Below are 57671 nucleotides of genomic sequence, written 5' to 3'. Positions count from 1 at the left end.
ATATAATACCATCTACTCCATAATCTTTTACACGGGCTATATCATCCGGTTCGTTAACTGTCCAGGTATATACTCTTAGCCCTGCATTGTGGGCACGCTTCATATTATCTTTAGTTAATAGCGAAAAATGCGGGTGTATTGCTTTTGCAGAAAACTCCTCTGCCCACTCCCATGCCTGCGCTACACTTGCTTGTGTAAGTATACCTAAATGTACATCAGGGTTTAGCTCACTCATTATTTTAAGTTCTTCATACTGAAAACTGGAAACTATAAAATCAGTATAGCTATAGCCTTCTTCATCTACATACTTTTTTAATAATGCTGCCAATGGTTTTGCGGTATGCCTACCTTTCATTTCTATATTTACATAGCATTGACTGTCTATTGGTTTTAAAACTTCTTCCAGCGTAGCTATTTTATGCTCTCCTTCAACATCCAGCTCTTTAAGTTCTGACAGCGATAATTTATGCACCTCTCCTGTTCCGTTTGTAGTACGGTCTACAGTAAAGTCATGAAATACTACCAATTCCCCTGTAGCGCATACATGCACATCGAGTTCTATTGCATCAACTCCCATCTCAAGTGCTTTTGCAAATGATGCCAGTGTATTTTCAGCAACATGACCTTTTGCTCCTCTATGCCCTATTTTTAAAATGTCCGCCATATAAAAGTTTTGGTAAAGATACTTTTAAAAAAGTAAAAAAGCCCAAGCTATACGCTTAGGCTTTTATTAGGATATATAAACGTATACTCTTTACTTTTTAACTACTTTAAGCGTTTGTACTGAAGCACCTGTATAAACTCTTGCAAAGTATACCCCTGAAGCAAAACTACTTGTTTCAACAGTAGTAGCTGACGCATTTACAGCAGTATTGTATACTGTTTTACCTGTAATATCAACTATTTCTAATTGGCTTATGTTTTGGTTTACTGCTTCGAAATTCCAAACAGTAGCTGAAGGGTTTGGATAAACAGACAGCTTATTTACAGTAAAACCTTCTCTGCCAGCAGTTACATCGTCAAAGTTATAAGCCCCTGTTTCTCTGTTAAAACTTACATTGTAAGTTCCTGCTGGAATAGGAATGTTTGTTGCTCCTCCCTCTGTAGAACCTACACCTGAAGGGAACTCAGTACTACCCCACCCGGGGTTCCAGTCATGGTTAAGTCTGAATTTACCATCTCCTCCTGCAGAGGTAAGTGTGTAGGTATAATTTATACCATCGGTAGTAGCCATATCAACATCTGTATTCCAGTCTACAATACCATCACCTATCATACTTATAGTAACAAAATCAAAACTATAGGCTTTAGTATCTAAATTGAAAGTAATGTTATAACTGTTTGCTAAAACAGGTATCTGCTGACCTTCTACTGCTGTACCTGAAGGGAAATCCGAACTTCCCCAAGAAGTACCATCAACCGAAAAAGCAACATTACCTGCATCAAGCGCAACATTATTCGCACTATAAGTAATCCCGTCAGTAGTAAACATTTCTAAAGGTACTGCATCTATCTCAATATTAACTTCGCTAAAGCCTGTAGCTACAAAACTATACTGCAATGTGCTTAAATTAAAAGTTACATCATAAGTACCATTAACAGCAGGGATATTTGCCCCGCCCGGTGATGCAGTACCTGAAGGAAAGCCGTTTCCTCCCCAGTTGTCTGTCCATGCATCATCCTTTCTGAATTTTACGCCGGGATCAATTCCTGAACCTTCTTCCGGCACAACAATCTCTACATCATTAAGTGTATAAACTACTCCGTCGGTAGTCATCATGTCTGTGTCTGAATCCCACCCTGTAGCGGTAGAACCTCCTAACATTCCAATGTTGTCAAACTGCGCAAACGTTATAGTTGTGCAGGCAAACATGGCCATTAAAAAAAGTACTCTTTTCATCATAAAAAATAAAATTTTAGTTAATAAATAAGTGACTATAAGTAAAAAATAACCCCGTGCAAATGCACGGGGTTATATGTTTATTCTGTTACTATAATATATTGCCAAGGCGCAAACTCATGCTGCTGCCCTTCTTCAAAAGTTATTTTCTCTCCTGTCATATAATTGATATAAGTACCGGTTACAGGCAGCGTAAATGTTTTAGCTGATTTAGAAAGGTTAGCTATATACCATGCCTTTTTACCGTCTTTTTTCCTTTCAAAAGCCAATATGTTAGTATCGTCTGATGTTTTTATACGATTGTAAGCCGCAGGGTTTTTACCGCCATTAAGGGCTGCATTTTCATTTTTAAGCTTACCCAGTTTTTCATATACTGCATACATTTTTTTCTTTTCTTTCGGAATGCTGTCCTTCTCGAAAAATTTAAGTCGACGGTCAACATCATACTCTTGTCCTGTATAAATCAAAGGCATACCCGGAACCATATACGTAAGGGCTGCAAAAGTTTCCGCACTTTCTCCTAATCTCTGTATTGCGCTGTCATTCCAGGAGTTTTCATCATGGTTACTGGTAAAATTCATCATAATATCACTCCTGTCATACATACTGTCTTTTTTTACCATATAAGCATCAATATCTGCAACTGTTTTTTCTCCTTTGGCGACATCATTCATTATGTGGTGTAAATCCCAACCGTAGCCCATATCAAATATTCCTTTAAAAAGGTAAGGTTTGTTCGATTCCATCAGCATGAATACAGGCTTCACCTCTTCAAATTCCGGTACGGCGTACTCCCAAAACTCTGTAGGGACATTATCCGCCACATCACAACGGAAACCATCTAAATTATGCTCCTTTATCCAGAAAAGCATTTCGTTTTTCATAGGCTCATACAGCTCTTTGCTTTCATAGCTTAAATGCGCTACATCTGTCCATCCCCAGCTTTCGCCTGTTACAGGGTTAATCGGGTCGGTTACTTCCCCTTTATCATTTTTATAATAATATTCAGGGTGCTCGGTAATCCATTTATGATCCCAGCCTGTGTGGTTAGCCACCCAGTCCAGTATTACATACATGCCGTTATCATGGGCTGTTTTTACCAGATTATCCAAATCCTCCATACTACCCATATCCGGGTTTACGGCGGTATAATCAGTAATAGCATAGTAGCTGCCTAAATATTTCTCTTTCTCTTTCGGGTCTTTAATATCCTCTATAGAAAGGTCGCCTGTCGCTTTTCTGTTTTTCATGGAGATAGGGTAAATCGGCATCAGCCAGATTACTTTTACTCCCAACTGTTTTAACTGCGGAATGTCTTTCGCAAAAGCGTTAAAAGTACCCTCTGGCGAATAGTGGCGGATGTTAGCTTCATATATCACGCTGTTTTCCATCGTTGGGGCAAGCTCGTCTTTTGTTTCTGTTTGAGCCGTTTCAACAGAATCCTGCTCTTTTTTATCGTCTTTACAGCTAATGAATGCTGCAAGCATTACACCTAAAAGGATTGTTTTTTTCATTATCGTTTTTGTTTCTGTTTATTGTAATTCAAATTCAATTTTAGCGGTTTCTCTGGCTTTAATAACTACTGATTTTTTATAGTCCACGCCATTAGTAATAACTGAAAACATTACTTCTCTGTCCTTTTTAGAGTAACCATATCCTACCTCCGAATCTATTGTAATGATTACTTTATTCTTTTTTACTTTGCTTTTAAAATGGAATATTTGATACATACCTTTTTCATAAGCGTTAGCAGTTTTACCATCGTCTTCATACAATATGCCCCAGCTTTCCTTAACATCAGGGTCATAATAATATTCTACTTCCAGCTTGGCAGCAGCATATCTTTCCGTAGATTGAATATCATCAGCTACATACGGCACAAAAGAACCTCCCCTGAAAAAGAAAGGAATAAAATCTTCTTTCGTGTCAACCATTACAGTAGAACCTCCTTCGTACATTTTATTATCATAAAACCAATTACTGCCTTTCGGGAAATATACTTTTCGCTGTTTTATACCTTTTTGCAGTATCGGCGCTACCAGTATATCATCGCCCCATAAATATTCATCTGCTACAGTGAATAATTGTTTGTTATTTGGTTCTTCAAAAAATAACGGACGCATTAACGGATAGCCCCTGTAATTATTCTTGAAAGCCATAGTATAGTTATACGGCAGCATACGGTAACGTAACTCAATAGCTTTTTTAGCTAATGCTTTTGCTTTCGGACTCCTGTATATTGGTTCGGAAGCAAGGGTATCCTGTGCATGTGGTCTGAATACAGGCTGAAACACGCCATATTGCAACCAGCGGGCATATAATTCGTCATCATCATTATAGCCTGCAAAACCACCTAAATCGCTATGCATATAGCTAACACCCTGCATCCCCATTTGCATGGCAATTTCAGGTTGCGACTGTAATCCTTCCCAACTCCTGTCTACATCGCCGCTCCAGGGAATCATGCCATAACGCTGCGTACCCGAATAGCCTGCACGCATTAGTATAAAGGGTCTTTGTTTAGGAAAATCTTTTTTATAGCCTTCTGCTACCAATTTAGCCCATTCATTACCGTAAATATTATGTACCTCATCGGCAGATAATCCTCCTGCATGCTGTACGTATGAAGGGTGTACTTCCGGTTCGCCCAAATCGCCCCACCATCCGGCTACACCCATGTTGATATAATTTTTATAAATGTTCCAAAACCATTTACGCGCATCGGGTTTCCATAAATCAACAATACCTGTAGTACCAAAGTAAAATTCATAGGTATAAGGCTTGCCATTTTCATTAGTAGCTAATACGTTATTATCTACCGCTTCCTGCCAACGGTTACTGGTAGTAAGTATAAAAGGCTCGGTTATTAATACCGTTTTTACATCCTGCTCTTTCAGGTCGGCTATCATTTTTTCAGGCGTAGGGAAACTGTCCTTATAAAACTCAAGGTTACCCATTGTGCCCTTTATTTCTTTACCGAACCAATATAAATCCAGCACTATGGCATCCAGTGGTATTTTTTCCTCTCGGAATTTCTGTACCACTTCCCTAACCTGCTTTTCGCTGTGATAACCGAAACGGCTGGCAAAGTTACCCAACGTCCACCGGGGAGGCATAGGTTGCCTCCCTGTGAGTTGTGTGTAGCTTTCCATAAGTTTGTACCAGTTATCGGCAGCTACTACCTGATAGGTTTTGCGTCCACTAATGGTTTCATACTCCAGCGTATTGTCTTTTTTACTGTCAAGGTCGAGCCAGCCGATTGGAGCATTATCAAAATGTACCGCATATATTTTTGATGATAATACTAACGGCATGGTAAAGTTTAATAACTCCGACCTATCGCCGTAACCATAATGTGCCCTGTTGTATAGTTGCAATCGGTTCCCTCTTCGGTTCATGCCTAAAGCACGTGCGCCACCACCATATAAGGCTTCCTCTGTACTGAGATTAAATTGCAATACTTCGGTACTGTCTTTCTTTACATAGCCTTCTTTTTCGGAAAGCAGGAGTTTATCTCCGTAATAATAGCTTATCCTGAAAGGTGATTTTTCAATAACCACTTCAACGCCTTTTGTAGCGAAGGTTATTTTATCTTTCTTGTCTTTAAATTTCAATTTTACCTTTTCGGGTTGCATAACCACCGCATGCGATTGCGGATTATACTCCTCCCCTTTCGGAATAAATGAGGTTTCAATGATATTGTCAGAATATGGTTTTATAATGTAAAACCCGTCAGTCATTACCAATTCAAGACGGTCTTCAAAATACTGTGTACTTTGTATTTGCCTGTCAGCATTTTGTGCCGAAACAACCGCAGTAAGAAATAGAAACGCTATGTATGCTATATGCTTCATAAATTATTGTAGTTCCAGTAGTAAAACCGATTTCGGTTGCATGGTAATATCTTTAGTCACATCCATCATTTTGCCTTCTAATACAGATTTACCTTTTTTATGTGTGGTAAGGCTCTCGGCAAAACGGTCTGTTTTTACGGTTTGTGCTTCGTCGCTGTTATTTATCAATACCATAACGGATTCTTTATCATTATGGCGGAAGTATACATATACATTATTCCAAGGCAGATAGTGTGTGGTTTTACCTGTATGGATTACCTCTTTGCTTTTTCGCCAATTGAATAGCTTAGAAGAGAAATCGAACCACTTTTGCTGCTCGGCAGTACGACCGCTTTGTGTAAAGGCATTGTTTTTATCGCCGTTCCAACCACCCGGGAAATCCCTGCGGATGTCGCCGTCGCCTTTACCCTTATCGCCTGCCATGCCTATTTCGGTACCATAGTAAATTTGTGGTATGCCACGAACGGTAGCCAGCAGTGTCATTGCCATTTTATATTTGTTGAAATCATTTTTATAGATTTCATTAAACCTGCCTGTATCGTGGTTTTCGGCAAATACCAGAATGTTATTGATGTCAGAGTATAGAAAGTCGTTTGTAAAGTTGTCGTATACTTTTTGCATACCACTATCCCAACCCGGTTTGTCTTCATTAAACACATTACCAAAAGCATCGTGTAACGTGAAATCCATAACGCTTGGCAGGTAGGAGTTATAGCTTTGTATGGCTGCTATTTTACTATCCTTTTGCCAGTATGCCATTTGTGCTTGGTCGTGCATCCAAACCTCGCCTACTATATTGAAGTGCGGATATTCATCCATAATGGCTTTTGTCCATTTGGCAATGCCTTCTTTATCGTTATACGAATAGGTATCTACACGAAAACCATCCAAATCAGCATACTCTATCCACCAAATCGCATTTTGGGTCAGGTAATTTAGCACTAACGGATTGCTCTGGTTTAAATCGGGCATATCGCTCACAAACCAGCCATTCATACAATATTTGGTATCAATTTCAGATGCATTCGGGTCAAATTGCGTCGTCATACGGTAATTGCTTTGCGCATAGCCCGGAAACTGGTGTACCCAGTTGTAAGTCGGTAAATCTTTATACATCCAGTGCCCGCTGCCCCAATGGTTGGTTACATAATCCATAATGAGTTTCATATCTCTCTCTTTCAGCTCCTGAGAAAGTTGCAGGTAATCCTCATTTGTCCCATAACGCGGGTCTATTTTATACACATCGGTTTGTGCATAGCCGTGGTAGGAACCCTTTTCGTGGTTATCCTCGCAAAGCGGTGTACTCCATATTGCGGTTGCGCCTAATTGATTGATATAATCCAGATTATTAATTATGCCCTGAATGTCGCCGCCATGCCTGCCGAAAGGTTCGTTTCGGTCAGCTTTGTCTTCCATTCCTTTTACATTATCGTTATCAGGGTTACCGTTAGCAAAACGGTCCGGCATTATTAGATAAATAAGGTCTGACGAATCAAAACCTTCTCTTAACGCAGCGCCTTCCCTACGCTGTTTTAAAGAATATTTGTGTGTAAAAACTGTCTTGTTTTTGTTTTTAAATGAGAAAACAAAATCAGAGGCAGGAATATCTTTAGTGTCTATGGTAACAAAAACATAGTTCGGGTTCTCTGTTTTTACCACATTAGTTATTACAATATCGTCTGATACCACAGGGGTATATTGTGCTATGCCCTTCCCGTAGAACATTATTTGTAATTCGCTGTGGTTCATTCCGCTCCACCAGAAAGGCGGTTCTACCCTGTCAATTTGTGCGGAAACTGCCACACTGAAAAAAAGGAGTATATAAAATAATTTCTTCATTATTTGCTGCTTACTGTAAAGCCTGTTTTAGTAGTTGCTAAAAAAGCCTGTGGGATATATTTCCCACAGGCTAAAAAATTACACTGTTACCAATGCGTTTGGTTGTACTTTAACTTCCTTACCGTTTACAAATACGGTTAGCTCTTTATCTCCTTCAAGGTTAAACTTGGTTTCCCCCTGCTGTATGGATACTTTTAATATCTGGTTCCTGAAATTAATTTTAAATGAATAGCCCTGCCATTGCTCCGGTATTCTCGGCTCAAAATGAAGGGTATCGTTTTTAACGCGCATACCGCCAAAACCTTCTACAATACTCATCCATGTCCCTGCCATACTGGTAATATGCAGCCCCTCTTCCACCTCTTTATTATAATCATCAAGGTCAAGGCGCGATGTTCTCAGGTAAAATGTATAGGCCTGTTCCATCCTGCCCAGCCCGGCTGCCTGTATGGAGTGTACACAGGGCGAAAGTGATGATTCATGTACAGTAAGCGGTTCGTAAAAATCAAAATGCTTCGCCAGTTGCTCTTTGCTAAAGTGGTCTTCAAAAAAATAGAAGCCCTGCAATACATCTGCCTGTTTAATGTAGCACGAGCGTAGTATTCTGTCCCAACTCCATTTTTGGTTGATGGGGCGTTGGCTACGGTCTAATTCACTAACCGGGATAAGCTCTTTATCTAAAAAGTTATCCTGTTGTAAATACACGCCATGCTCTTCCGAATATGGGAAGTACATGTTATCAGCCACCTTCTTCCATTGCTTAATTTCGTCGTCATTCAGGTTGGCTTTAGCCATTATTCGGCTGTAGTCTTCATTATAGTCGCTTTTAACCTTTGCTATTTGCTCTATGGCATAATCAATACACCATTTGGCTATATAGTTGGTATAAAAGTTGTTATTTACGTTATTCTCATATTCGTTTGGTCCTGTAACACCCAGTATCACATATCTTTTTTTATGGGATGAGAATGTTGCCCTTTGCTGCCAGAAACGTGCTATACCGATAAGTACTTCCAGTCCTTTTTCGGGGATGTAACTGTAATCGCCTGTAAAACGGTAGTAGTTATAGATGGCAAAAGCTATTGCCCCATTCCGGTGGATTTCCTCAAAAGTAATTTCCCACTCGTTATGGCATTCTTCGCCATTCATGGTAACCATAGGGTATAATGCCGCACCGTTAGTAAAGCCAAGTTTGGCTGCGTTTTCAATAGCTTTTTCCAAATGGTTGTATCGGTAGGTAAGCAGGTTACGTGCTACCTGCTGGTCTTTAGTCGCCATATAGAAAGGAATACAGTATGCCTCGGTGTCCCAATAGGTACTGCCACCATATTTTTCGCCTGTAAATCCTTTAGGGCCTATGTTCAGTCGTGGGTCTTTACCTAAATAGGTTTGGTTTAACTGGAAAATATTAAAACGGATACCCTGTTGTGCTTTTACATCGCCATCAATGGTAATATCTGCCATTTCCCATATTTTAGCCCAGACTTCTTTTTGCTCTTCAAGCAATGTACTATAACGCTTAATTTGTGCTGAAGCGATTACATTTTTAGCAGCATCAATTAATTCGCTTTCTTTATGGTTTAAGGAAACGGTATAACCGCCAAATTTTACCAGTGCTGCTGTTTCTCCCTGTGCTGCTTCGGCAGTATAACAAAATTGTATTTTATCGTTACCTATTTCAATATTTTGCGGAGTAACATCCTGTTTCTTTTCGTTTACGAAAAGGCTATTGTGCATGTAGGTGGCTACTGTAAAATGCGTTTTAAAGGTACGTGCAGTTACAAAAGCGCTATCGCCTTCATGTTGTACATCAAGAGGTTCCCAAAATTTTTCTTCCCAGTTGGCATCTTCATTGGTTACACCGGCATCTATATAAGGGCTGTAGGTTATAGTAGCACTACCATTTACAAGTTTTACTTCATATTTTATTACACCCAGTTCATCCTCAGTAAGCGACAGGAACCGGGTTACATTAACTGCTACTGCTGTCCCGTTTTGCAATACCGCCTCGAAAGAACGGTTGTACCAACCTTCTTTCATATTCAATTCTCTCCTGAAATTTTTTACTTCTTTACAAGCATTCAGGTCTAATGCTTCCCCGTTTATCGTTACATTAATTCCTATCCAGCTAGGTGCATTAAGTACTTTTGCAAAGTATTCCGGGTAACCGTTTTTCCACCATCCTACTTTTGTTTTATCAGGGTAATAAATCCCGGCAATATAACTTCCTTGAAAAGTCGCTCCTGAATAGCTTTCTTCAAAATTGGCACGTTGCCCCATAGCTCCGTTACCAATACTGAATAAGCTTTCGGAAGACTTTACTCTTTCTGCATCAAATCCTTCTTCTATTATTGACCAGTTGTCCGGTTTTATATAATCTTGGTTCATTTTTACTTATTTAGTAAGTTCTCTAAAAATGTAATTTCTATTTCTGTAAAATCGTTAAAGTTATATTGGGCTTCGTGCAGTATGGCTTTATTACCTATACCTACACTTATCATTTCCGCAATATTTGCTGCCTGTACCCCTGCTACCGAGTCTTCAAAAACTACAGCTCCTTCCGCAGGCATATTTAGCTTTTTAGCTGCCTGTACAAATACTTCAGGGTCAGGTTTAGCGTTCGTTACATCATTACCGTCTACAATAGCATCAAAGTAGCTGGTAATGTTTACCTTATCCAGTATTATTCGGGCATTTTTACTGGCAGAACCCAGTGCGATAGGCTGCCCGCTTTCTTTTAAGTACTGTAATACCTGTACTACTCCCGGTAATATTTCGCTTTCATCCATATTACCTATGTACTCCAGGTAGTCTTCATTTTTTTGTATCAGCCACGTTTCTTTTTCTTCGGGCGTTGCTGTAACATTGCCTATACCCAGTATAATTTCTAATGAGCGTACTCGGCTTACACCTTTAAGCTGTTCGTTATGTTTATGTGTAAAATCAATCCCGATATTTTTTGCCAGTTTTTGCCAAGCTAAAAAGTGATATTTTGCAGTGTCTACAATAACACCATCAAGATCGAATATGAATGCTTTCTTTTTCATCTGTTTTATTATAGAATTTCTGATTTGGATTTGGTATCATCCACATCCTTAACCTTAGCTACTAATAATGCCGCTATTATAAAGCTGACACCGCTTGTTATAAGGGCATAAATAGCATTACCGTTGTACAGGTATTTTACTATAGGCCCGCCAATAAGTGCATTTACAATTTGTGGTATTACGATAAAGAAGTTGAATATCCCCATATATACCCCCATTTTTCTGGGAGCAATAGAGCCTGCAAGAATTGCATAGGGCATAGCCAATATACTTGCCCAAGCAATACCCACGCCTATCATAGGTACTGTAGCCCAATACTGATCGGGTACTATGTATATCGCCATAAGGCTTATACCACCTATAAGCAGTGATACAGTATGCGTTAATTTTCTGCCTATTTTTTTAGCGATAAATGGAAGGCAAAAAGCAAATAGTGCCGAAACTCCGTTATACACTCCGAACAATACTCCTACCCAATCCCCTGCATCCTGATATGCCTGACTCTTGGTGTCCTCTAATGGCAGCCCATAAATGTGGTGTGCTATAGCGGGAGTAGTAAATACCCACATACCAAAAAGACCAAACCAAGAGAAAAACTGTACCCAACTTAGCTGTCGCATGGTTTCAGGCATTTTTCTGAAATCGGTAAAAATATCGGTTAGCTTTGCCTCTTTTACAGGTTCAGGTGCTACACCTTCCGCTTTATCAAAGCTATCCAACTCTTCAGGAGAATATTCTTTTGTAGTAAAAACAGTAATTAAAATAGTAATAACTAGTATTGCCGCACCTGCTATGAAAGACCATATAAGGTTTTGCGGTACACTGCCTTCAGTAGCAGTATTGGGAATACCAAACCAGTTAGTAAGTGCATACGGTAACCATGAACCTATTACAGCGCCAAAACCGATTAATGCCGTTTGTACGCTGAAACCCATTGTACGTTGGTCAGTACGCAGATTATCAGCCACTAATGCACGGAAAGGTTCCATTGCAATGTTAAAAGAGGCATCCATAATCATGAGCATACCTGCACCTACCCACAAAGCAGGCATAAGAGCAATAAATATATATGCCTGTGGCATAAGTATTAATCCTACTGATGCTAATAGCGCCCCGACAAGAAAGAAAGGTTTTCTTCTGCCGAATCTGCCCCATGTGTTATCACTGTAATGTCCTATTATGGGTTGTACTATTAACCCCATTAACGGAGCAATAATCCAAAACCATGAAAGTTCATGTACATCGGCACCAAAAATCTGGAGTATACGGCTTGCGTTGGCGTTTTGCAAAGCAAAACCCATTTGTATTCCTAAGAAACCGAAACTCATATTCCAGATTTCCCAGAAACTTAATTTACGCTTTTCCATTATCGTAATTTAAAATTTATAAATACGATAAGCGTTTATGGCTTATCAAAAACTTATTGTGTGAAGTGAAGTTATAAGCTTTGATAATCAGTAGCAAATATATACATATTTTAGTCTGAAAATTTATTTTGTATAAAAAAAATCTGCCACGCAGGACAGATTTAAATTTTTAAATATTTGATTTTTAGTATCTTAAAATAAACTACAACGTTGCCGTAGATTCTCTTTCAACAAGGTGAGTTTCTATTAATTCTGTCTTATAAAGCTCATCTTCTTCCTCCATTTCCAGCCTTTCTATTAACATTTTTGCTGCTCTTCCGCCCATTTTTATCCCATTTTGGCTTATGGTTGATATAGTAGGTGTTGAGAATTTAGATATAATGCCATCAGTAAACCCTATTACCGATAAGTCTTCGGGAACTTTAACCCCCATTTTGTTTGCCAGTTTAATAGTGGTAACTGCAAAAAGTTCATTCACAGCAAAAATAGCATCAGGTTTTTGTTCTTCAAGCAGTTTTTCAATTTTACTGGCACAATTATCTATATCCTCTATTTTTACAATCATGTCTTCATTTACTTTCATGTCATGATCTTTAAGAGCATTTATATAGCCATCTGTACGTAGTTTACCTACACTAACATAGTCTACCGTAGTAACAAGACCTATTTTTTTACAACCCTTATTAATAAAAAACTCAACGGCTTCGTAGGCTGCCAACTGGTCGTCTATAATTACTTTATCACATAAAACTTCATTAGTAACCCTGTCGAACATTACAACAGGCATTCCCTGATTTATTACCTCTTCTATATGGTGAAAGTCTTTTTTTTGCTGGGTTTCTTTAGATAGTGACATAATAAAACCATCCGTACTACCGCTGGCAAGCATATCCATGTTTATTACCTCTTTATCAAAAGACTCATCAGAAAGGCAAACAATTACATTATAGCCATTTTCGTTAGCAACATGCTCTATCCCACTAATAACTGTTGCGAAAAAGTGATGAACAATTTCAGGGATAATTATACCTATGGTTTTGGTTCGTTTATTCTTTAAACTTAAGGCTATATTATTAGGACGGTAGTTGTAAAGTTTAGCAAAAGCCTGTACTTTTTGACGGGTATCTTCACTAATTTCCGGACTGTTTCTAAGCGATTTTGATACGGTAGAAATAGAGACATCAAGTTCTCTTGCAATCTGTTTTAGGGTAACTTTTCTTTTCATCTAAAAAAGCATCAAACTATTAAATTTAGAATAAATATAGCTTTAATTTCCAGATATAGCAATTTTCTTACTGTTATTGAGCAAAATAAGAAAAGTTTTCAACACGCAAACGTTTTCGGTAGCTATCATTCACGAAAACGTTTTTTTGCTAAGAGATTTTACATAATTTTAACATACGAAGTGAACTTATAAGCAAAACAAAACGCAAAATTAACCTAAACAACTTGTATGAAAACAATGTATAAAAAGTTCTTGCTTTTATTGCTGATGTTACCATTTAGTATTCTGGCTCAGAACACTTTAACAGGTACTGTTAGTGATACTTCCGGACTGCCTATTCCCGGAGCAAATGTTATGATTGAGGGCACGACTAACGGTACTACTACTGACATTGATGGTAAGTATACCCTGCTAAGCGTAAACACAGGAGATCGTGTTGTGTTTAGCTTTATTGGGTTTGCCAATCAGGTAGTAGAATATAACGGACAAAGCACTGTAAATATTGTTTTGCAGGAAGACGCAACACAGCTTGAAGAAGTAGTTGTAATTGGTTACGGTACTACTACCAAAAAAGATGCAACAGGATCTTTAACCGCTGTTACTTCTGATGAGTTTAACAAGGGTGCTATTACCACAGCAGACCAGTTACTAACAGGTAGAGCACCGGGTATACGTATTACCAGTGCAGGTGGACAGCCTGACGCTGCACCAAACATTATAATACGTGGAGGAAGTTCTTTAAACGCTAATAACAGTCCACTTATTATTATTGACGGTGTTCCTCTTAGTATTGTGAATCCTGCAGGTGTAAACAACCCTTTATCTCTGGTAAACCCTAACGATATTGAGTCGTTTACAATATTAAAAGATGCTTCGGCAACAGCAATATATGGTTCAAGAGCTTCTAATGGTGTAATTATTATTACTACCAAGAAAGGAGCATCAGGAAAACCTCAATTCAATTACAATGCAAGCGTTGGTTTTGGTAAAGCCAAAGACTTAGTTGATGTTATGGATGGTCCTACCTTTGCAAGATTTATAAGAGAGTATCATCCTACTCAAACGGATAAGCTTGGAATAGACGATCCGACAACTGATGCAGTAGACAACCCTGCAACTGAAGAAATTGAAGGACGTATACTATACAACACTAAATGGCAAGATGAAATTTTAAGAAGTTCTTTATTTACAGACCATAACTTTAGTGCTCGTGCTAACCTGTTTGGTAAAGTGCCTGCACGTGCTTCTATAGGATATACTAACAACGAAGGTCTTGTAAAAACAAATGATTATGAGCGTTATACTGCTTCGGTTAAAATTACTCCTACGTTTTTTGATGACCATTTAAAAGTAGATGTAAATGCCAAAGGTTTTTGGGTAGATAAAAATGCTATAGATGAAGGTGGTGTTCTTGCAGGAGCTTTAAATATGGATCCTACTAAACCTGTATATACTACAGCAGACACTAATAACTTTGGTGGTTACTACCAAAACACTACAGATGCTGACCCTCTTGATTTAGATGGGCAGTACAACCCTGTTAACCTTTTAAATGAAAGAAGAAGACCTGAAAAGGTAAACAAATTAATAGGTAATATTCAGTTTGATTACAAAATGCATTTCTTACCGGAATTAAGAGCTGTTGTTAATTTTGGTATAGATGCTTCTCGTGCTGATATTTTAGAAAAATATGGTCAATATGCTTTTGCGACATACCAAAAAGATGTTACCGCAAGCGAAGAACAGGGAACCGGTGTATGGGTATTTAACCCGGGGGTTCACTACAGAGAAACGCAACACATTACCAATAAACTAATGGATGCGTACTTAGCGTATACAAAAAATTTTGATGGCCCTGTTACAAGAATAGATGCTCAAGCAGGTCATTCGTACCAAAGCTTTGTAAACGATGGGTATAAAACAGAATACAGATATAATACCCTTACCGGCTTAAGGGAAGTACAACCAAATGAGCAAAACCCAAATAATAGGTACTATAATAAAAGTGTATTAGAATCTTTCTTTGGTCGTGCTAATGTAGATTTATTCGACAAATACCTTTTCACATTTACATTAAGAGCAGATGGTTCATCTTACTTTAAAAAGGATGATAGATGGGGGTATTTTCCTGCTGCTGCTTTTGCATGGAGAATGACAGATGAGAACTTCTTAAAAGATAGTAAAGTAGTAAATAACCTAAAACTTCGTGTAAGTTACGGCCAAACAGGTCAACAGGACATAGCTTCTATAGAGCGTGTTGGTTATTACCCTAGTTCAGCTATATTTAGCCCGGGAAGCTCAACCAGCCAATACTTACCAGGCGTAAATATATATAGTGATAATCCTTTTAATGACCAATTAACATGGGAAGTAACTACTACTTATAATGCCGGTATAGATTTCTCATTATTTAAAAGAGGATTATTAAGCGGTAGTGTAGATGTGTATAAAAAAGTTACTGATGACTTACTGGTAAGCACAACTGTACCACCGGGACAATACCTTAGTAATAACATCATCCAAAACATAGGTTCTATGGAAAATAAAGGTATTGAAATTGACTTAAACTTAAATCCTATTAATACTGAAGATTGGAGTTGGGAGCTTTTAGGCAACCTAGCTTATAACTTTGGGCAAGTTACTGACCTTAAAAATATCAGTATAACAGATGCGGGAGGAGGTCTCCCTGTTGGTACAGGTAATAATTTGGCACGCCATAATGTTGGTTCACAACCTTATTCCGCATGGGTATTCGAACAACTTTATGATGCTGATGGCAATGTTATACCGGGAGCTTTCAGAGACCGTAACGAAGATGGTGTTATAACAAACGATGACAGATATTTTGAAGCATTACGCCCTAACTGGACATTTGGTTTGGGTACTAATGTAACCTACAAAAACTTCGATTTATCTGCTAATTTCCACGGACAATTTGATGGTAAAGTATATAATGCCATTAAACTTGCAGGAGGCTGGACAGACAGGGCATTGCCCAATAATACAAACAGTCTTAACAACGTACTTGACTTTTATAGTGGGGCAGCTGACCCTAGGTTCCAGACTGTTAACGGAAATGTTCCTTTCTCTGATTACTATCTTGAAAATGCTGCCTTTTTAAGGTGTGATAACATTACATTAGGCTATAGATTTAATGACATAATGGAGTCTGCATCTTTACGTGTATATGCTACAGTAAACAATGCTTTCATCATAACTGACTATTCAGGTCAGGATCCGGAAAACTTCGGAGCAATTGACAACAACTTTTATCCACGTCCCAGGATTTACAGTTTCGGTGTAAACCTTGACTTTTAAATAAAAAAACATTGTATATGAAAAATTTCAATAAAAAATTAATTTTAGGAATCAGCACTTTTATATTGCTGTTATTCGCTTCGTGTACAGACGATTTGAATACAGAACCAAAGGTTGAATTATCGCTGGAAAACCTTCTGGCGCAAGACCCTAATGCTGTACAAGGTCTGCTATCTAAAATGTACGGCGCATTTGCCCTTTCCGGACCAACCGGACCTGGAAGTTCAGATATTAGCGGACCTGATCCCGGTGAAACAGCCTTTTTAAGAGGTATTATTAATCTACAAGACTTTACTGCCGATGGTATGAAAAACCGTTGGGGAGATGATGGTCTTGACCAGCTTACAACAACATCTAGTTGGGACGAAAATAACAAGTTCTTTAAATATTTGTATGACAGGGTATATTATGTAGTACCGCAAACTACCAATATTATACTTATATTAGAAACTGTTGACGTTGAAAACAAAGAGCAGATAGTAAGTGAGCTACGCTTTATCAGAGCTTTAGCATATTACTATATGATTGATTGTTTTGGCAAAGGTGTTATAGTAAATGAAAGTAATTATGGTAACACTACACCACTGGAAGAATCTACAAGAACGGAAATGTTTGAATATGTAGAAAGTGAACTACTTGCTATTGAGCCTACTATGCCTATGACTAATGACTATGGCAGAGCAAACAAATCGGTAGTACGCATGCTACTGGCAAAACTATACTTAAATGCAGAAGTTTACACTGGTCAGGCACGCTATACCGAGGCTTTAAATTACACTAGCTTAGTAATTGACGAAGGTGGTTATACACTGGACGAAAACTTTGTAAGTATGTTCTCTGCAGACAACTATAACTCTAACGAAATTATTTTCCCGCTTATTGCTGATGCTGTAGTAAGCCAGAGTTATGGTAATACTACTTACATAGTTAACGGTTCATTAAGTACAGAGACAATGCCAATAGCTCAATTTGGTGGTATAGACGCATGGACAGGGCACAGAGCTACTAAAGCATGGTATGGTTTATATGGAGATTTAGAAACTTCTACTGATGACAGAGCAAAACTTTTCTGGACAGAAGGACATAATTATGAAATGGAAGACTATAAAGAGTGGGAAGATGGCTACCCTTCGGTTAAGTTTAGAAACACAAACTTTACCGGAGCGCCTATAGCAACATCGTTCTCTTCTACTGATTTCCCTTTATACAGACTAGCTGATGCTTACTTGATGTATGCAGAATGTGTACTTCGTGGCGGTGGAGGTTCAGCGTCTACAGCTTTAGACTATGTTAACGCTGTAAGAACCCGATCTAATGCTTCAACTATTTCAGCAGGAGAATTAACACTTGACTTTATACTTGACGAAAGAGCTCGTGAACTTAATCTTGAAGGACACAGAAGGTCAGATCTTATTCGTTTTGGAAAATTTGCAGGCGGAAGCTACTTATGGCCTTGGAAAGGTAACAATGTAAACGGAGTTTCTATATCTAACGATTACAAAGTATTCCCAATCCCGGCAAGCGCACTACAGGCAAATCCAAACTTAAATCAAAACTCAGGTTACTAATCTTAATACTCAACAAATGAAGAAAATATTTAATCTATCAATTTTATCATTATTGCTTTTATCAATAATGTCATGTAGTACCGATGACAATCAAATTGTTATTGAAAAGTCTACAGATCCTGTACTTATGTCTCCGGATGACGGAGGTGTAGTAACACTAACACCAAGCACAGCAGACAACGCTGCTGTTACATTCGTTTGGGATCACGCAGCATATAGTGAAAATACAGAAATCAACTACTCAGTAGAAATTGCATTAGCAGAAACTGATTTTGCCGAACCGGTAGAACTGGCAAACACTACAAATCGATTTGCTTCTGTAACAGGAGGAAATTTAAAAACTAAATTAATGTCTGAAACCGGCTTAAACGTAGCCGAAGATGCTGAGCAGGTTGTTATAGAAGCAAGAGTTATTGCCAGCCTTGGTGACAATAGTGATTTGCCAATGACATCTAACAGCATAACACTTACTATAGTATTTGCAAGCGGAGGAGAAGGACCAACCGAACCTGCACTTTACATGGTAGGCGCACCACAAGCATATTATGAGCTTGATGCTTGGAGCCCTGCAAATGCTATACCTATGCGCTATATAGGCGATGGTACTACACAAGTATTTGAAGCGTATGTAAAAGTTGGTGCCGCAGACGGATTTAAATTTGTAAATGCACAAGCTGACTGGGGTGATATTGATGGTAATTATGGTACTATTAGCGGAGCACAAGATGGAAACCTTGAAAATTCACCGGGTAGTGGCGACATTAAAATAGCCGAAACTGATGGAGATGGTTTCTATTACGTATGGGTTGACATTGATAATCTTACTTATGAGGCTGTAAAAATGGATTGGGGTATAATTGGTGCCGCAACACCAAGCGGATGGGACGCAGAAACCCCGATGACTTATAACTTTGCAGAAAACAAGTACAGTATTACTGTAACGCTTATTACAGAAGAGATGAAGTTTAGATCTAAAAATACCGGTGATGCAATTTATAATGACCAATGGGCTTTCCAAGTAGGAGCTGATGACACTGTAGTTTACAATACTGGTGCTGGAAATATTGCTGTAACTGCCGGAGAAACTACAATTGACCTTGAAATTGGTTTTGACGGTACTGCTACAGTATCAGGACTTTAATTAATAAAAAAAGGGCTGATTTTCATCAGCCCTTTCTTTACATATATAAATATTAAATTATGAAAAAGATTACTTTTTTACTTCTGTTCATAATAAGTTATACAGGTTTTGCACAGCTTACAACCTCACCAACCCCTGCTGTGGCAACGGGTCCTGTAACTTTATATTTTGATGCGGCAGGAACTCCGCTGGAAAGTTACACAGGTACTATATATGCACATATGGGGGTAACTGTAGACGATGAGCAGTGGCAATATGTAATAGGCGATTGGGGACAGAATGATGTACAACCGGCACTTACTCCTGTTTCCGGAACAGTATATCAACTGGAAATAACCCCTGATTTATACAGTTACTTCGGTGTACCAACATCAAGCACTATATCACAAATATGTGTGGTATTCAGAGCTGAAACAGGGTCTCCGCAATCTTCAGACTTATTTGCAGCTATTGGTTCTTTCCAAGTGAACCTTTCTGCACCTGAAAATGAAAGTACTACTATACTAACATCAGGAGGTTCATTAAGCATAGCGGCTAATAACACAGGTGGTAGTGCAAACTATGCATTACTTTCTAACGGAGGGGTTATAGACACTCAAAACAATATTAGCAGTTATACTTATGTACATGCTAATATTACAGAAAATCAAAATTACGAGCTAACAGTTACTCAGGGAAGTAATGTTATAACCCGCACCTTTTCAGTAATTGTTAACCCAAATACTGTAACCGAAGCTATGCCAGTCGGTGTAAGAGACGGTATTACTTATAGTGATGTAGATAATACAACTGCAACATTAGTATTAAATGCTCCCGGTAAAGATTTTGTATATGTAGCAGGTAGCTTTAATAACTGGCAACCGGGTACAGCGCATGCAATGAAAAAAGATGGGGATACAGGTAAGTTTTGGTTAGAACTTACAGGGCTTACTCCGGAAGAAAAATATACTTACCAATATTGGGTAATTGATGAAACACCAGTAGCAGGTTCTCCTGTAATGGTTAAAACAGCAGACCCTTTTTCTACTCTTGTACTTTCTCCTTATGATGACCCTTGGATAGACGCATCAACGTACCCTGATATGCCTGTTTATCCTGAAGGACAATCATTTGAAGTATCGGTATTAGAAACTGCACAAGTTCCTTACAACTGGCAGGTAACTGATTTTGAAAAACCTGCTAAGGAAGACCTTATTATATACGAACTGCTTATAAGAGACTTCAACAGTGAAAAAACATGGAACTCTCTTACAGACCAAATTGACTACTTTAAAAACCTAAATATAAACGCCATAGAAATTATGCCTGTAATGGAGTTTGAAGGCAATATTTCGTGGGGTTATAATACAGCATTCCACATGGCTTTAGATAAAGCTTATGGTACAGCTGATTCTATGAAAAACTTTATAGATGTATGCCACGAAAATGGTATTGCAGTTATACTAGATATAGCACTAAACCACGTTTATGGTCGATCGCCATTAGCACGTATGTGGATGGATGACCCTGATGGAGATGGTTTTGGAAATCCCAGCACAGAAAATCCTTACTGTAATGTAACAGCAACACACTCATACAGCGTTGGTAGTGACTTAAACCACCAATCCGAACTAACACAGTATTATGTTGAAAGAAGTGTTGAATACTGGATGACCGAGTTTAATATAGATGGTTACCGTTGGGATTTAACTAAAGGGTTCACCCAAAACTGTGGTCCCGGTGACGATGGTTGTACAAATGCTTATCAAGCAGACAGGGTTGCTATACTAAAACAGTATGCTGATATACAATGGGCAATAGACCCTGACTTTTATGTAATTTTTGAACACTTAGGTGGTATCCAGGAAGAAAAAGAATGGGCAGATTACCGTGTTGACGAGGGTAAAGGTATTATGCTATGGGGTAAGTTTACAGACCCTTACAACCAAAACAGTATGGGTTATGCTGAAAACAGTAATTTTAACAGCATGGACTTTGAAAACAAAACTTTCCAAGAACCAAGGCTTGTCGGATTTGCAGAAAGCCATGATGAAGAACGATTAATGTTTAAAAACCTTGCTTATGGTAATAGTGACGGTGGCTATGATGTAACTGACGAAGCTACTGCACTTAACAGAATGGGGGCAGTAGGGGCTGTATTATTTACAATACCGGGTCCTAAAATGTTCTGGCAATTTGGCGAACTGGGGTATGACTACAGTATTAACCACTGTGAAAACGGAACAATTGAAAACGGATGCCGTACAAACCCTAAGCCAATACCATCGGAAATAGGTTATACTACTGATGCCAACCGTACAGCACTGTACAACACATGGGCTAAACTTATAGAAATAAGACTAAACAATCCTGTATTCCACACCAAAACATTTACAATAGCCTCGGGTAGCTTAACTCCGAGAATTGATATTTGGAATGAAAGTCTTGGTACAGGAGAATTAAGCAGTGTTATTGTACTGGCAAACTTTGATGTTACAGCACAAACTGTAGAAACCCTCTTCCCTAGTACTGATGAATGGTATAATCTTATGGACAATACAACCATAAGCGGTACAACTACAACAGTAACCTTACAACCGGGAGAATTCAGGATATTTGGTAACCAGCCTGCAGCGTTAAGCACACCACAAGCTAACAGCCAAAAATTAGCGCTTTATCCTAACCCTGCTAACAATGAGTTTATGGTAAACACAGCAACTCAAAAAGTTGAAGTGTACAACATAACAGGGCAACTGGTTAAAACCTATAATGCTGCACCTGCAAATACTCCTTTTAATGTAAATGATATAAGTAAAGGTATGTACCTTGTAAAAATAACTGACAGCAACAATGCTGTTAATACAACAAAGTTAGTAAGAGAGTAAAAATTTGTTGGGTTAGTTTTTTTATGTTAAGTGCAAAAGGTCTTCTGTCATAGGAGACCTTTTGTTTTTTACCCCTATACCTATATAATGTTATATATATCTTAAACTACTCCCCGAAAAACAACACAGCATATATCTTTGAAAAAATTGAAATATAAAAAAAAGAGAGCATGAAAAAAATAGCTTTAATAATACTGGCATCATTATTAACTATTAGTTGTAATACCGTAAAGTCTATAACAGGAAGCGACAAAAAAGAAGGTGTACAATATAGAGACGATTTTATGGCTGCAAGCGATGCTGAAAAAAAAGACCTTTTACAAAAACTAAGCGCAGAAGGTAGTAACTATTCTGTTATAATACTTACTCAAAACTATAAAGGGCAACAAATAATAATAACCGATACCAATAAAAAAAGACTATATAGTGAATACGCTGTTACCAACTTAGGTACAGGCATTGCAGCAACGCTGCGTATGGATAACAGGCTTAACACTACAATACGCGATAACTACACCAAAGAAGAAACTATTGTTGAGGCTGACGATGCCCAAAAACATAAGTTTATATATGTAAAGAAAAATCCGGGCAGTAAAACACCTTATACAATTACTTACAGTAACACTTTACGACCTCTAGAGTAAGTTTTCGTATGTTTGATTAAACATTCAACACACTATGCATACTAAACAATTTTTACTAATTGTATTTATTCTATTCAGCTCAATTATTCATGCTGAATGGAAACCTGCTATAATTAAAGATAAAGACGGTTACACCAACATTCGTAAAGAGGCTAAACTAACATCAGAAATAGTCACTACAGTAAAAAATGGAGAAATATTTTATTGTAATTATTCCTCGAATGAGGAATGGATTGCTGTAATGTTTGAAACAATAACAGATAAGTCTTTTAAACAGCGAAAAGGCTACATACATAAAAGTAGAATTTCACTTCTTGAGAATTTAAACACAATAAAACAAAAACAAATTATATCGAAAGCGTTTTACCAACAAAGAGATTATGCATTAGCTTTTCATAAAAATATTTCTTCACAAAAATTAAGGAGAAAAGTAGAAATAAATCATGAAGCGCTATACCTACCCACACTAGATCTCTTACCTATATATTATTGTAAAACTAATGATGTTGAAATTATAAAACTTTTCTTCTCCGTATTATGGGCAGATAGGGCTTCTGCTAGCGAAGTACCCTCTTGGGCACTAGGCAAGTGTTTTGTTTGTTCACCAAAAGTAATAAGCAGAGAAATAAAAAATATTAAGAATATAGAAAAAAGAACATCTATACTTTATGATTTAGAGTTCGGTCTTAATAATTTAGGTTATATCAATAAAAACGGAAAGTGCAATTACCCACAATATTTAAAATTAGTTAAAGAACTGAGCGAGTAAAAATTAGCTCCTTAAAGTCTATTTTAAATAAATTCACCTAAACTTCAACATATTAAAATAAACTTTTAAATAATAATTTTTATTTACCTATTTGAATATCTGACAAATAATTGTAATTTTGCACTCCCTTTATTGGGGACGGAATGTTTAATTAAAATTATTTATTGTGAACACATTAAGCTACAAGACAATTTCAGCTAACAAGGCTACCGTTCAGAAAGAATGGATTGTTGTTGACGCTGAGGGTCATAATTTAGGTCGCTTTGCTACAAAAGTTGCAAAACTTTTAAGAGGCAAATACAAGCCAAATTATACTCCGCACGTAGACTGTGGTGATAACGTAATTGTTATTAACGCAGAAAAGATCAACCTAACTGGTAACAAACTGGAGGAGAAAACATACATCCGCCACACAGGTTACCCAGGTGGTCAGAGAATTTTAACTGCTAAAATGGCTCAGGACAAAAATCCTGCAATTTTAGTAGAGAAAGCTGTAAAAGGAATGCTTCCTAAAAACAAATTAGGTGCTGAGCTATTCCGCAATTTAAATGTATATGTAGGTCCTGAGCACAAGCACGAGGCACAGAGTCCTAAAACCGTTAACTTAAACGACTTGATGTAATGGCAACTATCCACAAAATTGGAAGAAGAAAAACCGCTGTTGCCCGTGTATACCTAACAGAAGGTTCAGGGAAAATCACGGTTAACAAAAAAGAATTAGAAACTTATTTCCCTACCGGTACATTACAGTACAAGGTAAAACAGCCTCTTATGCTTACAGAGAACCTGGAAAACTTTGATGTAAAAGTAAATGTATATGGTGGTGGTATCACAGGGCAAGCAGAAGCTGTAAGAATGGCTATTGCAAGAGCTATGTGTGAAGTAGACGTTGAAAACAGAGGAACTCTTAAGCCGGAAGGTTTACTAACAAGAGACCCAAGAATGGTAGAGCGTAAGAAATTCGGTCAGAAGAAAGCTCGTAAGAAATTCCAGTTCTCTAAACGTTAATATTTTATTACATGCTTTTGGCAAGGATACCAATAATCCAAGCCTGAGCAATTTATTTTTATTAAAATTTAAAAAATTAGTTATTGTTGCTTCGCCGAGGCGGAGGTTAGTTTAGCATCTAAATGGGCAGGGCCGAAAAAATCGCCACCTGAACATTGCTTACTCAACAGAACGTAAACTATTACAAAAATGGCAAATAACATAGATGTAAAAGACTTACTGGAAGCAGGTGTACACTTTGGACACATGACCAGAAAATGGGACCCGAACATGGCTCCTTATATTTATATGGAGCGTAATGGAATACACATTATCAACCTATATAAAACTGCAGCTAAAATAGAAGAGGCTAACGAAGCGCTTAAAAAAATTGCTGCATCAGGCAGAAAAGTATTATTTGTTGCTACTAAAAAGCAGGCAAAAGACATAGTTGCCGAAAAAGCTGCTGCTGCTAACATGCCATACATTACAGAAAGATGGCCAGGTGGTATGCTAACAAATTTCGTTACTATTCGTAAAGCTATTAAGAAAATGGCTTCGATAGACAGAATGAAGAAAGACGGTACATTTAACACGCTATCTAAAAAAGAGCGCTTACAGGTTGACCGTCTACGTGCAAAACTAGATAAAAACCTAGGTTCTATAGCTGACATGACAAGGCTACCGGCTGCGTTATTCATTGTAGATATTAAAGCTGAACACATCGCAGTAAAAGAAGCTCACAAATTAAACATTCCGGTTTTTGCAATGGTAGATACTAACTCTGACCCACGTCAGGTTGATTATGTAATACCAGCAAATGATGATGCTTCTAAATCAATTGACAAGATTTTATCTTTAGTAACAGATTCTATTAAAGATGGTCTTGCTGAAAGAAAATCTGAAAAAGACCAACAACAGCAAGAACAAAAGGCAGAAAAAGCTACTGAAAAAGCAGAAGCTAACACAACTGCTACCGAAGAATAAAATATAACATTACAATAAAGTCGTTGTGTTGGTATATGTTTACTTTTGTAGCCATTACTAACATAACGACTTTCATTTTTAACAAATAAATTCTTTTCAAAATGGCAAATATTACTGCTGCAGACGTAAATAAATTAAGACAGACTACAGGTGCAGGTATGATGGACTGTAAAAAAGCACTTGTTGAGGCCGATGGTGATTTTGATAAAGCTATCGAAGTACTTCGTAAACAAGGGCAAAAAGTTGCTGCTAAAAGAGCTGACAGAGAATCTACAGAAGGTGCTGTTATAGCTGTAGTTAATGATGACAACACTCACGGTGTAGTTATTTCTCTTAACTGTGAAACTGACTTTGTTGCTAAAAACGAGTCTTTCACTACTCTGGCTACTGATCTTGCTAAGCTTGCGCTTAACTACAGTACTAAAGAAGAATTCCTTGCTGCTGACTTTAACGGTATTACAGTAGAAGAAAAACTAACTGAGCAAACAGGTGTTATAGGAGAGAAAATAGAAATAGGTTCTTTCGAAACTCTTAATGGTGCTTACGTAGGTTCTTACATACACGCAGGTAACAAAATAGCTACAATAGTAAGCCTTTCTGCAAATGTAGACGGTGCTGAAGAAGCTTCTCGTAATGTTGCTATGCAGGCTGCTGCAATGGCTCCACTAGCACTTAATGAAGAAGGTGTAGATGCAGAAACTGTTGAGAAAGAAATTGAGATAGCTAAAGACCAACTTCGTCAGGAAGGTAAGCCGGAAGCTATGCTTGATAACATTGCTAAAGGTAAATTAGGTCGTTTCTTTAAAGATAACACTCTTGTTAACCAAGCATATATTAAAGACAACAAACAAAGCGTTAGCGAATACGTAAAATCTGTAAACGGTGATTTAACTGTTACAGGATTTAAAAGAGTTGCTCTTGGTTAATTAAAAGCCAAACGTTTTAAAAATAAAGAAATCCCGTTCATATTGAGCGGGATTTTTTATTTTAGCTTATAATGAACTATATACAAACCTATAACCTCTTTCCTCAAAATGAAAATTAAATTTCTACTACTAGTATCATCATTATTTATAATCAGTTGTTCTACTAAAAGTAATTTCCCTCAAGACTGGGCTATAGAAGAATTAAACGGTAAACCTAAAAAAATTACAGAGTTTTCCAGTTATGCAGCACATCAAATGCAGGCAAAAAAGGTGTCGTATTACAACGAATCGGGAAACTTAGTAAAAACAGAAGAATATAATGAATATGACCAGACTGACGACAGTTTTAATTTAACTCAAATCACGTATTACAACTACCCTGAAAATGATTCTATAAGAACCTTTGTTACGTATAAGAAAAACAGCAAAGACACTCTTAACACAGGAACATATCGTGTTGTTGATAGCCATACAATTATTGCAAAAAATAAATTTCATAATAGTACTACGCTTTCGGAATTAGAGCAAAAGCTAGATGCTGAAAATAGAGTAATAAAAACAACTACTAAGGTTATAAATACAAAACATGATTTAGTCACAATGCAGTCATCAACTGATTTTATATATTCTGAAAAAGGGTTAAAAAAACTTATCATAAAAAACAAAGAAATGAAACCGGGAGGCAATGAAATTACTCTTGCTAATAAAAAAACCGATGATAAAGGTAATCCTGTTTATTGTGAGTATTTAGATGGAAACAAAAATGTAGTTTACTCATTAAAAAGAGAATATGAATACTATTAAAAAAATTAATTTCAATATTAAGCATAATTTCTTAGGCTTTTTAGCGGTATTATTTTTATCCGTAACATTAATTGGATGCTCTGAAAGCAATAACACCATCAATAGTAAAGAACTATCAAAAGAAGAACGTATAAAAACATTGAGCGAGAATATAAACCTGCACTCAGAAATTTTAGATGCTGAATATAATCTTTTTAAAACAGGAGGGTTTAATAACAGGAACAGCTCAGAATCCTTAGGTCCTACTGATTACTACTATCAATATGTAGTAAAAGTAAAACCAGATGATGTAGTCTTATGGACTAAAAGCCATAATCAAACAGATTGTGATGAAAATAATGAAGACTGGACAGAGAAATTAATCAGACACAGAAAAGAAAATTGGACAACAAACTCCAAACCCGTTTGTTTCAGTTCAAACTCCAGAATAGTTATTGCATACATTCCTGAGGGAATTATATATTATCAGATTGTACTAAATTAAAAATCCCGCTCAAACAGAACGGGATTTTTATTTTCAACAAACGAAACAAAAATTATAAACTATATAGGTATAGCAAACGCTATTCAACCTCTTTAGGATTCCCTGTTTTCACGATAATTACCTTATTGTTTAAAACAAATATAGAACACAAACCCAAAATAAAAAGGGGTACACCTAACTATTACGTGTATTTTATTTTAGCATACTTAAAATTTGATATTACTAAAAAACAATATGCTTTTTTTAAAAATTGTTCAACTTACTAAAAGTAAAAAATAGTTTACTTTTGATTTTTTACATCAAAAAATACATTACAAATGTTTAAAACCCGCAAAGGCATCATATATGTAATCCTTGCCGGTATATTTATAACCAATGCTATTGTTGCCGAATTAATAGGCAGCAAACTAATCAATATAGGTCCTTATGTTGTCAGCATAGGTATTTTGCCCTGGCCAGTAGTTTTTGTTACTACCGACCTTATTAATGAATATTTTGGGCGCAGTGGCGTTAAAAAACTATCATATATAACTACAGGTTTAATAGCATACTGTTTTGTAATCCTGTATTTATCAATGGGGATACCTGCCTCTACTGATTTACCTAATGTAACGGACTCACAATTTAATGCTGTATTCGGGCAGAGCTTATGGATTATTGTAGGGAGTATTACTGCTTTTTTAGTTTCTCAGCTTATAGATATTACTATATTTCACTTCTTTAAAAAGAAAACAGGTAAAAAAATGATATGGTTGCGTACTACAGGCTCTACTGTCATATCGCAGTTTTTTGATAGTTTTATTGTACTAGGTATTGCTTTTTGGCTTACCGGAAAAATGGATACACCTACCTATATAGCTTCGGGGCTTACAGGTTATACTATTAAGCTGGTTGTAGCCATATTATTAACGCCTTTAATATATTTGGGGCATTACTTAATTGACAAGTATTTAGAAAAAGACGAAAACAATGGCTAATACTACTGAGAATAATATAACCCGCTGCGGCTGGTGCATAGGTGACCCGATATATGAAAAATACCATGACGAGGAATGGGGTAAACCCGTTTATGATGATGACACATTGTTTGAGTTTTTATTACTGGAAACTTTTCAGGCCGGGTTAAGCTGGATAACTATACTGAGAAAAAGAGAAAACTTCCGTAAAGCTTTTGATAATTTTGATTACAAGAAAATAGCCAACTATAATCTGGATAAAATAGATGAGCTATTGCAAGATGCGGGTATTATTCGAAACAAGCTAAAAGTAAACGCTGCAGTAAGCAATGCACAGGCGTATATAAAGGTTCAGGAAGAGTTTGGTAGTTTCTCCAAATACTTTTGGGCTTTTACCGATGGTAAACCTATAGATAATAAATTTAAAACACTGGGTGATGTACCAGCTACTACTCCACTCTCAGACGCTATTAGTAAAGACATGAAAAAACGTGGATTTAAGTTTGTAGGCTCAACAGTAATATACGCACACATGCAGGCAACGGGCATGGTTAATGACCATATTTTAGATTGCCACACACGTAAATAACAAAAGCCCGCTTAAAGCGGGCTTTATTGTAAAATATATTCTATTAGGTATTAGTATCTGTAATATTCAGGTTTAAATGGTCCTTCAACTTCAACACCAATATATTTAGCTTGCTCTTCGTTAAGTGTTTCAAGCTCTACACCCAATTTAGCAAGGTGTAATGCTGCCACTTTTTCATCAAGGTGCTTAGGTAGCATGTATACTTTGTTTTCATAGCTGTCGCTATTATTCCAAAGCTCTATTTGTGCTAGTGTTTGGTTCGTAAACGAGTTACTCATTACAAAACTTGGGTGACCTGTAGCACAACCAAGGTTTACTAATCTACCTTCAGCTAAAAGGATAATATCTTTCCCGTTGATGGTATATTTATCAACCTGTGGCTTAATTTCAACTTTAGTATCACCGTAGTTTTTATTTAACCAAGCCATGTCAATCTCGTTATCAAAGTGACCGATGTTACAAACAAGGGCTTTATCTTTCAACATTTCAAAGTGACGACCTACAACAATATCTTTATTCCCTGTAGTAGTAATTACAATATCAGCGTTACCTACTACTGTATCCAGTTTTTTAACTTCGTAACCGTCCATTGCAGCCTGTAGTGCACATATTGGATCAATTTCAGTAACGGTTACTATAGCACCTGCCCCTCTGAAAGAAGCTGCTGTACCTTTACCAACATCACCATAACCACAAACAACTACTCTTTTACCTGCAAGCATTAAATCGGTAGCACGACGGATAGCATCAACAGCACTTTCTCTACAACCGTATTTGTTATCAAACTTGGACTTCGTTACAGAGTCGTTTACGTTAATAGCCGGCATTACAAGTGTACCGTTTTTCATTCTCTCGTATAAACGGTGTACGCCTGTAGTTGTTTCTTCTGATAGTCCTTTAACTCCTTTTGCAAGTTCAGGATATTTATCAAACACCATGTTTGTTAAGTCACCACCATCATCAAGAATCATGTTAAGTGGTTTACGGTCTTCCCCGAAGAAAAGTGTTTGTTCTATACACCAGTCAAATTCCTCATCTGTTAAACCTTTCCAAGCATATACCGGTATACCCGCAGCAGCTATTGCAGCAGCAGCATGGTCCTGCGTTGAAAATATATTACAAGAACTCCATGTAACTTCAGCACCAAGTGCTACAAGCGTTTCTATAAGTACAGCCGTTTGTATTGTCATGTGCAGGCATCCTGCTATTCTTGCACCTTTAAGTGGTTGCTCTTCTTTATATTCTTCACGAAGCGCCATTAACCCAGGCATTTCTGCTTCTGCAAGCTCTATCTCTTTTCTACCCCACTCTGCAAGGGAAATGTCTTTTACTTTATAAGCCACGTATGGCACTGTTTTAGTACTCATGAATATTGTTATATTTGTATTAGCAAAAATTTATGCAAATTTAGCGATTTCCTGTAGAACGAGCCAGTTTTAAGATTATTTTAAACTTTGCTCAACCTTATAAACTTTTAAAAACAAAAGACTTAAACTTTTTACCTAACAACTATCACCTTCAATGCCTTTACATACATCGTTTACCGCAGGAAGCAATACACAAGTATACGTTTGGAAAATAACCGAGAGCCATGATGAGCTTTGGGAGCGAACACGCAACCTGAAGGATGTATGCATTACCCGCCTTGAAGGCATGAAAAGTGAACAACACCGTAGAGGTTTTTTAAGTGTACGTATGTTGTTACAGGAAGCAGGTTATACTGATATGGATATGTTTTATGCCGAAGATGGCAAACCACATTTAAAGGATGGTAAAAACATATCAATTACACATTCTCATAATTTTTCGGCTATAATTATTAGTAATGAAAATGTGGGTATTGATATGGAAATGCAACGGGATAAGATTACTAAAATAGCGCGTAAATATTGCGAAACGGAGTTCTCTTACCTTGAACCCAAAAATGAGGCTACCTACATACGCAGCCTAACGGTGATATGGGGTGTTAAAGAAGCTATATTTAAAATGGTTTCGTTACCAGGCATTAGTTTTAAAGACCATATAGACGTTGCTGCCTTTTCAATGGATAACAATTCAGGGGAAGCTACGCTAAACTTTAACGATTCCTGCACCAATTATAATTTTCATTTTAAGGAAATAGAAGGCTTTACACTTGTGTATAGTTTTGAAAAAGATACTACCCTATAAGCACCCACAATCAAATGAACGAATTATTCGACTTTTTGTTTAGTCAATACAAAGACTACAGCACTACTTTTATTATGCTTGAAGCCTTAGGCTCTGTTTTTGGTGCTTTAAGCGTAGTTTTCTCTGCCCGAAACAGCATCTTTGTTTATCCTACAGGCATTATAAGCACCATTATATATACTTATATGTTTTACCAATGGAACTTATACGGCGATATGATTATTAATGTATATTACTTTATAATGAGCGTATACGGATGGTTGTTATGGAGCCGTAAAGGAAACGATAACACGGCACTATTAAAGATAGAGAAAATGACTACAAAAGATACGATAAAGTGTATACAGATATTTGTGCTTTCGGTTATATTTGTATCTGCCGTATTTATTTATACTGAAAAGTTTAATTACTGGTGGGCTTATGTTGATACGTTTATAACAGGACTTTTCTTTGTAGGTATGTGGCTATTGGCAAAACGCAAAATAGAAAACTGGATTTTCTTAATTATTGGAGATATTATTGCGATACCGCTAATTTTTTATAAAGGAGCCACCTTAACAAGTATATTTTATATATTTTTAACAACTGTTGCCTTTATAGGTTATTATGAATGGAAGAAAAAGTTATCTGCCAGAATTAAAACGTCGCAACTACAATAATTTCGAAATGATAATTTAATTATTTCGTTGCAAACCTAAAAAATAACAGTAATAAAATTGCCTGTATAAATTAACAGGCATTAAAATTCAACTTAAAAAAACAGAACTTTGGAGGGACTTAAAGAAATAATTGATTTAGGACTTACTGAGAAAGACTATGACCAGATAAAAAAAAGAGGTATTAGTCCGGATAAGTTACAAGAGCAGCTAAATATATTTAAGGAAGGTAATACAAAAATCAACCTTAAAAAGCCTGCTATAGTAAATGATGGTATAGTACAGCTCCCTGATGAAAGCGTTAAAGAATATGCTGATTATTTTGACAGGAAAAAAGACAACTTTAAACTAACTAAGTTCATTCCGGCATCGGGTGCTGCAACCCGCATGTTTAAATTTTTAAATGAGTTTATAGCCAACTATAACCCTGAAAAGGAAACTGTAAAGGAATACATTACTAAAAATAATGATACGGCCTTAAAAACCTTTTTAGATAACTATAATAAATTTCCTTTCTCTGAGGCTATAATTGATACCCTAAAACAAAACCCTGATTATAATAAATGGAGTGAAAGTGATTTTGCTTATCACTATATTAAAACCATGCTACAGGATGAAAAGTTTGACTATGCCAATAAACCAAAAGGTATATTACCTTTTCATGAATATAAAAACTGTACCGCAACACCGGTAAGAGAACACTTTAAAGAAAGTGTAGCCTATGCAGCATCACAAAATAAAACCAACATACACTTCACTATATCCGAAGAGCATTTAGATGGTTTTACTAAGGCTTTTGATGAGGCAAAAACCTCTGTAGAAGAAAAATCAGGAGTAACTATTGATATCAGCACTTCCTATCAGCATAAAAAGACAGACACTATTGCGGTTGATATGAAGAATGTACCTTTTAGAGATAATACAGGTAATATTTTTTTCAGACCGGGAGGTCACGGTGCGCTTATTGAAAACTTAAACAATCTTGATACTGATATTGTTTTTATTAAAAATATTGACAACGTAAGCCATATTGAGCAACCTACTATTACGCTTTACAAAAAAGCATTGGGAGGTATACTTATCAAACTACAGGAAAAAGTTTATACTCACCTTGAAGAAATAGAAAAAGGAACAGTTACCGAAGAACAACTGGATGAAATGCTTTGCTTTGCTAACAACAAGCTATTACAACACATTCCTGAAAGTGTAAGAAGCCTTAGCAAAGAAGAAAAAATTGAATACACCAAACAACTATTTAACCGACCTATACGAGTATGCGGTATGGTTAAAAACGAAGGCGAACCAGGAGGTGGTCCGTTTTGGGTAGAAGATAAAGATGGTAAAGTATCACTGCAAATCGTAGAAAGCTCTCAGATAGATATGAAAGATGTAGCTCAAAAAGAGATATTTTCTCAGTCTACACATTTTAACCCTGTAGACCTTGTTTGCGGATTAAAAAACTACAAAGGGGAACCTTTTAACCTAACTGAATATATAGATAATACGACAGGCTTTATTGTAACCAAAAACCGTTTCGGTACAGATGTAAAATCGTATGAGTTACCGGGGTTATGGAATGGTGCCATGGCAGGCTGGATAACCGTTTTCGCCGAAGTACCATTACTTACTTTTAACCCTGTTAAAAATGTAAACGACCTTTTAAAACCGGCTCATCAACCGAGCTAAAAATTATAATGAATAAAGAAGTATTGCAACAGGAACTCAACTATAAAACAGCACGAAGTAGTGGTTCCGGTGGGCAAAATGTAAATAAAGTAGAAACAAAAGTTATCCTTAGTTTTAATATAAACGAATCAAAAGGATTAACCGAAGATGAAAAACAAACTATAAGTAAAAATATTGCTACCCGACTTAGTAATGAAGGTGTTTTGGTTTTACAGTGTGATGAAGACCGCAGCCAGTTACGAAATAAAAAAATTGTAACCGACCGTTTTTTTACTATTCTTGACAATGCTGTTATAAAACCCAAACAACGAAAACCTACTAAAGTACCTAAAGCAGTAATTAAAAAAAGGCTTAAAAATAAAAAACTGAATTCAGAGAAAAAACAAATGAGAAAACGCCCTGATTTTTAAGACTCAGGAGCCACTTTTTTAATCTCTTTACAAAAACTGCCGTAATAGTTATACAGGCAAAAGTTTTTTAGTACTTTTGCGCCGTCTCAAAGGGGTGCCTACTATATCGGGCTGAGATCATACCCAAAGAACCTGGGCGGGTAATGCTGCCAAGGGAAAAGGCAAAGAATAGCAGAAGTGCACACTGTTGTTTTTTACCGAAATATCATTTTATTAATTATTAACTAAAGGAATAATTACCCCTTTTATTCGTAAACATTTTTTTACGGATGAAAACTTTATTCGCTTCTATTTACAGGAAAAAGAAAAACATTTTACCTGTTGCTGTTGGTCTAATCAGTTTAGGAACCGCAGCCCAAAACACTCCCGAAACTGAGCAGGACTCAATTACCATGAATGATTACAAACTGGAAGAAGTATTGGTGCAAGCTGTAAGAGCAACTGCTGATTTACCGGTAACTTTCAGTAACGTAACCAAAGAAGAACTTGCTCCGCGTAATCTTGGTCAGGATATCCCTGTACTTTTAAACTACTTGCCTTCGGTTGTTACTACTACCGATGCCGGTAACGGTATAGGGTATACAGGAATACGTGTTCGTGGTGCTGATGCAAGTCGTGTTAACGTAACGGTAAACGGTATACCGTATAACGATGCAGAGTCGCATGGTTCATTCTGGGTTAATATGCCCGATTTTGCTTCTTCAACTGAAAACATACAGCTACAGCGTGGTGTAGGTACTTCTACTAACGGTGCAGGTGCTTTTGGCGCCAGCCTTAACCTACTTACAGATAGCTATAGCCAGGAAGCAAGCGGAGAAATATCAAACTCATTTGGTAGCTTCAATTCCAGAAAGCATACTGTAAAATTCAGTACCGGTTTAATGAACGACCGTTTTGAAATTGCAGGTAGAGTTTCAAATATAGCTTCTGACGGGTATATAGACCGTGCAGAATCAGACTTGAAGTCATACTTCCTGCAAGGTACTTATGTACATGGTTCTACACTTATTAAAGCATTAGTATTTGGAGGTAAAGAGCGTACTTACCAGGCATGGAACGGTATTGATGCTGAAACTATGGAAAGTGACAGACAGTTTAACTATTCCGGTATGTATACTGATGCAGAGGGTAATATTCGTTTTTATGATAACGAAACTGATAACTACAAACAGGACCACTACCAGTTACACTGGAATGAAAAAATAAATAATAACTGGAATACCAATATTGCATTACACTATACTATTGGCGAAGGATATTATGAAAACTACCGTGATAACAGTGCCTATGCTGATTACGACCTTGAAGAGGTTACCGTTAACGGTACACTTATAACAGAGGAAGACCTTATTACCCAAAAATGGTTAGATAACGATTTTTACGGTACTACTTTCTCTGCAAACTACAATAACGACGGTTGGGATGTGGTATTTGGTGGTGCATGGAACAAATATGAAGGTGACCACTTTGGTAATATCATCTGGGCACGTTATTCGGCAAATGTAAGTCCTGACGACCGTTACTATGATAATGATGCTACTAAAACCGACTTCAATGTGTTTGCAAAAGCAAATTATAAGCTGAACAGCAAGTTTAACGTATTTGCCGATATGCAGTACCGAAATGTAAGCTACGAAGCATCAAATGTATTGGAAAGTGCTGCAACCCCAATTCCTGTTGATGATACTTTCAACTTTTTTAACCCTAAAGCGGGTATTACCTATAGTGTAAACAACAATAATAATATTTACCTTTCGTATGCGCGTGCTAACAAAGAGCCACGCCGTACCGATTATGAAAGCGGAAGTACTAAAGCTGAAACACTTAACGATTTTGAGTTAGGATGGCGTTACAAATCGGGTAAAAATTACCTGAACGTAAACGGGTACTATATGCAGTATAAAGACCAACTGGTACTTACAGGAGCTTTAAACGATGTAGGCTCTCCTGTATATACTAATAGTGGTGACAGTTACCGCTTGGGGCTTGAAGCAGATGCTACTGTATTTATTACAGATAAGTGGATAGTACGTCCTAACATTGCCTTGAGCCAAAACCAAAACGTTGACTTTTATAATGAAGGAGATAATGGTCCTGAAAACTTAGGTGATACTGAAATTGCTTTCTCCCCAAGCATAATAGGTGGTAACCAGTTAATATACATGCCGTTTAAAAACTTTCAGGTAGCATTGCTTTCTAAATTTGTTGGTGAGCAGTATATGGACAATTACGAGTCTGACAACGCTATACTGGACAGCTATTTTGTAAATGACTTTAATGTTACTTACGAGCTTAAAACCAAAACTATATTTAAGTCTATAGTATTCAACGGACTTGTAAATAATATGTTTGATGTTGAGTACGCTTCAAACGGATATATGTGGGGAGACCCGTACTATTATCCGCAAGCAGGCATTAACTTTTTAGTGGGTGCTACACTTAAATTCTAGGTTATATCAATTGTTATGTACTATAAAATCCTGCTACTTTACAGTGGCAGGATTTTTTTATACTTCTCAAGGTCTTCAGCTATTTCTTTTATTATTTCATTTCGCTTTTTAAGAAAACTGCTCATGTAGTTTTTCAGGAAAAGTGCATCTGCCAATTTACCTAAAATCCCTAACGGGCTGGTATAAGCAAACACATCTGTCATTTTTACCTGCTTCCCTATTGTTTTAAAAAAATGTTCATGGCGCATTGTTTTAAAAACACCTTTAATCATCTCATCCGCAAAATAATCAGGTGATTGCAAATCAGCTATAATCACCGTAAGTTTTTGTGTAACGCCAAAATGTTTGGCTTGCCAGGTTACAGTTTCACCCAGCTCCATTAAACCGGATGTTTTCCCTGCAATAGCTTTTTCATTCGTTTGTGCTGCCGAAACCAAATGCAAGTCAATACTACGGGAAAGGTCAAAAACGATTTTAATATCAGCCTTAATATAAGTATCTATTTTTATAACAGGCATAGTTACACTTATGTGTTAATTATAAACGCGTATAGAGGTTCCGCTTGTTACCTGTATTCTGTATGGCTTTAATGGGTATTCTTTCCCTTCTGCCTGCCCGTTGAAAAGGTTATACTCCGCTTCATCGCAAGGGCATATTGCCATAATACCGTCTACAGCAAGCTTAGAGCAGCTATCTAGGTTTTGGTTAGGACAACTTGCCTCATAAGCTACATAGCCCCCACCGGTGTTCATTACTATAATACCATTAATCCCTATACCTGCCTGGTCTATATAAACAGGGTTTGCCGTAAACTGTAAAGGAGTATATAACGGCAGGCTCATATCAATATCTATAGAAAAGTTATAATTGGGTAAATACTTATCAGGATATTGGTAGTCATCACTATTACATCCGAACAAAAAAGGCATTACTAAAAGGACTAAAACATATTTAGTTATATTCATAAATTTATGCTTAATAATTATGAAACAAATTTAAATTATTTAACTTTGACAAGTGCTATAGCACGTATTGAAATAAACAGACGTATTAAAAAAATATTATCTTTGTAGAAAGAAATCCCGTTGCGTATGGGATTTTTTCTATTTATATAAACGATGAAGTTATGAGTAAAGTATCATACTACACAGCAGAAGGGCTAAAAAAACTGAGAGAAGAGCTAGACCAGTTAAAAAGCATAGAAAGACCTAAAGCTTCTCAGGCTATTGCCGAAGCAAGGGACAAAGGTGACTTATCTGAAAATGCAGAATATGATGCTGCAAAAGAAGCACAGGGACTTTTGGAAATGAAAATTGCTAAAATGGAAGAACTTTTAGCTAATGCCCGCCTTATTGACGAGTCTCAGCTTGATGTATCTAAAGCGTTAGTGCTTTCTACAGTAAAAATAAAAAACCAGGCTAACGGCATGGAAATGACGTATACACTGGTAGCAGAAAGTGAAGCTGACCTTAAATCAGGTAAAATATCAGTAACCTCTCCTATTGGTAAAGGGTTACTTGGAAAAAAAGTAGGTGAAGTTGCCGAGATAAATGTACCAAACGGAACACTTAAATTTGAAGTACTGGAAATTAGCCGAGCATAATAAAAAAGGACAGTAAAAAGTAACTTTTAAAAATCCATCAAGCTATGAGTTCTATATTTACAAAAATTATAAATGGCGAAATCCCTGCTTATAAAGTAGCGGAAACCGACCGATTTTTAGCGTTCTTAGACATTAACCCAAATACTAAGGGGCACACGCTGTGTATACCTAAAAAAGAGGTAGACAAAATTTTTGATATGGAGCAACAGGAGTATCTTGACCTGATGGCTTTTTCGTATAAAGTTGCAAAAGCAATAGAAAAAACGGTTGCATGCAAACGTGTAGGTGTTGCTGTAGTAGGGCTTGAAGTTCCGCACACGCATGTACACCTTATCCCGATTAATGAAATGGATGATATGCGTTTCATTAACAAAACAAAACTTGAAAAAGAAGAGTTTGAAGCTTTAGCTGCTGAAATCAGTAAACACGTCTAACTCTCTGTAAAAACTCTTTAAAGCACTTATTATGGAGTTTTCTTTAAATAAATCAATCGAAATATTAAAGACAACTCCAAATACCTTAAATACATTTTTAGGTAATTTATCTGATGAATGGCTGCATAATAATGAAGGCGAAAACACATGGAGCCCTTATGATGTAGTACAGCATTTAATAGTTGGTGAGAAAACAGATTGGTTAGTAAGGATAAAAATTATTCTTAGCGACACAGAAAATAAAGCATTCAGACCTTTTGACAGATTTGCTCATTTAGAGGATGACTCTGCAAAAAGTATTACTGAACTGCTGAAAGAATTTCAAAAACTGCGCGAAAACAATCTGAGTGAACTAAAATCATTTAACCTTACAGAGAATGATTTTAGCAAAACAGGAATACACCCTGAATTCGGAACGGTTACCTTAAAACAATTAATAGCCACTTGGGCAGTGCACGATTTAGGGCATATTGCACAAATAGCAAGAGTAATGGCTAAACAGTATAAAACGGAAGTAGGCCCTTGGACTGAGTACTTAGGAATACTAAAAAAATAAGTTCCCCCTCTGTTTACACTTTAGGGAAGCTTGCCTGCATAGTAGTCCCTTTCCCTAACTCTGAGTGCAGTACCTTTATTTTTCCTTTGTGGTATTCTTCCACAATACGCTTAGTTAATGATAAACCAAGTCCCCATCCTCTTTTCTTAGTAGTAAAACCCGGTTCAAAAACTTTTCGATATTGTCCTTTCGCAATTCCTTTACCGGAGTCGGTTACTTTAATTTTTACAAACTTATCCTTATCCTCCAGCACTATTTCCAGTTTACCCTTACCCTTCATGGCATCAATAGCGTTTTTAACAAGGTTCTCTACTGTCCAGCTATGCAGTTCGGGGTTAAGCATTACGTTTATAGGGTAATCAGGTGCTGTAAAAGTAAATGCTATTTGCTTTGATGCTCTTGACTTCAGATATTCAAAAGACTTTTCTGTTTCCTGTACAATATCTCTATTCTCCAGCACAGGCTCTGAGCCTACTTTAGAGAAGCGCTCTGCAATAGTTTGCAACCTGTGTACATCTTTCTCTATTTCACTTACGGCAGTTTCATCTACATTATCTGCTCTTAGTATTTCAATCCAACCTAATAATGATGATAACGGTGTCCCTATCTGGTGTGCGGTCTCTTTTGCCATACCCGCCCAAAGCCTGTTTTGAGCACTCATTTTAGTTGCCCTGAAAAATATGTAAACCAAAGCAGCAAAAAGCACTATAATCAACAATAAAGTTATAGGGTAATACTTTAGCTTGTTAAGCAGCGGAGAGTTACCATAGTATAAGTACTGGTAGTTATTTTCAGACAATTCTATTTTTATAGGGCTATTTTCTTCTTTTAACTCATAAAAAAAATCTCTTAATCTGGCTTCATCCCGTTCTATTTCATAGGGAATGTTGCCTGTCTTCATTATACTATCTGTACTCGTGGCAAGTATAACCGGTATAGTCTGGTTTTCACTAATTATTTTAAGTGGGAGTTCAACATCAACATCCCCCTGTACATTATTTAAAGTTTGCTGAGCATCTGCCCATAATTCCATTTTCTTTCTTTCATCCCCTTTAAAAATCTGAAAAAAATTATAGGTATTAAATACTATGGCTACAATAATAAAAAATGAAGCTATTATAAGTACCCAACGGGTTATACTCCTTTTATCAGTAAACTGCATATAACTATATTTTAAGGCTTAAATATACTAAAACTTACGCTGTAAACGGCGATGGTACCAGTAAACTAAAGCATTTGTAAAACGTATAAAAAATACCGTTATTATTATTTATTAACAACCGAGGTTAAATTTATCAAAGCCGTTTTTTAGTACTACCAGAAAAATTATCTTTGTAAAAAACACTACTGTAATGCTTAGTATTGATCCTAAAGAAATACCTACAGCAAAGCTACAAGGCTACCTACAGGGAGCCGTTGGTCCCAGACCTATAGCTTTTGCAAGTACACTAGACAGAAACAACGTTCCTAACCTATCGCCTTTTAGTTTTTTTAATGTATTTAGTGCGAACCCGCCTATCATGGTTTTTTCACCGGCACGCAGGGTACGAAACAACACTACAAAACATACATTAATTAATGTAGAACTTAACAGAGAAGTGGTTATTAATGTTGTAAATTATGATATTGTACAACAGGCATCACTATCGAGCACTGAATATGCAGATGGAGTAAACGAGTTTGAAAAATCAGGGCTTACCATGATAGCTTCGGATGTTGTAAAACCTTTTCGTGTGAAAGAATCGCCTGTACAATTTGAATGTAAGGTAAAAGATATTATTGCTTTGGGTGATGAAGGCGGAGCAGGAAATTTGGTAATATGTGAGGTGGTTAAAATTCATGTAGATGAAACTATTTTGGATGAAAATGGCGCTATAGATCAAAACAAAATAGACCTTGTATCGCGCATGGGCGGTAACTGGTACAGCCGTGCAAACATGGGATTATTTGAAGTAGAGAAACCACTTACAACTTTAGGTATTGGGGTAGATTCAATTCCTGATTTTGTAAAAACCTGCGGTGTATTTAACGGTAACGACTTGGGCAAACTTGGTAATGTAGAAACTTTACCTACAGAAGAAGAAATTAGTGCTTTTATAAAAGAAGACTTTGAAATAAAAGGATTACTTAGTGCAGATGATGACGACAAGAAGTACAAGAAGGCTAAAGAGTACCTTGATAAAAACGAAGTGCTAAAGGCATGGAAAATATTACTGGCTAAAAAAGATTTTTAATATACTAACAACGATTGCTGCCACAACAGGCAGAAAATAACAAGGAGAATTTATGGAAGTTTCAGGAAGAATTAAGATGATTGACGATACTAAAACCTATGGTAATAATGGTTTTAGAAAAAGAGAAGTAGTAGTTACTACAGATGAACAATACCCTCAGCATATATTAGTAGAGTTTACACAAGATAAGTGTGAACTTTTAAACAGTTATACAGTAGGTGAGCCTGTAAAAATATCTATTAACCTACGTGGCAGAGAGTGGGTAAACCCACAAGGAGAAACCAAGTATTTTAACTCTATACAAGGATGGAGAATAGAAAAATTACAGCCACAAGCTCCGGCAGGAGGTGGTTACCAAACACCGCCGCCGGCAGCATCTCCGCAAGACTCTTTTGAGCCGGCTACTAATTATAAAGAAGAAGACCACGACGACCTTCCTTTTTAATAAAGCATAAGAACAGAAAAAGCCCCGAAATAAATCGGGGCTTTTTTATTTTGTATTTATTTCATTTTTAATCCTATCTACGCTTTTTCAGATAAAAAAGACTTTAAACATAGTTTCTAAAGGTTAATTATAAATTTATATAACCTTTAGAAAAGTAGATTTATTTATATAAATTCAATCAAAATATTTTATAAATTTATATTATCTAAATATTAAATAAACAATGTATTATCTTTCTCGTGATTTATATTTCCCTCCTGTAACAGAAGCCTCTCCTGAAGGTATTGTTGCTATTGGCGGAGATTTATCTCCCGAAAGATTAGTACTAGCATACCAGAACGGTATTTTCCCTTGGTTTGATGATGAAGAACCGATAATATGGTGGAGTCCTCCTCAAAGAATGGTTCTTTATCCTGATGAATTAAAAATTTCTAAAAGTATGCGTAATATAATTAATCGCAATACGTTTAAAATTACATTCAACACTGCCTTTAAAGAGGTAATTACAAATTGCCGAAATATAAAAAGGGAAGGGCAGCCGGGAACCTGGATTACACCAGAAATGATTGATGCTTATTTCGAACTTCATAAAATGGGGTATGCACAATCAGTAGAAGTGTGGCAGGATAATGTTATGGTAGGCGGTTTATACGGTGTAGATTTAGGACATATTTTTTGCGGAGAAAGTATGTTTTCAAAAGTATCAAATGCCAGTAAAATGGCTTTTATAGCACTTACTAAAAAGTTAAAAGAAGAAAATTATCGGTTACTGGATTGCCAGGTACATAATGATCATTTAGCAAGCTTGGGGGCACGGGAAATAGATCGTAGTGAGTTTATTAAAATAGTAACCAATTAAAAATTTATTTTTACCCATGACAAGAGTAATAAAAAAGTATTACGAAGCATTTCTGCTTGTAATTGTACTATTATGTTTTGTGCTATTCCGAAACGAGGTTTTTGACAGTAACACCTACCTTATTGCAGCTGCTGCAATTGCGCTTTATTTTGTACCCCTACGCATTGCTTTTAATATATTCAATTCAGAAATTGAGCATAGAGGTGTACAAGTAATTTCATCTATAATAATCGCTGCAATTATTGGCGTTTCTCTGCTGGCAGTAAACGACAAGAATTATAGCGGGCTTAGTACTATGCTTTATGGCTTGGCAATTATTAATGTAGGCTTTATGATATATGCCCTAATTAAAGATGAGCAACGAAATCCATTTTTACTTCACCTTATAATGATATTACTAATATCAGCTTTATTAAACTTTGTTTAAGTATAGAAAAAGTGTATTAAAATAAAAAATCCGTACTGAAATTCAGTACGGATTTTTTATATCATTTCGTTTTTAAAGTCTTAAGCTTCAAACGGAACTACAGAAACGTAAGATTTGTCATCTTTCTTTTTCTGGAATTTCACAACACCGTCAATTTTAGCGTGTAGTGTATGGTCTTTCCCCATATACACATTTTCACCCGGGTTGTGCTTAGAACCTCTTTGTCTTACGATGATGTTACCTGCAATTGCAGCTTGACCACCGAATATTTTAACGCCTAAACGTTTCGATTCTGATTCTCTACCGTTCTTAGAACTACCGACACCTTTCTTGTGAGCCATGATGTTATAGTTTTAAATTGTTAATATTATTCTGCAGATTCAGCTTCTGCCTTTTTTGTTGTCTTCTTTTTAGCAGCACCGTTAATACCGGTAATACTTATTTGAGTTAAAGCTTGGCGGTGACCGTTTTTAACTCTGTAACCTTTTCTTCTTTTCTTTTTGAAAACGATTACTTTATCTCCTTTTAAGTGCTTAAGCACTTTGGCTTCTACAGAAGCTCCACTTATAGCCGGGGCGCCAAGGGTTATGTTACCGTTATCATCCAGTAAAAGTACTTTGTCAAAAGAAACTGCGTCTCCTTCGTTACCTTCAAGACGGTGAACATAAACTGTCTGGTCTTTGCTAACTTTAAATTGTTGCCCTGCTATCTCTACGATTGCGTACATAACAATATTATTAATTTAATTAAAAATTTCAAGGCTGCAAATATACAACTATTTCTTTATCAGCCAATATAAAATAATAAATTTTGCGCAAAAATAGCAATTATAATAACCTGAGAATCAATTCACAGAAAAAAACTTAGATTTATTGTAACAAAATACCGAAATTGCATACCAATTATCAAAAATCAATAATTAATAACTTTTATGAAAAAATCTTTAATGGCTTTGGGTTCTCTTCTCATGCTTGGCGGAGTAGCATCAGCACAGGAAGTAGCATTTGAGGAATATGATTTGGACAACGGGCTGCATGTTATCCTGCATCAGGACAAAACTGCTCCTGTTATAATTACTTCGGTAATGTATCACGTGGGTGCTAAAGATGAAAACCCTGAAAGAACAGGTTTTGCACACTTTTTTGAACACCTGTTATTTGAAGGTACTGAAAACATTGAACGTGGTGAGTGGTTTAAAATAGTTACTGCAAATGGTGGTAACAACAATGCCAACACTACTGATGACAGAACGTACTACTACGAAGTTTTCCCTTCAAACAACCTAGAATTAGGTCTTTGGATGGAGTCTGAAAGATTAATGCATCCGGTTATTAATCAAATAGGAGTTGATACACAAAATGAAGTAGTGAAAGAAGAAAAAAGACTACGTGTAGATAACCAGCCTTATGGTAACCTTATAGCTGAGGTTAAAAAGAACATGTTTGTTAACCACCCTTACCGATGGACAACAATTGGTTCTATGGAACACCTTGATGCTGCAACTCTTGAAGAGTTTCAGGCATTTAACAAAAAGTTCTATATACCAAATAATGCTGTATTAGTAGTTGCCGGTGACCTTGATATTGACCAAACTAAAAAATGGATTAAGCAATATTTTGGACCTATACCAAAAGGAACGCCTGTTACACGCGACACATATACAGAGGCTCCTATTACAGAAACTATTCATGCCACGTATGAAGATCCTAACATACAGTTACCAATGATGGTTGCTTCATACAGAACTCCATCTATGACAACAAGAGATGCAAGAGTTCTTGATATGATTTCTACTATATTAAGTGATGGTAAAAGTTCAAGAATGTACAAGAGAATTGTTGACGAAGAAAAAATGGCGTTACAAATGGGTGCATTCAACTACAGTCAGGAAGATTACGGTATGTATATAGTATATGGTATACCAATGCAGGGACATACTACTAAAGAACTTCTTGCTGAAGCTGATAAAGAAATTGAAAAACTTCAAAAAGAACTTATCTCTAAGAAGGAATACGAGAAACTTCAAAACATATACGAAAGCCAGTATGTAAACAGTAACTCTAGTGTAGAGGGTATTGCAAGTAGCCTTGCTACTTACTACATGCTTTACGGTGATACTGACTTAATAAATGAAGAGATTGACATCTATCGTTCTATTACCAGAGAAGAAATAAGAGAGGTAGCTAAAAAGTACCTTAACCCTAACCAAAGGTTAGTACTGGATTATGTACCAGCTAAAGACAAAGCACAAAACTAAGTAACAAAGAATCATGAAAAAAGTTATATATCTATTAGCCGGCTTGTTTTTAACTATTACTATGCAGGCACAAGAAAGACCAATGCCAAAACCGGGACCTGCGCCTACGGTAAACATAGGTGAACCGGAAACTTTTACGCTGGATAACGGACTAAAAGTATTGGTGGTAGAAAACCATAAACTACCTAGAGTATCTTACACACTTACTATGGACAACGCTCCATATGCAGAAGGTAACAAAAAAGGAGTATCAGATTTATTAAGCGCAGTAATGGGCTCTGGTACTCAAACCATATCAAAAGATGCTTTTAACGAGGAAGTAGACTTTTTAGGTGCAAACATTAATTTCTGGGCAGATGGTGCAAGCGCTAACGGTCTTTCTAAATATTCTGACAGAATATTAGAACTTATGGCTGACGGTGCGCTTAACCCTAAGTTCACTCAGGAAGAGTTTGAGAACCAAAGAGACAAAATGATTGAAGGTTTAAAAGCTGATGAAAAAAGTGTTACTTCAGTAGCTTCAAGAGTTGGTAGTGCTTTAATATACGGTAAAAACCACCCGAGAGGAGAATACGTTACAGAAGAAACATTGAAAAATGTAACACTTGCTGATGTTAAGAATAACTACAATACTTACTTTGTTCCTGCTAAAGCATACCTTGTAGTAGTAGGAGATGTTAAGTTTAAAGATGTTAAGAAAAAAGTAAAGAAGTTATTTGGTGACTGGACTCCTAATAAAGCGCCTAGCATTAGCTACAGCGACCCTAAAGATGTACAGTATACACAAATAAACTTTGTTGATATGCCAAACGCAGTACAGAGTGAAATTTCTGTAGCGAATGTGGTAGATCTTAAAATGACAGACAAGGAGTACTTTGCTGCATTACTTGCTAACCAAATACTTGGTGGCGGTGGTGAAGGCAGACTTTTCCTTAACCTTCGTGAAGCTCACGGATGGACGTATGGTGCATACTCTTCTGTAGGAGCAGGTAAATACATTTCTTCATTCAGAGCTAAAACATCTGTAAGAAACACTGTAACTGACAGTGCTATTGTAGAAATGCTTAATGAAATTAAAAAAATAAGAACTGACCTTGTTGATGAGGAAGATCTTAAAAATGCAAAAGCTAAATATGTAGGTAACTTTGTTATGCAGATGGAAAGCCCATCTACAATAGCAAGCTATGCGCTTAGAACAGAAACACAAAACTTACCTAAAGATTTTTACGAAAACTACATTAAGAATATAAACGCTGTAACTCCTGAAGATGTAAGGAATGCAGCTAAAAAATATTTCTCTGCGGATAATGCACGTATTATAGTAGTAGGTAAAGCTGCTGATGTATTACCTGGACTTGAAAGTACAAACATTCCTGTTTTTTACTTTGACAAGTGGGGTAAAAAAACTGATAAGCCGGTACTTAATAAACCAATCCCAGAAGGTGTAACAGCTAAAAGCGTACTTAACGACTATATTAAAGCTATAGGTGGTGAGAAAGCTGTAAAAGGTGTAAAAACATTATACACAAAATCTACAGCTACTGTACAGGGAGCACCTGTTGAACTTACCATGAAAGTATCTGCTGACCATAAACAACTTATTGAAATGAACGTTATGGGTAATACCATGATGAAGCAAGTTGTTAATAATAAGGAAGGTTACATGGTACAACAAGGTCAAAAAATACCTTTAGAAGGCGAAGAGCTTGAAAGCATGAGAGAAAGCGCTGTGCCATTTGAAGAGGTAGACCTATTAAACAGTTCAGAAATAACACTTACAGGTATTGAAACTATGAATGGTTCTGATGCTTATGCTGTTAAAAACGGAGAAACTACACTTTACTATGATACCAAAACAGGTTACAAATTAGGACAAAGTGTACAGTCTGAGCAAATGGGACAAACAGTAGTTCAGAATACTTACTACAATGACTATAAAGAAGTAAAAGGTATTAAAATACCTCACAATATAGTAATGAATGTAGGTATTGAAATTAACCTTACTGTTAACGAAGTTAAAGTTAACGAAGGTGTTACTGATGCTGATTTCCAATAATAAGTTGTTACAAAGCACTTTTATATAAAAAAGGCTGCCCGTTTTGGGCAGCCTTTTTATTTTGTAGTGTATAATAATAGTCCTTATTTTTTAGAAGAAAAATAAACCCCAACCAGTATTATTGCTGCACCAACTATTTGTATTGGCGATAACGATTCACCATCAACTAAACCCCAACCAAAAGCAACAACAGGTATTAAATAGGTTACTGATGAAGCAAATATAGGCGATGACAAATGTATCATTCTAAAAAATATAATATTAGCAAGTCCTGTACCTATTATACCCAATACAGCTATATACAGCATGGAATTTTGCACCGCAGGTTTGCAATAAACATCCCCGAAGCCTGAAAGAAATAATATTATTGTGGCAGGTATAATCATTACTGCAAAATTCCCAACCGAAATACTAAGCGGGCTTAAATCGGAAAGGTATTTTTTAATCAGATTTATATTCGTAGCGTAACATACAGTAGCTGCCACTACAAAAAGTGCAAACCAGTAGTTTTGTTCAGGATTATCTAAAGCACCTTTAAAAATAAGCAATATACACCCCACAAGCCCTATAAGCACCCCGAAAAGCTGCCTGCGCTGAAATTGCAACCCGAAAACTACGGCACCAATAATAAGCGTATTTAAAGGCGTTATTGAGTTTATTATAGCTGTAATAGAACTGTATATTTCTACTTGAGCGATAGAAAAGAAATATACCGGCAAAAACGTACCGAATAATGCTGTTAAAGCAATATACTTCCACTTATGTCTCGGAATTTTTGTTAAGCTCTTAAAACCTACTATTAAAAGGAATATCGCACAAAATATAATACGCAAAGATCCGAGCTGAAAGGGTGTAAGTCCTACAAGACCACGCTTTATTAATATAAAAGAACTTCCCCAAATAAGCGAGAGTGTTATTAGTAAATACCATTTGGTTTTTTGTGCCTGCATACCTAAAATTTTAAGGACTTAAAATTCTAACAATAAAACCATATAACAAACGTTTTTTTATAAATTTGTAACACTCTACTATAGAGGAACCTTATAACAGAATTAAACAATTTAACCCTATGAAAATAACTAAAAGTATAGCAATGTTTGCAATGGCGGCAATGCTATTTGTAAGCTGTAAAGAGATAGCTAAAGAACCGGATGCTGCAAACAGCAACGAAACTACAACAGAAGCTGAAGCAAGTAATGAAACTGCTGCTAACCTTGAAACTACAAGTTTTGAGATTGAAGGTATGACTTGTGCAATAGGTTGTGCGAAAGTTATAGAGAACAAACTTGCTAAAATGGACGGTGTATCAGAAGCTAAAGTTGACTTTGATTCTAAAACAGCTACTATTCAGTATGATGCTGCACAACAATCTCCTGAAAAAATTGTAGAAACTGTAGAAGGCATTGCTGAAGGTGCTTATAAAGTAGCTAACGTAAAAAACTCTGCTGATAAAGCGGAACTTTTTAAAGCAGACCAAGAACCTGAAAAGAAAAAGGACAAGAAGAAGTGTGATAAAGAGGGGAAGTCTTGTTGTTCTACTACTAAAGCAGAGAAAAAAGGTTGTTGCTCTAAAGATGCTAAAAAATCTTGCGACAAGAAAAAAGCTTAACCCTTTAAAGTTTTCAATATAAAATTCAAAGCAGCCTATAGGCTGCTTTTTTTATTCCCTCTCCTCTACTATTATATACAGGAATCAGTCTAAATTAATATTACTCCAAAAAGCATTCTACATAATACTTTGTAAGTATATTTATACGTTATTAAATACTGTAACACACAAAGTAACAATATGAAATTTTTAGCAATTTTATTCATAACACTCCTGCCTGTACAGTGGGGTACTGATTTTGATGCAGCTCAAAAAACTGCAAAACAAGAACATAAACTTATACTATTAAACTTTTCAGGCTCTGATTGGTGTGCTCCTTGTATTCTAACCAAAAGAGAATACTTTGAAAGTGATGCTTTTAAAAAGATGGCAGAAAAAAACTTAGTATTAGTAAATGCTGACTTCCCGAGAAGAAAGAAAAACCAATTGCCTGCCGAACAAGTTAAAAAGAACGAAGCTCTGGCAGAAAAATACAATGAAAAAGGATTCTTCCCTTTAACTATTTTAATGGACGCTAACGGCAAAGTGATAAAAGAATGGCAAGGCAAACCTACTGCATCAGTTGAAGAGTGGGTAAAAGAGGTTGAAGGAATTTGTGCAAAGCATAAATAATCACCCTAAATAAATCACCAGCATAACAGCCGATGAAGGACTATTCTAAAACACTAAAGCTAATGGGTAACAACTTTACTATTACTGTTGTTGCAGAAAATGAGCCAAAGGGTGTGGAATATATTGATGCTGCTGTAAACGAAATTAAAAGGATTGAAAAGTTACTGACTACATTTAGCGATGACAGCCAAACCAGCCTGATAAATGAAAATGCCGGTATAAAACCTGTGGTAGTAGACCAAGAAGTATATAGTTTAATTGAGCGCAGCATCAACATATCAAAAATTACACAAGGTGCATTTGATATTAGTTATGGCGGTATTGATAAAAGCCTTTGGAATTTTGATAAGTCAATGACAGTGTTGCCAACTAAGAAACAGGCTTTAAAAAGTGTTCACTTAATAAATTATAACAACATAGTACTTAACCCTGAAAACTGTACCGTGTACCTGAAAGAAAAAGGAATGCGAATTGGTTTTGGCGGTATTGGTAAAGGCTATGCTGCCGAAATGGCTAAAAAGCTGTTAGTAGCGCAAAACGTAACCAGCGGAATAATAAATGCCAGTGGCGACCTTACTGCATGGGGAATGCAACCATCAGGGAAGCCTTGGCGAATTGGTATATCAGATCCTGAACATCCTGAAAATATCTTTTCTTATGTAGATATATCAGGTAAGGCAGTAGCCACTTCAGGTAATTATGAAAAGTATGTGATGATAAACGGAAAGAAATATTCACATACTATAGACCCTCAAACCGGCTTGCCCATATCAGGGATAAAAAGCGTAACGGTAATAAGTGAAAATGCAGAGTTTGCTGATGCTATGGCTACCCCAATAGCCGTAATGGGCATAAAAGCAGGACTATATTTAGTAAACCAAATACCAAACCTGCACTGTATTATTATAGATGACAACAATAAACTGTTTACTTCAAAACAAATTCATTTAAATTAAAAAAGATGAAGTATTTACTTTTAAGTGCTTTAGGAGGTATGTTTTTAGTTTCATGCTCTCCTGTAAAAGAGTACCAGAAAAACAAAATTAACGACTCGGAAATGGTACTGGCTAACCGAAAAATTGAAAAGACAGAGCTAAACTTTCAATCGTACCGAGAAGGAGCATCAGGAGCCAACGCAGGTAAAAGCGGTGGCGGGTGCGGATGTAACTAACCTTATAACAAAGTAAAGAATGAAACGTATATTCATTACAGGTTTAGCACTACTGGGCATTATGCGCTTTAGTGCACAAAACCGCACAGAAACAGACTCCACCAACTATAAAGCCAAAAAACTAAAAATAGAAGAAATAAACCTTGTTTCCAGCTATTACAGCCAAAATGGTAACAATGCATCAGTAACCGGAGGTATAGGAACAGAGGAACTTACCGATGTTTCTAATGCTATTGATGTAAAACTGGTTAAACAGGGCGAAAATGGTATTAAGCATAATTTTGATATTGAAGTGGGTGTTGACCATTACAGTTCGGCATCATCTGATAAGATTGACCTTCAGGCAAACTCTTCTGCATCATCTGCTGATACCCGCGTTTACCCTTCTCTTAACTATGTAAGGGAAAATGAAGCTAAAGGCAATACATTTGGAATAGGCGTTTCATCTTCAACAGAATACGATTACCAGTCATTCGGAGGAAATATAAGCTACTCGAAGCAAACAAAAGACCGTAACGGAGAGTTTACAGCACGTTTCCAGACCTTTATTGACCAGGTTAAAATGATAGCTCCCATAGAGCTAAGAGGTACACCAAATGCAAAAGATTCAGGAACAGAATCCCGAAATACTTTTGTAGGGTCATTAAGCTACTCCCAAATAATTAACCGTAATTTTCAGGTATTAGTACAGGCAGATATTGTATCGCAACAAGGGTACTTAGCATTGCCTTTCCACAGGGTATATTTTACTGATGGTTCTGTACATCAGGAAGAGTTACCGGACAGTCGCCTTAAATTCCCTATGGCGGTACGTGCCAGTTACTTTTTAGGAGATAACATTATTATAAGGGCGTACTACCGTTATTATACTGATGATTGGGATTTAAACTCGCACACTGCTAATATTGAAGTGCCGGTTAAAATATCGCCTTTCTTCTCTATAAGTCCGTTTTACAGGTATTACCAGCAAACGGCTATTAAATATTTTAAAGCCCATCAGCAGCATACCGCAGCTAATGAGTTTTATACCAGTAACTACGACCTGTCTGACTTTGACAGTAACTTTATGGGGGTTGGTTTACACTTTACCCCTATTAACGGCGTTTTTGGTATGAAATACTTTAATATGATAGAAGTTCGATACGGGCACTACTCAAGATCTACAGAGTTAGACTCTGATATAGTGAGTATAAACCTTAAATTCAAATAATAAAAAAGCAGCCAATTGGCTGCTTTTTTATTTTATATACTTTATTTATAACTATAAATATAATCCTTAAACCATTTTAGTTCTGCAATTAACTGAAAGCTTTTTTGATGTATTATTTCAAGATGCCCTCTTTTCAAGAAGAAAATATAATAACCATTAATTTTATTAATTTTCCGAACATCATCAAGTTTAACTGACCTATGGGAGCCATCATCATAACAAATAGTCAAAGTTTCTTGAGTCATTTCATAATACTTTATTTCGAAAATATCCCAATTACTTTTACGATTCACATACATCAACAAATCTAAAAAAAGGGTAAGAAAATATATGAAGACTATGCTTAACGAAAAATAAAAATTATTAATTAACAATAATAAAAGTAAAATCCAGCTTCTTTTTCTTAAGCGCAAAAGCAAGAATATTTTACAATACTCTTTTTTAGATATTTTAACTTCTGAAGTTTTAACCATTATAGCATACAGCTAGCTTATTACTTCTCCCATTTTACCGTTTCCATAATCTTACGCATATCATCTTTAATGTAGCTTGCAGCAGGCATTAAAGAATCATAATTAGGTTTAGCATAAAAATACATAGACCCCGTAAGGAAGTGTTTTATACTGTCTGTTACATAAAACTGTGCGTTTGTAGCTGCATCCCCCCCTACCTGATAAAACATACCGTAGGCTTCCTGCATTTCATTCATAAAAGGAGATTCTTCTATTACATCTGCTTTTATTACGTGCTCATACGTTAGTTTTTGTGCATCGCGCAGTAAAACCTCAATATTATTATTTACCGGTTTGTAGGTTAAGTAAATAGTGGCTTTCATTTTCGGGTAACTTATAGTAAAGTTACAGTTTCCCTTATTTTTTATAATGGACTGCGAATTAAAGGAGAACGAAAAAGGACAAACTCCTTCGTAGGTTACATAATTTTCAACAGGATAATCCAGCCTTAAATAAGCTTTAGGCTTTGGTATAGTATCGTCATCTCCGCAGGAAATTAAAGCTAAAGCAGAAAAAACAGTTAATGACAGTTGAAATATAATTTTATGTATGCGCTTCATTTATTGCAATGTTACTTTTATTTGTTTTACCCTTCTTGTATCAACCGATTCTATGGTAAAAATATTGTCGTTAAAGGTAATCTTTTGTCCCTTTTTAGGAAAGTTTCCCGAAATTTCCAGAATAAAGCCTGCTAAGGTCTCTGCTTCTCCTTTAGAATTTTCGAAATCTTCCTCATTTACATCGGTTATACGGTAAAAGTCTTTAAGGCTTATCTTCCCGTCAAACAAATAGTTTTTATCATCTATTTGCGAGTAAATAATATCCTCATCATCAAACTCGTCGCTTATATCCCCTACTATTTCTTCCAATATATCTTCAAGCGATATTAACCCCGATGTACCGCCATATTCGTCAACTACTATAGCAAGGTGGTTTTTCCTCCCTTGGAACTCTTTAAGCAGGTTATCCAACTTTTTATTTTCAGGCACAAAAAAGGCTTCTTTAACCAGTTGTTGCCAGTTGAAATCAGCTTCGCCATCCACATGAGGGATAAGGTCTTTTACAAAAAGTACCCCTTCAATATGGTCTATATTTTCTTTATACACGGGAATACGTGAGAATCCGCTTTCTACTATTTTAGGGAAAATCTCCCCGAAGGTTTCTTCAACATCAATAGCAAATATATCGATACGCGGGCTCATTACCTGCCTTACATCAGTATTACCAAAACTAACAATACCTTCCAGTATTTTTTGTTCTTCGGCAGTAGCATCGCCATAATCGGTAAGCTCTAATGCCTGCGATAACTGATCTACCGAAATACCTGTTGGTTGTACATTAAATTTTTTGTGCAACGCAAGTGTAACTTCTCGCATAGGTACACTAAAAGGGGTAAGTATTTTATTAAGTACGTACAGCGTCCCTGCTACTCTTGAAGAAAAAGACTTAGTATTACGCGTTGCATATACTTTTGGCACGACTTCGCCAAACAGCAACACAAAAAAGGTTATAATTATTATTTGTAAAGTAAAACCTAAATATGGCGAAATAAATTGCTCTGCTAAACTATGGGTTAGCTGAAAGAACAACACAATCATAGCTATATTAATAAAAGTGTTTGTTATTACTATAGTAGCAAGAAGTTTTTTAGGTTTTTCCAGTAATGAAACCAGCAATCTGCCTTTTTTGGGGTTTCTTTCATTTATTACAGTAATATCTCCGGGAGTGAGCGAGAAAACAGCTACTTCGGCACCTGATATTAAAGCAGAAAGAAATAACAGGAAAGCAATCCCGGCATAACCTATAATAAGGCCGTATTCATATAACAATATACTGGAGGGGTCAGGATCCAAAATAATACAGAATTTATTTAACAATTAAAAAGGTAAATCATCATCAGGTTCAGGAGTGTTTACATTGTAGTTTGCACTCTGCTCCTGTGCAGGCTGATTAGGTGAATTTTGTTGTGTTTGCTGCGATTGCGATTGTTGTTGCTGTGGTTGTGCAGCGTTAGGTTCAACATCATTCTTGGTGGTAAGAAAAGTAAATTCGGTCACCTGAATTTCTGTAGTATATCGGGTAATACCGTCTTCACCCTGCCACTGGCGGCTTTTAATTCGTCCTTCTACATATATCTTATCACCTTTGTTTAAGTATTTTTCGCAAACCTCTGCTGCTTTGTTACGCACTACAATGTTGTGCCATTCGGTAGAGGTTACACGTTCATTGGTTTGCTTGTTTACATACACCTCATTAGTAGCCAGCGGAAAACGACCTATACAGTTACCGCCCTCAAAATAATGCATCTTTACATCATCGCCCAAGTGCCCTATCAGCATTACTTTATTTAACGTTCCGTTCATATTTTTCTTTATTGGCTTTATTTAGTGTTTACTCAAAAATAGTAAAATTTAAAGTCAATCCCAATGCTTCTCCATAAAATTATGGATAACTATAGGGAAAGGATATTTTTTAATTTTTTCTATCGCAAGTGCTTCTTCTAATTTTGAATTGGAAGTTACCTCCCAAAACCTGACATGAAGGTGCTGGTGCGATAGTTTATGCACTATACTGTCTGCTAAAAGCGTAATGTTTTCAGGTGTAAAGCCTAACAAATCATCACTTTGCTTTATTAATACACCTACTTCTTTTTCAGGGAGTGCTTCTTTTGTTTCCAGTAACGGAAATTCATATAAGTTATGCCAAATACCCTTAGCTTCTCTTTTCCTTACTATACTATTCCCCTCAGCATCTTTTACTATTAAATAATTAAAGTACTTTTTGGTAACTTTAGTTTTCTTCAGCTTTACAGGTAAGGACGATACTTTACCTGTATTATATGCCACACAGTCTTCATTAAAAATACAGCTTTCGCAATCAGGACTTTTTGGTACGCATTGCAAAGCACCAAACTCCATCATTGCCTGGTTAAACTCCGATGCTTGTTTTGGCGGCAAATGCTGTGCTGCTACTTCCCTGAACTCTTTTTTTGCTGAGGGCGATGATATATCTGTTTCTATACCAAAGTAACGGGAAAGTACTCTGTATACATTTCCGTCAACTACAGGCACAGGCTCCCCATAACAAATAGAGGCTATTGCAGCAGCAGTATACTCCCCCACTCCTTTTAATTTTAGCAACTCTTTATAGGTTTCAGGAAAAACACCATCAAGTTCATTTGTGATATATTTTGCAGTGGCATGCAGGTTACGCGCTCGTGAATAGTACCCTAACCCTTGCCACAGCTTAAGTACTTGTTCTTCGGATGCGTTAGCTAAATCTTCTATCTTCGGGAAAGCCTCCGTAAAAGCAAAAAAGTACGGCATTCCTTGTGATACGCGCGTTTGCTGAAGCATAATTTCGGACAACCAAACAGGGTACGGATGGGGGTTTTTGCGCCAGGGCAAATCTCGCTTATTATGTAAATACCACGCTATTAACTGCTTAGAAAAATTCATATTTATAATCAAGTCGGCAAATTTAAAAGTTTATGTGGTTAAATTTTAATGTTTTACCTTGAATTATTGTCTATTTAATTTATATATTTGCACACTTGAAAAAAACACATACACAAATATAAATTTAAGAAAGAAAATGACGAAAGCAGACATCGTAGCAAAAATCTCTGAGAAACTAGGGTTGGAAAAAGGAGATGTGCAAGCAACAGTTGAGTCTTTTATGGAAGAAGTAAAAAACTCTTTGGAAACCGGTGATAATGTTTACTTGAGAGGTTTTGGAAGCTTTATAATTAAAACACGTGCTGAAAAAACAGGAAGAAATATTTCCAAAAACACCACTATAAAAATACCTGCTCATAATATACCGGCATTTAAGCCTGCTAAAATATTTGTAGACGGTGTTAAAATGAATACAGAAGTAAAGAACTAATTTATTAATTAAAAAACCTTATACACTATGCCAAGTGGTAAAAAAAGAAAAAGACATAAGGTAGCTACTCACAAGCGTAAGAAAAGAGCGAGAGCTAACCGTCACAAAAAGAAAAAGTAGTTTAGCACTACTTTTTCTTTTTTAAACAACGTTCATTGAAATTGTTTTTATAACGAATAATTACTCTTTTAGGCTTAATTTAAGCTTTAATACTACAATTACACGACATTTTGTTATAAAAACACAGGGTATTAAATACCTGTAAATTAATGTTTAATCCATCTGCATACTGGTTCCGTGTTACAAGTTAAAAAGGTGTGGAGTAACCCTAAACCTGAAACTCGAAACTTTTAGCGGATAAAAATGTACAGCGTGAACAAAGAACTGATTATTCGGTCAGATTCTGATGCGGTAGATTTTGCCTTATTAAAAGATGGAAAACTAATTGAATTACATAAAGAACAGGAAGACAAAAAGAAGTTTTCGGTTGGCGATATTTTTATAGCCAAAATCAGAAAACCCGTAGCAGGATTAAATGCTGCTTTTGTTAATGTGGGCTTTGAAAAAGATGCTTTTTTGCATTATCATGACCTTGGCCCTAACCTACCTTCTTTACTGAAATTCATAAAACTTGTAAGCGCAGGTAAAACAAAAGATTTCTCTCTTAAAAATTTTAAGTTTGAGAAAGAAATTGACAAAAATGGTATTATAACCGATGTGTTAAATGCCAACCAGTCTGTATTGGTTCAGGTTGTAAAAGAGCCTATTTCTACAAAAGGTCCCCGTATAAGCTCTGAGCTTTCACTGGCAGGACGCTATGTAGTATTAGTGCCTTTCTCTGACAGGATATCAATTTCTCAAAAAATAGAATCTAAGGAAGAAAAAGACAGATTAAAGCGTCTGGTACAATCTATCAGGCCAAAAGGATTTGGTGTAATAGTACGAACAGTTGCTGAAGGAAAGAAAGTAGCCGAACTTGATAAAGATTTACATAATCTTATGGATAAGTGGACGACTATGTGTAAACGAATTCCCAGCGCGCATCACCCATCAAAAGTATTGGGCGAAGTAAACAAAGTTTCTTCTATACTTCGCGATGTTTTTAATGATACCTTTACCGGTATTTATGTGGATGATGAGGACTTATTTTACCAAACG

The 57671-nt window shown here is 36.4% G+C and carries 55 protein-coding genes (2 of these 55 cut by a window edge); 35 read left to right on the top strand and 20 right to left on the bottom strand.

What is annotated here, in order from left to right; genetic code table 11:
- From IEW45_RS13915 to IEW45_RS13875, 9 genes are all read right to left on the bottom strand, one after another.
- Positions 1–664: the 5' portion of a glycerophosphodiester phosphodiesterase gene (locus IEW45_RS13915; protein ID WP_188621874.1), read on the bottom strand. The gene continues 23 nt to the left of window position 1, outside the view; the window shows 664 of its 687 coding nt (coding positions 1–664); it begins with the start codon at positions 662–664; its stop codon lies beyond the left edge, outside the window.
- 90 nt (positions 665–754) lie between these two features.
- Complete coding sequence (locus IEW45_RS13910; RefSeq protein WP_188621873.1) at positions 755–1903, bottom strand: T9SS type A sorting domain-containing protein; 1149 nt, start codon at positions 1901–1903, stop codon at positions 755–757.
- A 77-nt stretch (positions 1904–1980) separates the two neighbouring features.
- A complete protein-coding gene (locus tag IEW45_RS13905) occupies positions 1981–3414 on the bottom strand; it encodes an alpha-amylase family glycosyl hydrolase (RefSeq protein ID WP_188621872.1) in 1434 nt (477 codons plus the stop codon).
- An 18-nt stretch (positions 3415–3432) separates the two neighbouring features.
- Positions 3433–5754, bottom strand: coding sequence for a glycoside hydrolase family 31 protein (locus IEW45_RS13900; protein ID WP_188621871.1), 2322 nt, complete (start codon positions 5752–5754; stop codon positions 3433–3435).
- Positions 5755–5757: 3 nt separating this feature from the next.
- The gene (locus IEW45_RS13895; protein ID WP_188621870.1) at positions 5758–7593 is read right to left on the bottom strand and encodes a glycoside hydrolase family 13 protein; all 1836 of its coding nucleotides are present in this window, start codon (positions 7591–7593) and stop codon (positions 5758–5760) included.
- Positions 7594–7671: 78 nt separating this feature from the next.
- The gene (mdxK, locus tag IEW45_RS13890) at positions 7672–9981 is read right to left on the bottom strand and encodes a maltose phosphorylase MdxK (RefSeq protein ID WP_188621869.1); all 2310 of its coding nucleotides are present in this window, start codon (positions 9979–9981) and stop codon (positions 7672–7674) included.
- A 2-nt stretch (positions 9982–9983) separates the two neighbouring features.
- On the bottom strand, positions 9984–10640 hold the full coding sequence (gene pgmB / locus IEW45_RS13885; protein WP_188621868.1) for a beta-phosphoglucomutase: 657 nt from the start codon (positions 10638–10640) through the stop codon (positions 9984–9986).
- A gap of 8 nt (positions 10641–10648) precedes the next feature.
- Complete coding sequence (locus IEW45_RS13880) at positions 10649–12007, bottom strand: MFS transporter (RefSeq protein ID WP_188621867.1); 1359 nt, start codon at positions 12005–12007, stop codon at positions 10649–10651.
- 202 nt (positions 12008–12209) lie between these two features.
- On the bottom strand, positions 12210–13232 hold the full coding sequence (locus IEW45_RS13875) for a LacI family DNA-binding transcriptional regulator (RefSeq protein ID WP_188621866.1): 1023 nt from the start codon (positions 13230–13232) through the stop codon (positions 12210–12212).
- Positions 13233–13460: 228 nt separating this feature from the next.
- Here IEW45_RS13875 and IEW45_RS13870 point away from each other — a divergent pair, with 228 nt between their 5' ends.
- From IEW45_RS13870 to IEW45_RS13805, 14 genes are all read left to right on the top strand, one after another.
- Positions 13461–16550, top strand: coding sequence for a SusC/RagA family TonB-linked outer membrane protein (locus IEW45_RS13870; RefSeq protein ID WP_188621865.1), 3090 nt, complete (start codon positions 13461–13463; stop codon positions 16548–16550).
- Between the two features lie 17 nt (positions 16551–16567).
- Positions 16568–18118 carry a RagB/SusD family nutrient uptake outer membrane protein gene (locus IEW45_RS13865; protein ID WP_188621864.1) on the top strand — a complete coding sequence of 517 codons (1551 nt, stop codon included), beginning with the start codon at positions 16568–16570 and terminating at the stop codon, positions 18116–18118.
- 16 nt (positions 18119–18134) lie between these two features.
- A complete protein-coding gene (locus tag IEW45_RS13860; protein ID WP_188621863.1) occupies positions 18135–19259 on the top strand; it encodes a SusE domain-containing protein in 1125 nt (374 codons plus the stop codon).
- A gap of 59 nt (positions 19260–19318) precedes the next feature.
- Entirely contained in the window at positions 19319–22123 is a 2805-nt protein-coding gene (locus IEW45_RS14920; RefSeq protein ID WP_188621862.1) for an alpha-amylase family glycosyl hydrolase, read from the top strand.
- Between the two features lie 170 nt (positions 22124–22293).
- Positions 22294–22767, top strand: a complete 474-nt coding sequence (locus tag IEW45_RS13850) for a hypothetical protein (protein ID WP_188621861.1) — start codon at positions 22294–22296, stop codon at positions 22765–22767.
- A 34-nt stretch (positions 22768–22801) separates the two neighbouring features.
- Positions 22802–23536 carry an SH3 domain-containing protein gene (locus IEW45_RS13845; RefSeq protein WP_188621860.1) on the top strand — a complete coding sequence of 245 codons (735 nt, stop codon included), beginning with the start codon at positions 22802–22804 and terminating at the stop codon, positions 23534–23536.
- Between the two features lie 166 nt (positions 23537–23702).
- A complete protein-coding gene (gene rplM / locus IEW45_RS13840) occupies positions 23703–24158 on the top strand; it encodes a 50S ribosomal protein L13 (protein WP_188621859.1) in 456 nt (151 codons plus the stop codon).
- The gene (gene rpsI / locus IEW45_RS13835) at positions 24158–24544 is read left to right on the top strand and encodes a 30S ribosomal protein S9 (RefSeq protein ID WP_188621858.1); all 387 of its coding nucleotides are present in this window, start codon (positions 24158–24160) and stop codon (positions 24542–24544) included. The genes rplM and rpsI overlap by 1 nt, the downstream gene beginning before the upstream one ends.
- Before the next feature lie 189 nt (positions 24545–24733).
- Positions 24734–25510 (top strand): 30S ribosomal protein S2, encoded by a 777-nt coding sequence (gene rpsB / locus IEW45_RS13830; RefSeq protein ID WP_188621857.1) that lies wholly within the window; start codon positions 24734–24736, stop codon positions 25508–25510.
- Positions 25511–25611: 101 nt separating this feature from the next.
- Positions 25612–26436: a translation elongation factor Ts gene (tsf, locus tag IEW45_RS13825; protein WP_188621856.1), complete on the top strand. Its 825-nt coding sequence runs from the start codon at positions 25612–25614 to the stop codon at positions 26434–26436.
- 108 nt (positions 26437–26544) lie between these two features.
- Positions 26545–27240: a hypothetical protein gene (locus tag IEW45_RS13820; RefSeq protein WP_188621855.1), complete on the top strand. Its 696-nt coding sequence runs from the start codon at positions 26545–26547 to the stop codon at positions 27238–27240.
- Entirely contained in the window at positions 27227–27724 is a 498-nt protein-coding gene (locus IEW45_RS13815; RefSeq protein WP_188621854.1) for a hypothetical protein, read from the top strand. Before IEW45_RS13820 ends, IEW45_RS13815 begins: the two co-directional genes overlap by 14 nt.
- Positions 27725–28041: 317 nt before the next feature.
- Complete coding sequence (locus IEW45_RS13810) at positions 28042–28701, top strand: queuosine precursor transporter (protein ID WP_188621853.1); 660 nt, start codon at positions 28042–28044, stop codon at positions 28699–28701.
- Positions 28694–29269, top strand: a complete 576-nt coding sequence (locus IEW45_RS13805; RefSeq protein ID WP_188621852.1) for a DNA-3-methyladenine glycosylase I — start codon at positions 28694–28696, stop codon at positions 29267–29269. The genes IEW45_RS13810 and IEW45_RS13805 overlap by 8 nt, the downstream gene beginning before the upstream one ends.
- Before the next feature lie 50 nt (positions 29270–29319).
- Here IEW45_RS13805 and ahcY read toward each other — a convergent pair whose 3' ends face one another.
- A complete protein-coding gene (ahcY, locus tag IEW45_RS13800) occupies positions 29320–30636 on the bottom strand; it encodes an adenosylhomocysteinase (RefSeq protein ID WP_188621851.1) in 1317 nt (438 codons plus the stop codon).
- Positions 30637–30790: 154 nt separating this feature from the next.
- On the opposite strand from ahcY, the gene IEW45_RS13795 reads away from it, so the two are divergent.
- From IEW45_RS13795 to IEW45_RS13775, 5 genes are all read left to right on the top strand, one after another.
- Positions 30791–31438: a 4'-phosphopantetheinyl transferase family protein gene (locus IEW45_RS13795; protein ID WP_188621850.1), complete on the top strand. Its 648-nt coding sequence runs from the start codon at positions 30791–30793 to the stop codon at positions 31436–31438.
- Positions 31439–31452: 14 nt separating this feature from the next.
- Positions 31453–32097, top strand: a complete 645-nt coding sequence (pnuC, locus tag IEW45_RS13790; RefSeq protein WP_188621849.1) for a nicotinamide riboside transporter PnuC — start codon at positions 31453–31455, stop codon at positions 32095–32097.
- A gap of 108 nt (positions 32098–32205) precedes the next feature.
- Positions 32206–33780, top strand: coding sequence for a DUF4301 family protein (locus tag IEW45_RS13785; RefSeq protein ID WP_229665959.1), 1575 nt, complete (start codon positions 32206–32208; stop codon positions 33778–33780).
- Between the two features lie 8 nt (positions 33781–33788).
- Positions 33789–34190: an alternative ribosome rescue aminoacyl-tRNA hydrolase ArfB gene (gene arfB, locus IEW45_RS13780; RefSeq protein WP_188621848.1), complete on the top strand. Its 402-nt coding sequence runs from the start codon at positions 33789–33791 to the stop codon at positions 34188–34190.
- A 269-nt stretch (positions 34191–34459) separates the two neighbouring features.
- A complete protein-coding gene (locus IEW45_RS13775) occupies positions 34460–36640 on the top strand; it encodes a TonB-dependent receptor (RefSeq protein ID WP_188621847.1) in 2181 nt (726 codons plus the stop codon).
- 38 nt (positions 36641–36678) lie between these two features.
- Here the strand turns inward: IEW45_RS13775 and IEW45_RS13770 are convergent, their stop codons facing one another.
- Entirely contained in the window at positions 36679–37158 is a 480-nt protein-coding gene (locus tag IEW45_RS13770) for an SRPBCC family protein (protein WP_188621846.1), read from the bottom strand.
- 15 nt (positions 37159–37173) lie between these two features.
- Complete coding sequence (locus IEW45_RS13765; protein ID WP_188621845.1) at positions 37174–37605, bottom strand: Rieske (2Fe-2S) protein; 432 nt, start codon at positions 37603–37605, stop codon at positions 37174–37176.
- A gap of 161 nt (positions 37606–37766) precedes the next feature.
- Between IEW45_RS13765 and greA the strand changes: the two genes are divergently transcribed.
- The 3 genes from greA to IEW45_RS13750 are packed head-to-tail and all read left to right on the top strand — an operon-like array spanning position 37767 to position 39233.
- Positions 37767–38243: a transcription elongation factor GreA gene (gene greA / locus IEW45_RS13760; RefSeq protein WP_188621844.1), complete on the top strand. Its 477-nt coding sequence runs from the start codon at positions 37767–37769 to the stop codon at positions 38241–38243.
- A gap of 44 nt (positions 38244–38287) precedes the next feature.
- Positions 38288–38677 carry an HIT family protein gene (locus IEW45_RS13755; RefSeq protein WP_188621843.1) on the top strand — a complete coding sequence of 130 codons (390 nt, stop codon included), beginning with the start codon at positions 38288–38290 and terminating at the stop codon, positions 38675–38677.
- 31 nt (positions 38678–38708) lie between these two features.
- A complete protein-coding gene (locus IEW45_RS13750; protein WP_188621842.1) occupies positions 38709–39233 on the top strand; it encodes a DinB family protein in 525 nt (174 codons plus the stop codon).
- A gap of 13 nt (positions 39234–39246) precedes the next feature.
- Here the strand turns inward: IEW45_RS13750 and IEW45_RS13745 are convergent, their stop codons facing one another.
- Entirely contained in the window at positions 39247–40395 is a 1149-nt protein-coding gene (locus IEW45_RS13745; protein WP_188621841.1) for a sensor histidine kinase, read from the bottom strand.
- Between the two features lie 190 nt (positions 40396–40585).
- On the opposite strand from IEW45_RS13745, the gene IEW45_RS13740 reads away from it, so the two are divergent.
- From IEW45_RS13740 to IEW45_RS13725, 4 genes are all read left to right on the top strand, one after another.
- Positions 40586–41467: a flavin reductase family protein gene (locus IEW45_RS13740; protein WP_188621840.1), complete on the top strand. Its 882-nt coding sequence runs from the start codon at positions 40586–40588 to the stop codon at positions 41465–41467.
- A 52-nt stretch (positions 41468–41519) separates the two neighbouring features.
- On the top strand, positions 41520–41912 hold the full coding sequence (locus IEW45_RS13735; RefSeq protein ID WP_188621839.1) for a DUF3127 domain-containing protein: 393 nt from the start codon (positions 41520–41522) through the stop codon (positions 41910–41912).
- Positions 41913–42135: 223 nt separating this feature from the next.
- Positions 42136–42771 (top strand): leucyl/phenylalanyl-tRNA--protein transferase, encoded by a 636-nt coding sequence (gene aat, locus IEW45_RS13730; RefSeq protein ID WP_188621838.1) that lies wholly within the window; start codon positions 42136–42138, stop codon positions 42769–42771.
- A 16-nt stretch (positions 42772–42787) separates the two neighbouring features.
- Positions 42788–43198 carry a hypothetical protein gene (locus tag IEW45_RS13725; protein ID WP_188621837.1) on the top strand — a complete coding sequence of 137 codons (411 nt, stop codon included), beginning with the start codon at positions 42788–42790 and terminating at the stop codon, positions 43196–43198.
- 80 nt (positions 43199–43278) lie between these two features.
- Here the strand turns inward: IEW45_RS13725 and rpmA are convergent, their stop codons facing one another.
- Together rpmA and rplU are read right to left on the bottom strand one after the other, a co-directional pair.
- Positions 43279–43539: a 50S ribosomal protein L27 gene (gene rpmA / locus IEW45_RS13720; RefSeq protein ID WP_188621836.1), complete on the bottom strand. Its 261-nt coding sequence runs from the start codon at positions 43537–43539 to the stop codon at positions 43279–43281.
- A gap of 26 nt (positions 43540–43565) precedes the next feature.
- Positions 43566–43925 carry a 50S ribosomal protein L21 gene (gene rplU / locus IEW45_RS13715; RefSeq protein ID WP_188621835.1) on the bottom strand — a complete coding sequence of 120 codons (360 nt, stop codon included), beginning with the start codon at positions 43923–43925 and terminating at the stop codon, positions 43566–43568.
- A gap of 204 nt (positions 43926–44129) precedes the next feature.
- Between rplU and IEW45_RS13710 the strand changes: the two genes are divergently transcribed.
- Both IEW45_RS13710 and IEW45_RS13705 read left to right on the top strand, forming a co-directional pair.
- On the top strand, positions 44130–45455 hold the full coding sequence (locus IEW45_RS13710; protein WP_188621834.1) for a M16 family metallopeptidase: 1326 nt from the start codon (positions 44130–44132) through the stop codon (positions 45453–45455).
- Between the two features lie 13 nt (positions 45456–45468).
- Positions 45469–47511, top strand: a complete 2043-nt coding sequence (locus IEW45_RS13705) for a M16 family metallopeptidase (RefSeq protein ID WP_188621833.1) — start codon at positions 45469–45471, stop codon at positions 47509–47511.
- 83 nt (positions 47512–47594) lie between these two features.
- Here the strand turns inward: IEW45_RS13705 and IEW45_RS13700 are convergent, their stop codons facing one another.
- A complete protein-coding gene (locus tag IEW45_RS13700) occupies positions 47595–48461 on the bottom strand; it encodes a DMT family transporter (RefSeq protein WP_188621832.1) in 867 nt (288 codons plus the stop codon).
- A gap of 119 nt (positions 48462–48580) precedes the next feature.
- Here IEW45_RS13700 and IEW45_RS13695 point away from each other — a divergent pair, with 119 nt between their 5' ends.
- From IEW45_RS13695 to IEW45_RS13675, 5 genes are all read left to right on the top strand, one after another.
- Positions 48581–49120 (top strand): cation transporter, encoded by a 540-nt coding sequence (locus IEW45_RS13695; RefSeq protein WP_188621831.1) that lies wholly within the window; start codon positions 48581–48583, stop codon positions 49118–49120.
- A gap of 180 nt (positions 49121–49300) precedes the next feature.
- Positions 49301–49732 (top strand): thioredoxin family protein, encoded by a 432-nt coding sequence (locus IEW45_RS13690; RefSeq protein ID WP_188621830.1) that lies wholly within the window; start codon positions 49301–49303, stop codon positions 49730–49732.
- 32 nt (positions 49733–49764) lie between these two features.
- Positions 49765–50688, top strand: a complete 924-nt coding sequence (locus IEW45_RS13685; protein WP_188621829.1) for an FAD:protein FMN transferase — start codon at positions 49765–49767, stop codon at positions 50686–50688.
- 5 nt (positions 50689–50693) lie between these two features.
- Positions 50694–50903, top strand: coding sequence for a DUF4266 domain-containing protein (locus IEW45_RS13680; protein ID WP_188621828.1), 210 nt, complete (start codon positions 50694–50696; stop codon positions 50901–50903).
- A gap of 19 nt (positions 50904–50922) precedes the next feature.
- Positions 50923–52113 carry a DUF3570 domain-containing protein gene (locus IEW45_RS13675; RefSeq protein WP_188621827.1) on the top strand — a complete coding sequence of 397 codons (1191 nt, stop codon included), beginning with the start codon at positions 50923–50925 and terminating at the stop codon, positions 52111–52113.
- A gap of 493 nt (positions 52114–52606) precedes the next feature.
- On the opposite strand, the gene gldD is transcribed toward IEW45_RS13675, so the two are convergent.
- Genes gldD through mutY form a run of 4 tightly spaced genes read right to left on the bottom strand, consistent with a single transcriptional unit; the run spans position 52607 to position 56083 of the window.
- On the bottom strand, positions 52607–53185 hold the full coding sequence (gldD, locus tag IEW45_RS13670; RefSeq protein WP_188621826.1) for a gliding motility lipoprotein GldD: 579 nt from the start codon (positions 53183–53185) through the stop codon (positions 52607–52609).
- Entirely contained in the window at positions 53186–54478 is a 1293-nt protein-coding gene (gene gldE, locus IEW45_RS13665) for a gliding motility-associated protein GldE (protein WP_188621825.1), read from the bottom strand. It lies immediately after the preceding gene.
- 24 nt (positions 54479–54502) lie between these two features.
- Positions 54503–54988, bottom strand: a complete 486-nt coding sequence (locus IEW45_RS13660) for a single-stranded DNA-binding protein (protein WP_188621824.1) — start codon at positions 54986–54988, stop codon at positions 54503–54505.
- Positions 54989–55042: 54 nt separating this feature from the next.
- Entirely contained in the window at positions 55043–56083 is a 1041-nt protein-coding gene (gene mutY, locus IEW45_RS13655) for an A/G-specific adenine glycosylase (protein WP_188621823.1), read from the bottom strand.
- Positions 56084–56168: 85 nt separating this feature from the next.
- Here mutY and IEW45_RS13650 point away from each other — a divergent pair, with 85 nt between their 5' ends.
- On the top strand, positions 56169–56513 hold the full coding sequence (locus IEW45_RS13650) for an HU family DNA-binding protein (RefSeq protein ID WP_262891434.1): 345 nt from the start codon (positions 56169–56171) through the stop codon (positions 56511–56513).
- A 363-nt stretch (positions 56514–56876) separates the two neighbouring features.
- On the top strand, positions 56877–57671 hold the 5' portion of the coding sequence (locus IEW45_RS13645; protein ID WP_229665958.1) for an Rne/Rng family ribonuclease. The gene runs 765 nt beyond the window's last position; 795 of the gene's 1560 nt are visible here — the first part of the coding sequence; its start codon is at positions 56877–56879; its stop codon lies beyond the right edge, outside the window.

Origin of the sequence: Flavobacterium suaedae (genome assembly GCF_014642915.1) — a bacterium.
In the GTDB taxonomy this organism is placed as follows: domain Bacteria; phylum Bacteroidota; class Bacteroidia; order Flavobacteriales; family Flavobacteriaceae; genus Flavobacterium; species Flavobacterium suaedae.
Note: the sequence above shows the minus strand (reverse complement) of the source record. Positions and strands in the feature narration are given on the sequence as shown.

What these genes read in the sequence shown, in the direction of transcription:
- IEW45_RS13910 (WP_188621873.1), bottom strand. Translation starts at nt 1,903, where the DNA reads ATGATGAAAAGAGTACTTTTTTTAATGGCCATGTTTGCCTGCACAACT.
- IEW45_RS13905 (WP_188621872.1), bottom strand. Translation starts at nt 3,414, where the DNA reads ATGAAAAAAACAATCCTTTTAGGTGTAATGCTTGCAGCATTCATTAGC.
- IEW45_RS13900 (WP_188621871.1), bottom strand. Translation starts at nt 5,754, where the DNA reads ATGAAGCATATAGCATACATAGCGTTTCTATTTCTTACTGCGGTTGTT.
- IEW45_RS13895 (WP_188621870.1), bottom strand. Translation starts at nt 7,593, where the DNA reads ATGAAGAAATTATTTTATATACTCCTTTTTTTCAGTGTGGCAGTTTCC.
- mdxK (WP_188621869.1), bottom strand. Translation starts at nt 9,981, where the DNA reads ATGAACCAAGATTATATAAAACCGGACAACTGGTCAATAATAGAAGAA.
- pgmB (WP_188621868.1), bottom strand. Translation starts at nt 10,640, where the DNA reads ATGAAAAAGAAAGCATTCATATTCGATCTTGATGGTGTTATTGTAGAC.
- IEW45_RS13880 (WP_188621867.1), bottom strand. Translation starts at nt 12,007, where the DNA reads ATGGAAAAGCGTAAATTAAGTTTCTGGGAAATCTGGAATATGAGTTTC.
- IEW45_RS13875 (WP_188621866.1), bottom strand. Translation starts at nt 13,232, where the DNA reads ATGAAAAGAAAAGTTACCCTAAAACAGATTGCAAGAGAACTTGATGTC.
- IEW45_RS13870 (WP_188621865.1), top strand. Translation starts at nt 13,461, where the DNA reads ATGAAAACAATGTATAAAAAGTTCTTGCTTTTATTGCTGATGTTACCA.
- IEW45_RS13865 (WP_188621864.1), top strand. Translation starts at nt 16,568, where the DNA reads ATGAAAAATTTCAATAAAAAATTAATTTTAGGAATCAGCACTTTTATA.
- IEW45_RS13860 (WP_188621863.1), top strand. Translation starts at nt 18,135, where the DNA reads ATGAAGAAAATATTTAATCTATCAATTTTATCATTATTGCTTTTATCA.
- IEW45_RS14920 (WP_188621862.1), top strand. Translation starts at nt 19,319, where the DNA reads ATGAAAAAGATTACTTTTTTACTTCTGTTCATAATAAGTTATACAGGT.
- IEW45_RS13850 (WP_188621861.1), top strand. Translation starts at nt 22,294, where the DNA reads ATGAAAAAAATAGCTTTAATAATACTGGCATCATTATTAACTATTAGT.
- IEW45_RS13845 (WP_188621860.1), top strand. Translation starts at nt 22,802, where the DNA reads ATGCATACTAAACAATTTTTACTAATTGTATTTATTCTATTCAGCTCA.
- rpsI (WP_188621858.1), top strand. Translation starts at nt 24,158, where the DNA reads ATGGCAACTATCCACAAAATTGGAAGAAGAAAAACCGCTGTTGCCCGT.
- rpsB (WP_188621857.1), top strand. Translation starts at nt 24,734, where the DNA reads ATGGCAAATAACATAGATGTAAAAGACTTACTGGAAGCAGGTGTACAC.
- tsf (WP_188621856.1), top strand. Translation starts at nt 25,612, where the DNA reads ATGGCAAATATTACTGCTGCAGACGTAAATAAATTAAGACAGACTACA.
- IEW45_RS13820 (WP_188621855.1), top strand. Translation starts at nt 26,545, where the DNA reads ATGAAAATTAAATTTCTACTACTAGTATCATCATTATTTATAATCAGT.
- IEW45_RS13815 (WP_188621854.1), top strand. Translation starts at nt 27,227, where the DNA reads ATGAATACTATTAAAAAAATTAATTTCAATATTAAGCATAATTTCTTA.
- IEW45_RS13810 (WP_188621853.1), top strand. Translation starts at nt 28,042, where the DNA reads ATGTTTAAAACCCGCAAAGGCATCATATATGTAATCCTTGCCGGTATA.
- IEW45_RS13805 (WP_188621852.1), top strand. Translation starts at nt 28,694, where the DNA reads ATGGCTAATACTACTGAGAATAATATAACCCGCTGCGGCTGGTGCATA.
- ahcY (WP_188621851.1), bottom strand. Translation starts at nt 30,636, where the DNA reads ATGAGTACTAAAACAGTGCCATACGTGGCTTATAAAGTAAAAGACATT.
- IEW45_RS13795 (WP_188621850.1), top strand. Translation starts at nt 30,791, where the DNA reads ATGCCTTTACATACATCGTTTACCGCAGGAAGCAATACACAAGTATAC.
- pnuC (WP_188621849.1), top strand. Translation starts at nt 31,453, where the DNA reads ATGAACGAATTATTCGACTTTTTGTTTAGTCAATACAAAGACTACAGC.
- arfB (WP_188621848.1), top strand. Translation starts at nt 33,789, where the DNA reads ATGAATAAAGAAGTATTGCAACAGGAACTCAACTATAAAACAGCACGA.
- IEW45_RS13775 (WP_188621847.1), top strand. Translation starts at nt 34,460, where the DNA reads ATGAAAACTTTATTCGCTTCTATTTACAGGAAAAAGAAAAACATTTTA.
- IEW45_RS13770 (WP_188621846.1), bottom strand. Translation starts at nt 37,158, where the DNA reads ATGCCTGTTATAAAAATAGATACTTATATTAAGGCTGATATTAAAATC.
- IEW45_RS13765 (WP_188621845.1), bottom strand. Translation starts at nt 37,605, where the DNA reads ATGAATATAACTAAATATGTTTTAGTCCTTTTAGTAATGCCTTTTTTG.
- greA (WP_188621844.1), top strand. Translation starts at nt 37,767, where the DNA reads ATGAGTAAAGTATCATACTACACAGCAGAAGGGCTAAAAAAACTGAGA.
- IEW45_RS13755 (WP_188621843.1), top strand. Translation starts at nt 38,288, where the DNA reads ATGAGTTCTATATTTACAAAAATTATAAATGGCGAAATCCCTGCTTAT.
- IEW45_RS13750 (WP_188621842.1), top strand. Translation starts at nt 38,709, where the DNA reads ATGGAGTTTTCTTTAAATAAATCAATCGAAATATTAAAGACAACTCCA.
- IEW45_RS13745 (WP_188621841.1), bottom strand. Translation starts at nt 40,395, where the DNA reads ATGCAGTTTACTGATAAAAGGAGTATAACCCGTTGGGTACTTATAATA.
- IEW45_RS13740 (WP_188621840.1), top strand. Translation starts at nt 40,586, where the DNA reads ATGCTTAGTATTGATCCTAAAGAAATACCTACAGCAAAGCTACAAGGC.
- IEW45_RS13735 (WP_188621839.1), top strand. Translation starts at nt 41,520, where the DNA reads ATGGAAGTTTCAGGAAGAATTAAGATGATTGACGATACTAAAACCTAT.
- aat (WP_188621838.1), top strand. Translation starts at nt 42,136, where the DNA reads ATGTATTATCTTTCTCGTGATTTATATTTCCCTCCTGTAACAGAAGCC.
- IEW45_RS13725 (WP_188621837.1), top strand. Translation starts at nt 42,788, where the DNA reads ATGACAAGAGTAATAAAAAAGTATTACGAAGCATTTCTGCTTGTAATT.
- rpmA (WP_188621836.1), bottom strand. Translation starts at nt 43,539, where the DNA reads ATGGCTCACAAGAAAGGTGTCGGTAGTTCTAAGAACGGTAGAGAATCA.
- rplU (WP_188621835.1), bottom strand. Translation starts at nt 43,925, where the DNA reads ATGTACGCAATCGTAGAGATAGCAGGGCAACAATTTAAAGTTAGCAAA.
- IEW45_RS13710 (WP_188621834.1), top strand. Translation starts at nt 44,130, where the DNA reads ATGAAAAAATCTTTAATGGCTTTGGGTTCTCTTCTCATGCTTGGCGGA.
- IEW45_RS13705 (WP_188621833.1), top strand. Translation starts at nt 45,469, where the DNA reads ATGAAAAAAGTTATATATCTATTAGCCGGCTTGTTTTTAACTATTACT.
- IEW45_RS13700 (WP_188621832.1), bottom strand. Translation starts at nt 48,461, where the DNA reads ATGCAGGCACAAAAAACCAAATGGTATTTACTAATAACACTCTCGCTT.
- IEW45_RS13695 (WP_188621831.1), top strand. Translation starts at nt 48,581, where the DNA reads ATGAAAATAACTAAAAGTATAGCAATGTTTGCAATGGCGGCAATGCTA.
- IEW45_RS13690 (WP_188621830.1), top strand. Translation starts at nt 49,301, where the DNA reads ATGAAATTTTTAGCAATTTTATTCATAACACTCCTGCCTGTACAGTGG.
- IEW45_RS13685 (WP_188621829.1), top strand. Translation starts at nt 49,765, where the DNA reads ATGAAGGACTATTCTAAAACACTAAAGCTAATGGGTAACAACTTTACT.
- IEW45_RS13680 (WP_188621828.1), top strand. Translation starts at nt 50,694, where the DNA reads ATGAAGTATTTACTTTTAAGTGCTTTAGGAGGTATGTTTTTAGTTTCA.
- IEW45_RS13675 (WP_188621827.1), top strand. Translation starts at nt 50,923, where the DNA reads ATGAAACGTATATTCATTACAGGTTTAGCACTACTGGGCATTATGCGC.
- gldD (WP_188621826.1), bottom strand. Translation starts at nt 53,185, where the DNA reads ATGAAGCGCATACATAAAATTATATTTCAACTGTCATTAACTGTTTTT.
- IEW45_RS13660 (WP_188621824.1), bottom strand. Translation starts at nt 54,988, where the DNA reads ATGAACGGAACGTTAAATAAAGTAATGCTGATAGGGCACTTGGGCGAT.
- mutY (WP_188621823.1), bottom strand. Translation starts at nt 56,083, where the DNA reads ATGAATTTTTCTAAGCAGTTAATAGCGTGGTATTTACATAATAAGCGA.